Origin of the sequence: Actinomadura physcomitrii (assembly GCF_008923205.2) — a bacterium.
GTDB classification, from domain to species: Bacteria; Actinomycetota; Actinomycetes; order Streptosporangiales; family Streptosporangiaceae; genus Spirillospora; species Spirillospora physcomitrii.
Genome location: NZ_WBMS02000054.1, coordinates 1 through 56,944, shown reverse-complemented (window position 1 = coordinate 56,944; position 56,944 = coordinate 1). Strand labels below are relative to the sequence as shown.

The 56,944-nt window shown below is 73.4% G+C and carries 50 protein-coding genes; 16 read left to right on the top strand and 34 right to left on the bottom strand.

Going from position 1 to position 56,944, the window contains the following annotated elements; translation table 11 throughout:
• Positions 1–76: 76 nt before the first annotated feature.
• Genes treZ through glgX form a run of 3 tightly spaced genes read right to left on the bottom strand, consistent with a single transcriptional unit; the run spans position 77 to position 6,277 of the window.
• Positions 77–1,870 carry a malto-oligosyltrehalose trehalohydrolase gene (treZ, locus tag F8568_RS41030; RefSeq protein ID WP_151599331.1) on the bottom strand — a complete coding sequence of 598 codons (1,794 nt, stop codon included), beginning with the start codon at positions 1,868–1,870 and terminating at the stop codon, positions 77–79.
• Positions 1,867–4,128, bottom strand: a complete 2,262-nt coding sequence (gene treY / locus F8568_RS41025; RefSeq protein ID WP_328601253.1) for a malto-oligosyltrehalose synthase — start codon at positions 4,126–4,128, stop codon at positions 1,867–1,869. The genes treZ and treY overlap by 4 nt, the downstream gene beginning before the upstream one ends.
• Positions 4,121–6,277 carry a glycogen debranching protein GlgX gene (gene glgX, locus F8568_RS41020; protein ID WP_151599329.1) on the bottom strand — a complete coding sequence of 719 codons (2,157 nt, stop codon included), beginning with the start codon at positions 6,275–6,277 and terminating at the stop codon, positions 4,121–4,123. The genes treY and glgX overlap by 8 nt, the downstream gene beginning before the upstream one ends.
• Positions 6,278–6,467: 190 nt before the next feature.
• Here glgX and F8568_RS41015 point away from each other — a divergent pair, with 190 nt between their 5' ends.
• Both F8568_RS41015 and bfr read left to right on the top strand, forming a co-directional pair.
• Positions 6,468–6,794, top strand: a complete 327-nt coding sequence (locus tag F8568_RS41015; RefSeq protein WP_151599327.1) for a (2Fe-2S)-binding protein — start codon at positions 6,468–6,470, stop codon at positions 6,792–6,794.
• A gap of 91 nt (positions 6,795–6,885) precedes the next feature.
• A complete protein-coding gene (bfr, locus tag F8568_RS41010; protein ID WP_151599353.1) occupies positions 6,886–7,383 on the top strand; it encodes a bacterioferritin in 498 nt (165 codons plus the stop codon).
• Positions 7,384–7,390: 7 nt separating this feature from the next.
• Here the strand turns inward: bfr and F8568_RS41005 are convergent, their stop codons facing one another.
• Entirely contained in the window at positions 7,391–8,422 is a 1,032-nt protein-coding gene (locus tag F8568_RS41005; RefSeq protein ID WP_407924513.1) for an adenylate/guanylate cyclase domain-containing protein, read from the bottom strand.
• A 193-nt stretch (positions 8,423–8,615) separates the two neighbouring features.
• Positions 8,616–9,479 (bottom strand): biotin--[acetyl-CoA-carboxylase] ligase, encoded by an 864-nt coding sequence (locus F8568_RS41000; RefSeq protein WP_328601252.1) that lies wholly within the window; start codon positions 9,477–9,479, stop codon positions 8,616–8,618.
• A 123-nt stretch (positions 9,480–9,602) separates the two neighbouring features.
• On the opposite strand from F8568_RS41000, the gene F8568_RS40995 reads away from it, so the two are divergent.
• Positions 9,603–10,376: an enoyl-CoA hydratase/isomerase family protein gene (locus F8568_RS40995; protein ID WP_151599321.1), complete on the top strand. Its 774-nt coding sequence runs from the start codon at positions 9,603–9,605 to the stop codon at positions 10,374–10,376.
• 54 nt (positions 10,377–10,430) lie between these two features.
• On the opposite strand, the gene F8568_RS40990 is transcribed toward F8568_RS40995, so the two are convergent.
• On the bottom strand, positions 10,431–13,022 hold the full coding sequence (locus tag F8568_RS40990; RefSeq protein WP_151599351.1) for a phosphoenolpyruvate carboxylase: 2,592 nt from the start codon (positions 13,020–13,022) through the stop codon (positions 10,431–10,433).
• 132 nt (positions 13,023–13,154) lie between these two features.
• On the opposite strand from F8568_RS40990, the gene F8568_RS40985 reads away from it, so the two are divergent.
• The 3 genes from F8568_RS40985 to F8568_RS40975 all read left to right on the top strand — a co-directional run bounded on the left by F8568_RS40985 (position 13,155) and on the right by F8568_RS40975 (position 16,254).
• A complete protein-coding gene (locus F8568_RS40985; protein ID WP_151599319.1) occupies positions 13,155–14,747 on the top strand; it encodes an acyl-CoA carboxylase subunit beta in 1,593 nt (530 codons plus the stop codon).
• Between the two features lie 60 nt (positions 14,748–14,807).
• Positions 14,808–15,047 (top strand): acyl-CoA carboxylase subunit epsilon, encoded by a 240-nt coding sequence (locus F8568_RS40980; protein ID WP_151599317.1) that lies wholly within the window; start codon positions 14,808–14,810, stop codon positions 15,045–15,047.
• Positions 15,048–15,186: 139 nt separating this feature from the next.
• Positions 15,187–16,254: an NYN domain-containing protein gene (locus F8568_RS40975; RefSeq protein WP_151599315.1), complete on the top strand. Its 1,068-nt coding sequence runs from the start codon at positions 15,187–15,189 to the stop codon at positions 16,252–16,254.
• On the opposite strand, the gene F8568_RS40970 is transcribed toward F8568_RS40975, so the two are convergent.
• The 4 genes from F8568_RS40970 to F8568_RS40955 are packed head-to-tail and all read right to left on the bottom strand — an operon-like array spanning position 16,251 to position 18,259.
• Positions 16,251–16,766 carry a hypothetical protein gene (locus F8568_RS40970; RefSeq protein WP_151599313.1) on the bottom strand — a complete coding sequence of 172 codons (516 nt, stop codon included), beginning with the start codon at positions 16,764–16,766 and terminating at the stop codon, positions 16,251–16,253. The genes F8568_RS40975 and F8568_RS40970 overlap by 4 nt on opposite strands.
• A gap of 17 nt (positions 16,767–16,783) precedes the next feature.
• Entirely contained in the window at positions 16,784–17,176 is a 393-nt protein-coding gene (locus F8568_RS40965; RefSeq protein WP_151599311.1) for a hypothetical protein, read from the bottom strand.
• Positions 17,177–17,178: 2 nt separating this feature from the next.
• Entirely contained in the window at positions 17,179–17,898 is a 720-nt protein-coding gene (locus F8568_RS40960; protein WP_151599309.1) for a hypothetical protein, read from the bottom strand.
• A gap of 49 nt (positions 17,899–17,947) precedes the next feature.
• Positions 17,948–18,259 carry a hypothetical protein gene (locus tag F8568_RS40955; protein ID WP_151599307.1) on the bottom strand — a complete coding sequence of 104 codons (312 nt, stop codon included), beginning with the start codon at positions 18,257–18,259 and terminating at the stop codon, positions 17,948–17,950.
• A gap of 93 nt (positions 18,260–18,352) precedes the next feature.
• Here F8568_RS40955 and F8568_RS40950 point away from each other — a divergent pair, with 93 nt between their 5' ends.
• Both F8568_RS40950 and F8568_RS40945 read left to right on the top strand, forming a co-directional pair.
• Positions 18,353–18,610: a hypothetical protein gene (locus F8568_RS40950; RefSeq protein WP_151599305.1), complete on the top strand. Its 258-nt coding sequence runs from the start codon at positions 18,353–18,355 to the stop codon at positions 18,608–18,610.
• Positions 18,611–18,987: 377 nt separating this feature from the next.
• Positions 18,988–20,202, top strand: coding sequence for a YncE family protein (locus F8568_RS40945; protein ID WP_151599303.1), 1,215 nt, complete (start codon positions 18,988–18,990; stop codon positions 20,200–20,202).
• Here F8568_RS40945 and F8568_RS40940 read toward each other — a convergent pair whose 3' ends face one another.
• The 10 genes from F8568_RS40940 to F8568_RS40895 all read right to left on the bottom strand — a co-directional run bounded on the left by F8568_RS40940 (position 20,203) and on the right by F8568_RS40895 (position 30,134).
• Positions 20,203–23,232, bottom strand: a complete 3,030-nt coding sequence (locus F8568_RS40940; RefSeq protein ID WP_151599301.1) for a BTAD domain-containing putative transcriptional regulator — start codon at positions 23,230–23,232, stop codon at positions 20,203–20,205. It abuts the gene before it with no gap.
• Positions 23,233–23,305: 73 nt separating this feature from the next.
• Entirely contained in the window at positions 23,306–23,761 is a 456-nt protein-coding gene (locus F8568_RS40935; RefSeq protein ID WP_236009981.1) for a TadE/TadG family type IV pilus assembly protein, read from the bottom strand.
• Positions 23,758–24,216 carry a TadE family protein gene (locus F8568_RS40930; protein WP_328601251.1) on the bottom strand — a complete coding sequence of 153 codons (459 nt, stop codon included), beginning with the start codon at positions 24,214–24,216 and terminating at the stop codon, positions 23,758–23,760. The genes F8568_RS40935 and F8568_RS40930 overlap by 4 nt, the downstream gene beginning before the upstream one ends.
• Positions 24,213–24,689, bottom strand: coding sequence for a TadE/TadG family type IV pilus assembly protein (locus tag F8568_RS40925; RefSeq protein WP_151599299.1), 477 nt, complete (start codon positions 24,687–24,689; stop codon positions 24,213–24,215). Before F8568_RS40925 ends, F8568_RS40930 begins: the two co-directional genes overlap by 4 nt.
• A gap of 5 nt (positions 24,690–24,694) precedes the next feature.
• Positions 24,695–24,907 carry a Flp family type IVb pilin gene (locus F8568_RS40920; protein WP_151599297.1) on the bottom strand — a complete coding sequence of 71 codons (213 nt, stop codon included), beginning with the start codon at positions 24,905–24,907 and terminating at the stop codon, positions 24,695–24,697.
• A gap of 41 nt (positions 24,908–24,948) precedes the next feature.
• Positions 24,949–25,863: a type II secretion system F family protein gene (locus tag F8568_RS40915; protein WP_151599295.1), complete on the bottom strand. Its 915-nt coding sequence runs from the start codon at positions 25,861–25,863 to the stop codon at positions 24,949–24,951.
• Entirely contained in the window at positions 25,860–26,918 is a 1,059-nt protein-coding gene (locus tag F8568_RS40910; protein WP_328601250.1) for a type II secretion system F family protein, read from the bottom strand. The genes F8568_RS40915 and F8568_RS40910 overlap by 4 nt, the downstream gene beginning before the upstream one ends.
• Positions 26,908–28,209, bottom strand: a complete 1,302-nt coding sequence (locus F8568_RS40905) for a CpaF family protein (RefSeq protein ID WP_151599293.1) — start codon at positions 28,207–28,209, stop codon at positions 26,908–26,910. Before F8568_RS40905 ends, F8568_RS40910 begins: the two co-directional genes overlap by 11 nt.
• On the bottom strand, positions 28,210–29,211 hold the full coding sequence (locus tag F8568_RS40900) for a hypothetical protein (protein ID WP_328601249.1): 1,002 nt from the start codon (positions 29,209–29,211) through the stop codon (positions 28,210–28,212).
• A gap of 2 nt (positions 29,212–29,213) precedes the next feature.
• Positions 29,214–30,134: a hypothetical protein gene (locus F8568_RS40895; protein WP_202125939.1), complete on the bottom strand. Its 921-nt coding sequence runs from the start codon at positions 30,132–30,134 to the stop codon at positions 29,214–29,216.
• 447 nt (positions 30,135–30,581) lie between these two features.
• On the opposite strand from F8568_RS40895, the gene F8568_RS40890 reads away from it, so the two are divergent.
• Positions 30,582–35,108 carry an FtsK/SpoIIIE domain-containing protein gene (locus tag F8568_RS40890; RefSeq protein ID WP_151599292.1) on the top strand — a complete coding sequence of 1,509 codons (4,527 nt, stop codon included), beginning with the start codon at positions 30,582–30,584 and terminating at the stop codon, positions 35,106–35,108.
• A gap of 78 nt (positions 35,109–35,186) precedes the next feature.
• On the opposite strand, the gene F8568_RS40885 is transcribed toward F8568_RS40890, so the two are convergent.
• A complete protein-coding gene (locus F8568_RS40885) occupies positions 35,187–35,459 on the bottom strand; it encodes a WXG100 family type VII secretion target (protein WP_151599290.1) in 273 nt (90 codons plus the stop codon).
• Positions 35,460–35,836: 377 nt separating this feature from the next.
• Positions 35,837–36,394: a hypothetical protein gene (locus F8568_RS40880; RefSeq protein WP_151599287.1), complete on the bottom strand. Its 558-nt coding sequence runs from the start codon at positions 36,392–36,394 to the stop codon at positions 35,837–35,839.
• Positions 36,395–36,550: 156 nt separating this feature from the next.
• Between F8568_RS40880 and F8568_RS40875 the strand changes: the two genes are divergently transcribed.
• The 4 genes from F8568_RS40875 (at position 36,551) to F8568_RS40860 (ending at position 40,665) form a co-directional block, all read left to right on the top strand.
• Positions 36,551–36,796, top strand: a complete 246-nt coding sequence (locus tag F8568_RS40875; RefSeq protein WP_151599285.1) for a type B 50S ribosomal protein L31 — start codon at positions 36,551–36,553, stop codon at positions 36,794–36,796.
• A gap of 253 nt (positions 36,797–37,049) precedes the next feature.
• A complete protein-coding gene (locus tag F8568_RS40870; RefSeq protein WP_151599283.1) occupies positions 37,050–38,816 on the top strand; it encodes an acetyl/propionyl/methylcrotonyl-CoA carboxylase subunit alpha in 1,767 nt (588 codons plus the stop codon).
• Between the two features lie 127 nt (positions 38,817–38,943).
• On the top strand, positions 38,944–40,329 hold the full coding sequence (locus F8568_RS40865; protein ID WP_151599281.1) for a hypothetical protein: 1,386 nt from the start codon (positions 38,944–38,946) through the stop codon (positions 40,327–40,329).
• A gap of 15 nt (positions 40,330–40,344) precedes the next feature.
• Positions 40,345–40,665, top strand: coding sequence for a DUF5313 family protein (locus F8568_RS40860; protein WP_151599279.1), 321 nt, complete (start codon positions 40,345–40,347; stop codon positions 40,663–40,665).
• A 16-nt stretch (positions 40,666–40,681) separates the two neighbouring features.
• On the opposite strand, the gene F8568_RS40855 is transcribed toward F8568_RS40860, so the two are convergent.
• The gene (locus F8568_RS40855; protein WP_151599277.1) at positions 40,682–42,067 is read right to left on the bottom strand and encodes an NAD(P)H-quinone dehydrogenase; all 1,386 of its coding nucleotides are present in this window, start codon (positions 42,065–42,067) and stop codon (positions 40,682–40,684) included.
• Between the two features lie 102 nt (positions 42,068–42,169).
• Here F8568_RS40855 and F8568_RS40850 point away from each other — a divergent pair, with 102 nt between their 5' ends.
• The 3 genes from F8568_RS40850 (at position 42,170) to F8568_RS40840 (ending at position 45,160) form a co-directional block, all read left to right on the top strand.
• Positions 42,170–42,616, top strand: a complete 447-nt coding sequence (locus tag F8568_RS40850) for a gamma-glutamylcyclotransferase (RefSeq protein ID WP_151543661.1) — start codon at positions 42,170–42,172, stop codon at positions 42,614–42,616.
• A 109-nt stretch (positions 42,617–42,725) separates the two neighbouring features.
• Entirely contained in the window at positions 42,726–43,526 is an 801-nt protein-coding gene (locus F8568_RS40845) for a purine-nucleoside phosphorylase (protein WP_151599275.1), read from the top strand.
• Positions 43,527–43,528: 2 nt separating this feature from the next.
• Complete coding sequence (locus F8568_RS40840) at positions 43,529–45,160, top strand: phospho-sugar mutase (protein WP_151599273.1); 1,632 nt, start codon at positions 43,529–43,531, stop codon at positions 45,158–45,160.
• A gap of 6 nt (positions 45,161–45,166) precedes the next feature.
• On the opposite strand, the gene F8568_RS40835 is transcribed toward F8568_RS40840, so the two are convergent.
• From F8568_RS40835 to F8568_RS40785, 11 genes are all read right to left on the bottom strand, one after another.
• Entirely contained in the window at positions 45,167–45,805 is a 639-nt protein-coding gene (locus F8568_RS40835; protein ID WP_151599271.1) for a PH domain-containing protein, read from the bottom strand.
• A 7-nt stretch (positions 45,806–45,812) separates the two neighbouring features.
• The gene (locus tag F8568_RS40830) at positions 45,813–46,904 is read right to left on the bottom strand and encodes an adenosine deaminase (RefSeq protein ID WP_151599269.1); all 1,092 of its coding nucleotides are present in this window, start codon (positions 46,902–46,904) and stop codon (positions 45,813–45,815) included.
• Between the two features lie 65 nt (positions 46,905–46,969).
• On the bottom strand, positions 46,970–47,326 hold the full coding sequence (locus F8568_RS40825) for a cupin domain-containing protein (protein ID WP_151599267.1): 357 nt from the start codon (positions 47,324–47,326) through the stop codon (positions 46,970–46,972).
• A gap of 82 nt (positions 47,327–47,408) precedes the next feature.
• Entirely contained in the window at positions 47,409–47,681 is a 273-nt protein-coding gene (locus F8568_RS40820) for a VOC family protein (RefSeq protein WP_151599265.1), read from the bottom strand.
• Positions 47,682–47,779: 98 nt separating this feature from the next.
• Positions 47,780–49,027: an HNH endonuclease signature motif containing protein gene (locus F8568_RS40815; RefSeq protein WP_151599263.1), complete on the bottom strand. Its 1,248-nt coding sequence runs from the start codon at positions 49,025–49,027 to the stop codon at positions 47,780–47,782.
• 379 nt (positions 49,028–49,406) lie between these two features.
• Positions 49,407–50,396: an SCO6745 family protein gene (locus F8568_RS40810; RefSeq protein ID WP_151599261.1), complete on the bottom strand. Its 990-nt coding sequence runs from the start codon at positions 50,394–50,396 to the stop codon at positions 49,407–49,409.
• 285 nt (positions 50,397–50,681) lie between these two features.
• Positions 50,682–51,956 carry a thymidine phosphorylase gene (locus F8568_RS40805; protein WP_151599259.1) on the bottom strand — a complete coding sequence of 425 codons (1,275 nt, stop codon included), beginning with the start codon at positions 51,954–51,956 and terminating at the stop codon, positions 50,682–50,684.
• Positions 51,957–52,095: 139 nt separating this feature from the next.
• Positions 52,096–52,503: a cytidine deaminase gene (locus F8568_RS40800; protein ID WP_151599257.1), complete on the bottom strand. Its 408-nt coding sequence runs from the start codon at positions 52,501–52,503 to the stop codon at positions 52,096–52,098.
• 37 nt (positions 52,504–52,540) lie between these two features.
• A complete protein-coding gene (locus tag F8568_RS40795; protein ID WP_151598790.1) occupies positions 52,541–53,893 on the bottom strand; it encodes an ABC transporter permease in 1,353 nt (450 codons plus the stop codon).
• Positions 53,890–55,266 carry an ABC transporter permease gene (locus tag F8568_RS40790; protein WP_236009939.1) on the bottom strand — a complete coding sequence of 459 codons (1,377 nt, stop codon included), beginning with the start codon at positions 55,264–55,266 and terminating at the stop codon, positions 53,890–53,892. The genes F8568_RS40795 and F8568_RS40790 overlap by 4 nt, the downstream gene beginning before the upstream one ends.
• Positions 55,263–56,801, bottom strand: a complete 1,539-nt coding sequence (locus F8568_RS40785; protein WP_328601227.1) for an ABC transporter ATP-binding protein — start codon at positions 56,799–56,801, stop codon at positions 55,263–55,265. The genes F8568_RS40790 and F8568_RS40785 overlap by 4 nt, the downstream gene beginning before the upstream one ends.
• Positions 56,802–56,944 lie beyond the last annotated feature (143 nt).

Sequence of the window (56,944 nt, the reverse complement as noted above, 5' to 3'; positions counted from 1 at the left end):
GGCGGTACCGGGAGCCAGGCGGACATCGCGCCTCGGGCCGTTGCGCGCCGGGCGGTCGGCGCGCCGCCGCGGGCGGTCATCCGGCGGCGGCGGCCGACGCGCCGGGCAGCACCACGACCGGGGTTTTGGAATCGCCGTTGAAGCCGGTTTCCATCCGGATCGCCGGATCTGATGCGAGCAGCAGCCGGGCCCCGGCGCCGGGCAGCGGGAGCCGGACGGCCTCGCCGCCGAGGTTCGCCGCGACGAGCAGGCCGCCGCGCCGCATGGTCAGCCAGCGGCCGGTCGCGGTGCCGCCGTCGCCGGTCTCGACGGACGCCGCGGTCAGGCGCGGGTCGTTCAGCTCCGGCCGGGCGCGGCGCAGCGCGATCAGGGACCGGTGCCACTCCAGCAGGCCGGCGTGCGGTTCCGCGGCGGGCTCGGCCCAGTCGAGGACGGATCGCCGGAAGGTTTCCACGGCCTGTGGATCGGGGACCTCACCCGTCCAGCCGTGCCGGGAGAACTCCCTGCGCCGCCCCTGGCTCACGGCCCGTGCCAGTTCCGGGTCCTGGTGGTCGGTGAAATAGCACCAGGGCGTGGAGGCGCCCCATTCCTCGCCCATGAAGAGCATCGGCGTGAACGGGGCCAGGATGAGCAGCGCCGCGCCGACCTTGAGCAGCCCCGGGGAGAGTCCGGCCCCGGCCAGGACGGCGCCTATACGGTCCCCCGCGCCCCTGTTACCGACCTGGTCGTGGTTCTGCAGGAAACCGAGGAACCGGTGGGCGGGCAGCTTTTCCACGTCCACGGGACGGCCGTGCCTGCGCCCCCGGTACGTCGACATCGTCCCGTCGTGGACGAACACCCTCGTCAGTGCTTTCTTGAGGGTTTCCATGGAACCGAAGTCGCAGTAATAACCCTGGCGTTCCCCGGTCAGCGCGGCGTGCAGGCAGTGGTGGAAGTCGTCGCTCCATTGCGCGTCGAGCCCGTATCCGCCCGCCTCCCTCGACGTGACGAGCCGCGGATCGTTCAGGTCGGATTCCGCTATGAGGAACAGATGCCGTCCCAACTGCGCGGACAGGGCGGACACGGCCTGCGCCATCTCTTCCAGTATGTGGACGGCGCTGTGGTCGGTGATGGCATGGACGGCGTCCAGGCGGAGCCCGTCGAAGTGGTAGTCGCGCAGCCACATCAGCGCGTTCTCTATGGCGAACGCACGGACCTCGTCCGAGCCTTCCTGGTCGAAGTTGACCGCGTCGCCCCAAGGTGTGCTGTGGGCGCTGGTGAAATAGGGGCCGTAGTCGCCGAGATGGTTTCCGTCGGGCCCGAGATGGTTGTAGACGACGTCCAGCACGACCGCGAGACCGCGCGCATGGGCGGCGTCCACGAAACGCTTCAGCGCATCGGGACCGCCATAGGGCTCGTGGGGCGCCCACAGGAGAGCGCCGTCGTATCCCCATCCGTGGTGGCCCGGAAAGGACGCGACCGGCAGGAGTTCGACGGCGTCGATTCCCAGCGCGACGAGATGGTCGAGGCGTTCGATCGCGGCGTCGAACGTCCCTTCCGGCGTGAACGTGCCGACGTGCATCTCGTACAGGACGCTGCCCGGCAGCGGGCGCCCGTGCCATCGCGCGTCCGTCCAAGCGAACCTGTCGTGCTCGTACACGCGGCTGAGCGCGTGCACGCCGGACGGCTGCCACGGGGAGCGCGGATCGGGCAGGGGGTCGGCGGCGCCGTCCAGCGCGAAACCGTAGTCGGTGCCGTGCCCGGCGCCCGGCACATCGGCCGTCCACCAGCCGGAACGGCCCTCCGCCGCCGCCATGGGCAGGCGCTCCCCGCCGACGACGACGTCGACCCGCCGGGCCGTGGGAGCCCAGACCTCGAACCGCTCGTTCACCTGTCGATCTCCCGGGGGACGATCAGCGCGACGGGCAGGTGCGCGAACACCTCGGCGGCGTCCAGGCGCGGGCCCCAGTGCGTGGCGCCGGTGAGGACGTCCCGCCGGCCCTGCCGGCCGACGTCCACCTCCGTCCCGGCCCAGCCGCCGCGGCGCTCCAGGCCGGCGGGCAGCCGGGTGGCGAGCGCGACCGCGCCGCCCCGCCGGAACGCGACGACGTGGTCGGCGGCGGGCCCCTCCGCCGCGACCGGCTCGTAGGCCGCGGACGGCCCGAACCACTGCGGATGGGTGCGGCGCAGCCGCAGCGTCCGCGCCGTGACCAGGAGCTTCTCGTCGTCGACGTCCTTGGGCGTGCGGCCGGTGTCGAGCCGGTGCAGCCGCTCGCGGCGCCGCCCGTAGTCCACCGGCCGCCGGTTGTCGGGGTCGACGAGGGCGAGGCCGGTCAGCTCGCAGCCCTGGTAGACGTCGGGGACGCCCGGCATCGCGAGCTGGACGAGCTTCTGCCCGAGCCCGTTCACCCGCGCGTACGGGTCGAGCCGCGCCACGAACCCGGTCAGGTCGGTGACGAGGTCGGGGTCCTGCAGGACGCGGCGCGCGTACCCGAGGGCGGCGTTCTCGTAGGCGGTGTCCGGCTCGGCCCACGACGTCCGGGTCTTGGCCTCGCGCATCGCCTTGACGAGGAACTCCTCCATGCGGTCAGGGGTGATCGGCCAGGCGCCGGCGAGCGTCTGCCAGAGCAGGTACTCCAAGTCCGGTTCCATCGGCGACTCGGCAGGCCCCCACCAGGAACGCCAGCGGTGGACCGCGTCGGCCCACTCCTCCGGCAGTTCGGACAGGACGGCCAGGCGCGCGCGCACGTCCTCCTGGCGTTTGGTGTCGTGCGTGGACAGCGTCGTCATGGTGGACGGCCAGTCACGCGCGAGCCGGAGGCAGTGCGCATGGAAGTCGGCCGGGCTCACGGAGAAGCGTCCAGGGTCGCCGCCCACCTCGTTGAGGGCGGCCATACGGTTCCAGCGGTAGAAGGCCGTGTCCTCCACGCCTTTGGCGGCGAGCGGCGCGGCCGTCTGCTGGAACCGGACGATGAACTCGGGATCGGGGTTCTCGCCTCGTCCGAGGGCCATGTCCACGACCGTGTCCAGGGCCGGATGCAGGTTCTCGGGCAGGTGCCCGCGCGCTCTCTGCGCGGCCTCGTTGAGGACGTCCACGGCCTGCGGCGGCGCGTCCTCGCCCGGGACGACGTAGGCGCGGTACACCGGCATCGCCACAAGGAGCGCCTGCAACGCCTGCTCCAAGCCCGCGTCCCGCTTCCCCACGATGCGGCCGAGGACGCGCATCAGCCGGTCCATCTCCGGCTTCATGCCGTGCGTCGCGGAGTGCAGGCGCGCGTCGTGCTCGACCGTCCCGAAGTCCGCGGGGCCGCCCGTCAGCGCGGTGTAGAGGTCGGTGAGCGGCTTCTCCCCGGCCGGGTCGACAAACAGGCCGCCGACCATCCCGAGCGAGTCGTAGCCGGTCGTGCCCGCGCACGGCCAGTCGGCGGGCAGCCGCTCCGCCCCTTCGGTGATCTTCTCGACGAGCAGCCAGCGGCCCGGCGCGGCGCCCGCCAGGCGGCGCAGGTAGCCGCGCGGGTCCGCCAGGCCGTCCGGATGGTCGACGCGCAGGCCGTCCACCAGGCCCTGCCCGACCAGGCCGAGCAGGAGCGCGTGCGTGCGCTCGAAGACCTCCGGGTCCTCCTGCCGCAGCCCGATCAGCCCGGAGATGTCGAAGAACCGGCGGTAGTTCGGCTCGCCTTGACCGGGCAGGACGATCCGCCCGCCGCCCGCGTCCCAGTCCACGTCGAACCACTTCGCGTACGGCGACGAGGGCCCCTGCGCCAGGACGGCGTCGAGCGGAAGGTTCAGGTCCGGCGGGTCCGGGACGGCCATGTGGTTGGGGACGAGGTCGACCAGCACCCGCAGCCCGTGGGCGCGGAACCGCTCCGCCATCGCGCCGAACGCCTCGCCGCCGCCCAGCTCGTCCGACAGCCTGGAGTGGTCGACCACGTCGTAGCCGTGCGTCGACCCCGGCGCGGCCCGCAGGATCGGCGACAGGTACACGTGCGACACGCCGAGGGCCGACAGGTAGGGGGCCAGCGCGGCGGCCTCGGCGAACCCGAAGCGGTCGTCGGGCGTGCCGCGGAGCTGGAGCCGGTAGGTGCCGGACGGGGGGTCGGTGTGCTCGGGGGGAAGGTCACTGCGATCGGGGGGAGGGATGTCAGACACGGCGCAGCACCTGGACGGAGCGGGCGGCGACCGGCACGGACTCCCCGGCCTTCACGACCGGCGACTCCTCCTCGGCGAGCAGCGGATCGGCGGTGTCCAGCACCTTGATCCACATCTGCCCGTACGCGGCGGGCGGCAGCGCGAACGGCAGCTCCCCGTCGTGCGCGCTGAACAGCAGCAGGAACGAGTCGTCGCGCACCAGCCGGCCCCGCCGGTCCGGCTCGCCGATCGCCTCCCCGTTCAGGAACACGTTCAGCGACTTGTTGAACCCGGCGGTCCAGTCCCCGTCGTCCATCTCCTCGCCGCCGGGCGTGAACCACACCAGGTCCGGCAGCGCGTCGGGCTCGGCGCCGCGCGCCGCCGGCGTCCGGTCCCCGACGAAGAAGCGGCGGCGCCGGAACACCGGATGCTCCGTGCGCAGCTTCGACAGCCTGCGGACGAAGTCGAGCAGCGGCCCGCGCTCGTCGAAGAACGTGTCCTCGCGCAGGCCCGTCCAGTCGACCCAGGAGATCTCGGTGTCCTGGCAGTAGGCGTTGTTGTTGCCCTGCTGGGTGCGGCCCAGCTCGTCGCCGTGCAGGAGCATCGGGACGCCCTGCGACAGGAACAGCGTGGTCAGGAAGTTGCGCTTCTGCCGCTCCCGCAGCGCGACGATGTCGAGGTCGTCGGTCGGGCCCTCGTGGCCGCAGTTCCACGACCGGTTGTCGTCGCTGCCGTCCCGGTTGCCCTCGCCGTTGGCCTCGTTGTGCTTGCCGTCGTAGGACACCAGGTCGTGCAGGGTGAACCCGTCGTGGCAGGTCGCGAAGTTGATCGAGGCGATCGGGCGGCGGCCGTCGTCGGCGTACAGGTCCGACGACCCGGTCAGCCGGGACGCGAAGTCGGGCAGCGCGCCGGGCTGCCCGCGCCAGTAGTCGCGGACCGTGTCGCGGTACTTGCCGTTCCACTCCGTCCACAGCGGCGGGAAGTTCCCGACCTGGTAGCCGCCCTCCCCCACGTCCCACGGCTCGGCGATCAGCTTGACCTGCGACACCACCGGGTCCTGCTGGACGAGGTCGAAGAACGCCGACAGCCGGTCCACCTCGTGCAGCTCGCGGGCCAGCGTCGCGGCCAGGTCGAACCGGAACCCGTCCACGTGCATCTCCGTCACCCAGAACCGCAGCGAGTCCATGATCAGCTGCAGCACGTGCGGGCTGCGCATCAGCAGGCTGTTCCCGGTGCCCGTGGTGTCCGTGTAGTAGCGCTGGTCGCCGTCGGCGAGCCGGTAGTAGCGCGCGTTGTCGATGCCCCGGAACGACAGCGTCGGCCCGAGGTGGTTGCCCTCGGCGGTGTGGTTGTAGACCACGTCGAGGATCACCTCGATGCCCGCCTCGTGCAGCGCCTTCACCATCGCCTTGAACTCCAGCACCTGCTCCCCGCGCTCCCCCGACGAGGAGTACTCGCCGTGCGGCGCGAAGAAGCCGATGGTGTTGTAGCCCCAGTAGTTGCGCAGCCCCCGCTGGATCAGCGCGTCGTCGTGGACGAACTGGTGCACCGGCATCAGCTCCACCGCCGTGACGCCGATCGACGTCAGATGATCGATGATCACCGGGTGGGCGAGGCCGGCGTAGGTGCCGCGCAGCGCCGGCGGGATGTCAGGATGCCAGGCGGTGAGGCCCTTGACGTGCGCCTCGTAGATCACCGTCTCGTGGTAGGGGATCCGCGGCGGCCGGTCGTCGCCCCAGTCGAAGTACGGGCTGACGACCACCGAGCGCATCGTGTGCCCGGCCGAGTCCAGGTCGTTGCGCGACCACGGGTCGCCGAACCGGTAGCCGAAGCACGACTCGTCCCAGTCGATCCGGCCCTCGATCGCCTGCGCGTACGGGTCGAGCAGCAGCTTCGCCGGGTTGCAGCGCTGCCCGCGCTCCGGATCGTAGGGCCCGTGCACCCGGAACCCGTACCGCCTGCCGGGCATCACCCCCGGCAGGTACCCGTGCCACACGAACGCGTCGACCTCCGGCAGCGCCAGCCGCGTCTCCTCACCGTCGCCCGCCGGCCCGTCGAACAGGCAGAGCTCCACTCGTTCGGCCGCCTCGGAGAAGACGGCGAAGTTCGTGCCCGCGCCGTCGAACCGGGCTCCGAGGGGATACGCATCGCCCGGCCATACCTGTGCCACTGTTCCCGCCCTCCCGTCGTACCGGGTGGGGCTCTTCCCCGTGAGGGTTGAATCACACCGATTCGGAGACCACTGGCCAGAACGGACACGCGTCGGTTACCTTAGGGGAGCCTAACCTTCATAAGGGTGCCCTAAAGGCATAGGTCAGGCGTGTTGGTACCGGGTAGTCGCAGGGAAGGTCCGCCACCGGATGTACGTCTGCATCTGCAACGCGATCACGGAGGACGACGTTCACGGCTGCCTGTCCGGCGGCCGCTGCGGCACCGCCAAGGAGGTCAAGGCGGCCTGCGGCTTCAAGCCCGGCTGCGGCTCCTGCACCAAGCGCCTGCACGCCATGGTCAGCGAGTACCGCACCGCGAGCGAGCTCGCCGACGCCCTCACCGGCGGCCCGGCGCCCCTCACCGCCGTCCCCGGCGGCGGTGCCGCCCCGGCCGCCCCCGCCGCCGCGGACCCGATCGTCCCGCCGGCGCCCGCCACCGGAGCCGAAAGGGGAGCAGCGCCGCCCACCGCCGCCTGAGCCGCCGCCGCTCAGCCCCCGCCGCCGCCCCGCGCCGCTGAACGCGCGCCGGGCGCGAGCAGGTGCTGCCCACTGTGCGAGCATGAGGTCCATGGAAGGCGACAAGGACATCATCGCGCTGCTGAACGACCAGCTCACCGGCGAACTGACCGCGATCAACCAGTACTTCCTGCACGCCAAGATGCAGGAGAACTGGGGCTTCACCCGCATCGCGAAGCACACCCGCGACGAGTCGATCGACGAGATGCGGCACGCCGAGCGGCTCACCGACCGGATCCTGTTCCTCGAGGGCCTGCCGAACTACCAGAAGCTCGGCACCCTGCGGATCGGCCAGACCGTCGTCGAGCAGCTCAAGGCGGACCTGGAGGTCGAGATGGAGGCCGTCGCCCGGCTGCGCCCCGGCATCGAGCTGATGCGCTCGCGCGGCGACGTCACCTCCGCGCGGATCTTCGAGGAGATCCTCGCCGACGAGGAGTACCACATCGACTACCTGGAGACCGAACTCAGCCTCGTCCAGGCCCTCGGCGAGCAGAACTACCTGCAGCGCCTCACCGGCGCGCCCGGCGAGGAGATCAGCAAGCCGGTGTGAGGCGCCCCTACCGGCCGCCGTCGCCCGGCGGCCCGTCCTCGGGCCGCCGCGCGCGCCGCAGCACGAACGGCTGCACGATCCCGAGCCCCTGGACGGGCCGCCGGACGATCCGGGTGATCCGGTACGCCGGCTCCTTCTCCAGCCGCGCCGCCAGCTCGCTGTCGATCACCACCGACCCCGGCCGGGCCAGCGCCGTCAGCCGCGCCGCCAGGTTCACCGTCGTGCCGAACACATCGCCCATCAGCGGCAGCACCGGCCCGTGCGCCACCCCGACCCGCACGTCCGGCACCTCCGTCTCGTCCTGGATCGCCGCCGCGATCGTCAGGGCGATCTCCGCGCCGACCGTTGGCGACTCCGTGCTGAACAGCACCTCGTCGCCCAGCGTCTTCACCAGCCGGCCCCCGCACGCGGCGATGATGTCGGCGGCGGTCTCCTCGAACCACTCCACCACCCGGGCCAGCTCGATCTCCTCCAGCTCCCGGCTGACCTGCGTGAACGACACCATGTCCGCGAACCCGACGGTGGCCGCCGGACGGCCCGCCGGCTCCCCGTCCTCCCCGGTCGCCGCCGCCGCGATCGCCCGGGTGCCCGCCGCGGCCAGCTGCCGCCGCCACGCGTGCACCACCAGCGGCTCGAACTCCCCGATGTGCTTGTCGGCGATCTCCATGATCGTGCCGACCGCCGCGGTGGACGGCACGTCGTTCGGATCCGGGGCGACCATCTCCTTCAGCAGGCTGACCTGCCACTCCGCCAGCCGCGTCATCGTCTGCCCGAACGCCCTGATCAGCCGGATCACGCCGTCCTCGTCCAGCACGCCCTCTTCCATGAGCCGCCGGATCCGGCACAGCGCCGCCACGTCGCCCTCGGTGTAGGCGACCGCGTCGTCCGCCATCGACGGGTACCCGAACGCGCGCCAGATCCGCCCGGTGAACTCCCGCGACACCCCCGACAGCCGGACGGCGTCGACGCGCGTGTAGCGGAGCTCGCCGCCGAGGAGCAGCTCCTCGACCTCCCTGGGATCCGGCAGTCCGCGCGCCATCATCCGCCCCTCAGTCCGCCGGCGGACGGGACCCCGCCGCCGGCGTCGTGGATCGGTACCACCGCATATCGTTGCAGATCCGGCGTGACGCAGCGCACCCACCTGCACCTTTCACCGAAAGTGCACCCTCCGTCGCCCCGGGATCGGCACCGCGGTCCCCCGATCTCGCCGCGAAGCGACAAGGTTCAGCCCCTCAACGGACGTGGACCACGTCGCCGGCGCTCACGGCGACGTCGCCGCGCGGCCCCTCGACCATGAGGCGGCCCGATCCGTCGACGTCGCGCGCGGTGCCCTCCAGCGTCTCGTCCGCCGGCAGCTCCACCCGGACGCGGCGGCCGAGCGTCGTGCACAGGTCCTTGTAGGCGGTGCGGAGCCCGCTGGTCTCCGGGTCGCCGCCGAGCATCGTCCATTCGCCGTACCAGGTCCGCATCTCGCGCAGGATCGCGCGCAGCAGCGGCGCCCGGTCGGTGAGCGGCGCGCCCTCGATCGCCAGGGACGTCGCGGTCGGCACGGGCAGCTCCTCCGTGCGCAGCCCCACGTTGAGGCCGACGCCCACGATCAGCGCGCCGTCGACCTTCTCGGCGAGGATCCCGGCGAGCTTGCGGTCCCCGACCAGCAGGTCGTTGGGCCATTTCAGCCGGGCGTCCACGGCGACATCGCCGTCCGCACCGCCGAAGAAGCGCTCCCCCGACTCGGCGAACGCGGTCATCCGGCGGATCGCGGTGGCGACCGCGACGCCGGTCAGCAGCGGCAGCCAGCCGAGCAGCGGCACCGGCACGGCCGGCCGCAGCAGCATCGAGAACATCAGCCCCGAGCGCGGCGGCGCCGTCCACGGCCGGCCGAGCCGCCCGCGTCCCGCGGTCTGCAGCTCGGTGACGAGCACGGTCCCCTCCGGAGCACCCTCCTTGGCGCGTACGGCGAGGTCGGCGTTGGTCGACCCCGTCTCCGGCACGACCCGCACCTCCCGCCACAGCCCGCCCTCTCGGACGAGCGCACGCTGCAGCGCCGCCTCGTGCAATGGCGGACGATCAAGGTCCCCATACGCGGAATCACTCACGTTTCCATCCAACCCCATCGCCCCACCGTCCCCGCGTTCGCCGGCTCGAATCACCTGCGCGAGCCGGCGGAAAGGGCGGGGTGGGCGAGGGCCGCGGACCGGGGTAAGAATAGGGTTCTCCACATGGATGGTGTGACGCTGCGGCGCGACGAGCATGTCGCGGAGATCGTGCTGGACCGGCCCGAGGCGCTCAACGCCCTGTCGACCGCGATGGCGCGGCGGCTGGCGGCGGTGTGCCGCGAGGTCGCCGATGACACGTCCGTGCGCGCCGTGGTGCTGAGCGCGGCGGGCGAGAAGGCGTTCTGCGTGGGCGCGGACCTGAAGGAACGCAACTCGATGAGCGACGACGAGCTGCTCGCGCAGCGGCCCGTCTTCCGCGCCGCGTTCGGCGGCGTGCTGAACCTGCCGCAGCCGGTGATCGCGGCCGTGCGCGGGTACGCGGTGGGCGGCGGGTGCGAGCTCGCGCTGTCCGCCGACCTGATCGTGGCGGACGAGTCCGCGGTGTTCGGGCTGCCGGAGGTGGGCGTCGGGCTCGTCCCGGGCGGTGGCGGGACGCAGCTGGCGCTGCGCAAGCTCGGCCCCGGCAAGGCCGCCGACCTGGTGTTCACGGGCCGCCGCCTCGGCGTCGACGAGGCCCTGGAGTACGGCCTCGCCGACCGGAAGGTGCCCGCCGGGACCGCCCGCGAGGAGGCCCTCGGCATCGCTCAGGTGATCGCGCGGAACTCCCCGGTCGCCGTCCGGGCCGCCAAGCGCGCCCTGCGCCTCGGCGCGGGCGTATCCCTGGAAGCGGGCCTGGACCTGGAGGACAACGCCTGGCGGACCGTCGCGTTCTCCGCCGACCGCCGCGAGGGCATCGCCGCCTTCAACGCCAAGCGCAAGCCCGTCTGGCCGTCCTGACCGCCACAGAGGCGGTCACGCCCGCCGCCGGCCCCTCATGTCTCGCAGGCGGTGTCAGCCGGTGTTCTGGAGGCCGGCGGCTACGCCGTTGACCGACAGCAGGAGCAGCGCTTCGAGGCGGTCGCGCTCCTCCTCGTCGGTGACGTCGCCGGCGCGCAGGGCGGTGAGGGCGCGCAGCTGGAGGTGGGAGAGCGCGTCCACGTACGGGTTGCGCAGCTCGACGGCGCGGGACAGGACGCGGCGGTTCTCCAGCAGCCGCTCGTGGCCGGTGACCGCGAGGACGAGCCGCCGGGTGCGGTCGTACTCGGCGAGGACGGCCTCGGACAGCTCGGGGCGCCCGCCGAGGGCGAGGTAGCGCTCCGCGATCGCCCGGTCGGACTTGGCGAGGCTCATCTCGGCGTTGTCGAGCAGGGTGTTGAACAGCGGCCACGCCTCGTAGGCCTCGCGGAGCTCGCCGAGGTCGCGGCCGTCGCCGGAGACGGCGGCGAGGCCGCTGCCGAGGCCGTACCAGCCGGGCAGGTTGACGCGGGTCTGCGTCCACGCGAACACCCAGGGGATGGCGCGCAGGTCCTCCAGGCCGCGGGCGGCCTTGCGGCGCGCCGGGCGGGACCCGATGCGCAGCTCGGCGATCTCCTCCAGGGGGCTGACGCGGGCGAACCACGCGGCGAACCCGTCGGTCCCGATCAGCGCCCGGAACGCGTCCTCGGCCGCCTCGCCGATCTTGTCGGCGAGCGGCCGGAACCGGGCGGCGGCCTCGCGAGCGCGGTCCTGCACGGCGTCGGTCGAGGCCAGCAGGACGGCGCTGGTGACCTGCTCGACGTGCCGCTCGGCGATCTCGGTGCGGCCGTACCGGGCGAAGATCACCTCGCCCTGCTCGGTGACCTTGAAGCGGCCCGCGACGGACCCGGGCGCCTGCGCGAGGATCGCCCGGTTGGCGGGGCCGCCGCCGCGGCCGAGGGATCCGCCGCGGCCGTGGAACAGCGTCAGCGTGATGTCGTTGCGGGCCGCCCATGCGGCGAGCGCCTCCTGCGTGTCGTACAGGCGCAGGGTGGCGCTGGCGGGGCCGAGCTGCTTGGCGGAGTCGGAGTAGCCGAGCATGACCTCCATGCGGCGGCCGGTGCCGTCCAGCCGGCGCCGGACGGCGGGGATCTCCAGCATCCCGTCCAGCACGGACGGGGCGCGCTCCAGGTCCTCGCCGGTCTCGAACAGCGGGATCACGTCGAGGACGGGCGCGCCGTCGCCGAGGGAGGCGGCCAGCTCGTGGACGTTCGCCATGTCCTGCGCGGACCGGGTGAACGACACGATGTAGCGGTGGCAGGCGCGGACGCCGAAGCGCTTCTGGATCCACGCGACGACGCGGAGCGTCTCGAGGATCTCCTCGGTCATCTCCGACCGGTCCCCGCCTGCGCGCACTTCGGCCAGGGCCTTCTCGTGCAGCTCGGAGTGCTGGCGGATCTCCAGCTCGGCCAGGTGGAACCCGAACGTCTCGACCTGCCAGATGAGCTGCTGCACCCGCCCGTAGGCCTGCCGGACGGCCCCGGCGGCGGCCAGCGACTCCTGGACGGTCCGCAGGTCGGCGAGCAGCTCGTCCGGGGACGCGTAGGCGAGGTCGGCGTCGCGCTCGCGGGTCGCGGCGATCCGGTTCGCCGCGTACAGCAGGAACTGGCGGTGCGGCTCGCCCGGCGACCGCTTGGCGCCCTCGGCGAGCCGCGACGGGTGCGCGGTGCGGGCGGCGGCGAGCGCGCCGCGCAGCGCGTCCGACGCGGGCGTCGTCGACTCGTGGACGGTCAGCTCCCGGCCGATCCGCGCGCACGCGGTCTCCAGCGCGCGCAGCACGTGGTCCGCCTGGATCATGACCGCGTCGCGGGTGACCTGCGCGGTGACGTAGGGGTTGCCGTCCCGGTCGCCGCCGATCCAGCTGCCGAACCGCAGGTACGGGCGCGCCTTCGGCGGCCGGGTGCCGGCGCCGGAGCCGTCCAGCGCCCGGTCGAGGGCCCGGTAGACGTGCGGCACCACCCGGAAGATCGTCTCGTCGAACGCGGCCATCGCGGTGCGGACCTCGTCGAGCGGGTCCATCTGGGTGCCGCGGCGCAGCGCCGTCCGCCACAGCACGTCGATCTCCTCGCGGAGCCGCCGCTCGGTCTCCTCCCGCTCGCCCGCGCCCTGCCCGGCGTTCAGCGCGGTCAGCAGGTCGCTGATCCGCTGGATCGCGGTGACGACGGCGCGGCGGCGGGCCTCGGTCGGGTGGGCGGTGAAGACCGGCCGGAACTCCAGCCCGTCGATCATCTCGGCGAGCCGGTCGCCGCCCGCGGTGCGGATCTCCTCGACCGCCGCGGCCACGGATCCGGGCACCGGCCCGCCGGTGTCGCGCTCGCGGAGCGTCCGGATCCGGTGGTGCTCCTCGGCGAGGTTGGTCAGGTGGAAGTACACGGTGAACGCGCGCGCGACCTGCTCGGCGCGCTCCAGCGTCCAGCCGTCCACGATCGCCGCGACCTCGTCGGCGGACGTCTCGCCCCGGCGGGCCGCGATCACCGCGTGGCGCAGCCGCTCGACGTCGTCCAGCAGCTCCCGGCCGCCGTGCTCCACCAGCCCGTCGCCGAGCATCGCGCCGAGGAGGCGGACGTCACGGCGCAGGGGTTCCGGCATGTCCTGCCGGAGGATGTCTCGCGTCTTCGTAGCCACGCGCCCAGCGTAACGAGCCCCGGTACGGCGGAGTTCATCCCGGTCAGCGGGCCCCGGCCGCGGGTCCGGGGTCAGCGTGCGGTTACCCTGGCCCGCATGGCGATGGAAGCCCCTGAACCCGCGGTCGGGTACGACATCCACACGACGGCGGGCAAGATCGCGGACCTGGAACGGCGCCGCTACGAGGCGGTGCACGCGGGCTCGGCGCGCGCCGTCGAGAAGCAGCATGCCAAGGGCAAGATGACGGCCCGGGAGCGGATCGACGCGCTGCTCGACCCCGGCTCGTTCGTCGAGTTCGACGAGATGGCGCGGCACCGGTCCACCAACTTCGGGATGGAGAAGAACCGCCCCTACGGCGACGGCGTCGTCACCGGGTACGGCACGGTCGACGGCCGGCCGGTCGCGGTGTTCAGCCAGGACTTCACCGTCTCCGGCGGGTCCCTCGGCGAGGTGTTCGGCGAGAAGATCGTCAAGGTCATGGACCACGCGCTGAAGACCGGCTGCCCGGTGGTCGGGATCAACGACTCCGGCGGCGCGCGGATCCAGGAGGGCGTCGTCGCGCTCGGCCTGTACGCGGAGATCTTCAAGCGGAACGTGCACGCCTCCGGCGTCATCCCGCAGATCTCGCTGGTCCTCGGGCCGTGCGCGGGCGGCGCGGTGTACTCGCCCGCGATCACCGACTTCATCGTCATGGCCGACCAGACCTCGCACATGTTCATCACAGGCCCGGACGTCATCAAGACGGTCACCGGCGAAGAGGTGACCATGGAGGAGCTCGGCGGGGCGCACTCGCACAACTCCAAGTCCGGCGTGGCGCACTACCAGGGCTCCGACGAGGACGACGCGATCGAGTACGTCAAGGCGCTGCTGTCGTACCTGCCGTCCAACAACCTCGCCGACGCGCCCGCGTTCGACGTGCCGGTCGACCCGTCCGAGCTGGACGAGGACCTCGACACCCTCATCCCGGACTCGCCGAACCAGCCGTACGACATGCACACCGCGATCGAGCACGTGCTCGACGACGGCGAGTTCCTCGAGGTCCAGGAGCTGTTCGCGCCGAACATCATCTGCGGGTTCGGGCGCGTCGAGGGCCGCTCGGTCGGCGTCGTCGCGAACCAGCCGATGCAGTTCGCCGGGACGCTCGACATCGACGCCTCCGAGAAGGCCGCCCGGTTCGTCCGGACCTGCGACGCGTTCAACATCCCGGTGCTGACCTTCGTGGACGTCCCCGGCTTCCTGCCCGGCACCGACCAGGAGTGGAACGGGATCATCCGGCGCGGCGCCAAGCTGCTGTACGCCTACGCCGAGGCGACCGTCCCGCTGGTCACCGTGATCACCCGGAAGGCGTACGGCGGCGCGTACGACGTCATGGGGTCCAAGCACCTCGGCGCCGACATCAACCTCGCGTGGCCGACCGCGCAGATCGCCGTCATGGGCGCGCAGGGCGCCGTCAACATCCTGTACCGGCGCGAGCTGGCCGCGGCCGGCGACCCCGACACCCGCCGCGCCGAGCTGATCACCGAGTACGAGGACACCCTCGCCAACCCGTACGTCGCCGCCGACCGCGGCTACGTCGACGCGGTGATCAAGCCGTCGGAGACCCGCGGGCAGGTCGTCAAGGCGCTGCGCGCGCTCCGCGAGAAGCGCGCCACGCTGCCGCCGAAGAAGCACGGCAACATCCCGCTCTGATCAACGCCGGCCGGTGCCGGACCGCCCGCCGCGTCCGGCCCCGGCCGCCGAGGAGAACCCGTGACCGCTGAAGACAGACCGTTCCTGCAGGTGGTGCGGGGTGACCCGTCCGCCGCGGAGATCGCCGCGCTGGTCGCGGTGCTGACCGCGCGGGCCCGCGCGGCCGCCGCGGCCCGCGACGGCGGCGAGCCCCGGACGTCCCGCTGGGCGGACCGGACCCGGCTCGTCCGCGCCACCGTGTCCGGCGGCCCGCGGCCCCGCGGACCCGGCGCGTGGCGCGCCAGCGGCCTGCCCCGCTGACCCGGCGGCGCCGCCCCGCGACGTGCCCGGTCTCGCGGGGTATGTGGTGTTTCGCCCCCCGGAGGGGGGATGGGATCGCGCGACACACAACCGTGGTTCGCGCCCAGCGGGGGTCTCCGCACACATAAGGTGGAAGGCCATGGCCACCTCGGAGTTCGTCCCACAGCCCGCGCGCTACGCCATCTTCGTCGACGCGGGGTACCTTTACGCGGCCTCCGGGGCCCTGCTGCTCGGCTGCGGCTCCCGGCGCGAGTACCGGGTCGCCGCCGAACAGCTGATCAAGGCGCTGACCAGCCACGCGGACGACCAGCTGCTGGGCGAGCTGCTGCGCGTCTACTGGTTCGACGCGGCGCCGAAGAAGCAGCCGACCGTCGACCAGCGCGTGATCGCGAACCTGCCGCTGGTGAAGCTGCGGCTCGGCAACCTGAACGCGCAGGGCCAGCAGAAGGGCGTGGACGCGCAGCTGCGCGCCGACCTGGAGGCGCTCGCCCGGCACCGCGCGATCACCGACGCGGTGCTGCTGGCCGGCGACGAGGACATGCTGCCCGCCGTGGAGGCCGCGCAGCGCTACGGCGTCCGCGTGCACCTGTGGGGCGTGGAGCCGACACACGGCTCCAACCAGGCCGAATGGCTGGTGTGGGAGTCCGACCGGGTCGAGGTGCTGTCCGCCGACTTCCTGCGCCCCTACTTCACCAAGGCCAAGGTGCTGCCGGTGCCCGCGCCCGGCACGGCCGCCGCCGTCCGCGACGCCGCCGCGGCCGCGCAGCGCACCTCGCCGGTGCCGTCCCCGTCGCAGGTGTTCGCGGGACGTCCCCCGGCGGTCAAGCCGGCGCCCGCCGCGGCCGTGCGCACCGCGGTCACCGTCCCGGGCGGCACTCCGGTGACCCCGGCGACCGTGGCCGCCTCGATGAACGCGGCGTCCGCCGCCCAGTCCGACGGCCGCCTCGGCCCGGACCGCGACCACATGCTGGAGATCGGCGAGCACGTCGCGCAGAAGTGGATCTTCGAGCGGGGCCGCGACAACATCCGCGACCTGCTCCCCGGCCCGATCCTGCCGCCCGTCATCGACAAGGAGCTGCTGATCGAGGCGGAGAAGGAGCTCGGCGGCTCGCTGCGCCCCTACCAGGAGGCCCGCACCTGGCTGCGCGACGGCTTCTGGGAGCGCGTCTACCGCGAGTTCGGCATCGGCTTCGGCAAGTCCGACTAACCCGCCGCGTCGTCCCAGTCGCCGAGGCCGTGCCGCGCGACGTACTCGTGCGCCCGTTCCGCGAGCGCCGGCGAGGCGAACGGCGGTCGCTCCCCGACGACGATCAGGCGGAGCTCGCCGGGACCGGCCGCCGTCCGCAGCCGTGCGACGTGCGCGGGGACGGCCGGGGCGGCGGCCGGGTCGAACCGCACGTCGAGCGCCCGGACCCCCTTCACCGGCACCATGCCGAACGAGCGGATCGCGGCGGCGGGCAGCAGGAACGTCTCGTCGCCGCGCGAGACGCGGACGCCGTCCGGAGTGAGGGCGAGCCGGTCCGGGACACCGCGCCCCCTGAGCGCGAGCCCGGCCAGTGCCAGCAGGGCGGCGCCGAAGACGAGCGCGACCACGCCGGCGACCACCGTCGAACCGCCCTGCGAAGCCATGACGGCTCCGGCGGCGGCGAACAGCGCGCCGAGGAGCGCCAGCACCGCGGCCCCTGCCGCCCCGCCCCGCCGGTTCCGCTGATGCAGCACCAACTCGTCCATCCCGCTCAGCCCCCGGCCTCGAGGTCGTCCTGGTAGCGCTGGAGCTCGCGCACCTTGTCCTCGATCTCGGCCATCACGCTCTGCACCCGCCCTTGAAGCCGCCGGAACTCCGCGACGCTCTCCTCGGACGTCACCTCCTGCCCCTCGGCGGTCGCCTCGTCCCATTTCTCGGCGAACGCGTCCAGGTGCGGCGCCATGCCGCTGCCGAACAGCGGGGTCCCCGCGGCCTCCCGCAGGCTTCGGCGGCCGTCGAGCACCTCCTGGATCAGCCGGCGGAACTCGGGGTCGCGGGCGTTCTCCTGGAGCAGCTCCAGATTGCGGCGGACGCGGTGGGACGCTTCCACGTCGCCCCGCGCGATGTCCATCATGGGCCGGCCGACGTCGTCGAAGTCGGTCATGGTCAGATCACCTTGTTGTCATAGGAGGTCTTGGGGAACTGCTGGGTCTCCAGGCCGTGCAGCGCGCCGAGCAGGCCGCTCACCAGGCCGATGAAGGCGAAGACGGCGGACACGGTCATGCCGACGTAGCCGAGGATCTCCAGCCATTTCAGAATCCCGATGCCGATCTGGCTCATGATCAGCGCCATCCCGACGGACGGCCCGACGATCGTCCAGCTGGTGGCGGCCGACGCGGCGGCCTCGATCGCGATCATGAGGGCGATGTCCAGCAGCGCCTCCAGCCCGCTCACCGCCGCCTTGGCCGACGCCCACGACCCGAACGCGACCGACTGGCACTCGTCGGCGACGGTCTTGATCGGTTCGGCCTGCCCGTCCACCGCACCGGAGAAGTCCTTGAAGTAGGTGCCGCACGCGGTGGCGGCGTTGCCCTCCCAGTCCTTCAGCATCGTCGCGGAGCCTTCCTTCAGGCCCTTGCCGTACTCGGTGTAGAACTCGCTGACGTGCTTGAGGGAGGAGGCGAACTTGGAGATCGACTCCCAGTCGCCGGCGAGCTGCTGCGCCAGCCATTCGGCCGGGTTGACGCCGCAGATCTTGTCGATCACCCACAGCAGCCAGTGCCCGGGGCTGACGAAGTCGGTGAGTGAGAGCGAGATGTCGACGGCCTGCGGCATCGGCTGCGTGACCGTCGGCGGGACGAGTTTGGCGGCGGGCGAGGCGGTCATGCGCGATCCTTCCGGGGGAGCGCCGGCGGTTCACCGGCGGGCGGGCGGGTCATTTGGGATAGACCGCGTCCACCCTTTCGGCCGTCTTCTTTTCCGTGTGCCGGTAGACCTCGGCGCACTTGTGCAGTTCCGTGCCGGACGCGGAGCTGAGCGAGTCCAGCCGATCGAGGTTCTTCTTCACGGCGTCGCCGATCCGCACCACGCCCATGGTGTACACATAGCCGAGCAGGTGGCCGCGGCCGCCCTTCACGTTCTTCTCGTTCGCCTCGACGTATTGCCTGCCCTTCTTCGCATCGCCGGACAGGGTGGTCAGCGTCCCGCTGAAAGTCTCCAGCGCGCTGGGGACCACACGAAATGACATCGGTTCGCCTTTCTGGCACGGTGGGCGGTCTTGCGCCCGTCCGCCGCGGCTGCGAGGATCTCGGCGGCCGTCGGACGGCACGGAGAGCACGAGGTGATCATGCGTCGCGGCTGGCGTCTCGCCTGGGTGGGCTGGGGCTGCGTCGCGGCCGGCACGGTCTTCGGGCTCGCCTCGGTCTGCTACCTCTACTTCGCGGGGCTGGCGGCGGCGGCCGGACTCGCCGGAGGCGGCGCGCTCCTGGTGTGCGCGTCGCGCCGCGAAGGTCCGCCGGCGGCGGGCTTCGCGATCGCGGGCCTGCTGGTCATGGCCATTCTGCTGCCCCTACCCGGACTCCTTTCCCGAATCGGCTGACCCCCGCCGAAAGCGATCGGTGCGGCACGGCGCCGGGGTGCACTCCCTCATGGCGCCGCGGAAAGCAACATTCCGGAACTCTCGGACAAGAACACGTGAACTATAGGGCCACCGGATCGGCAGCGTCCATGGTTCATTACAGAACCTGTCATGCGGGGACAGAAGTGCCTGGACAGGGATGTTTCCAGGAGCGCGCCCGTACGGGCCCGGGGCCGGCATCGGCGAATCCGCCCCCCCCCTGCCGCGACGTCGGGCTGCCGGGGACTCGTTCATCCCGAAGGGTTTGATGCGCCGCTCCGGCAGGAGCGCGCCCAGCACTGGATACGTTTCGGAGTTAATCGGGCGCGTAGAGTCGCAGGCGGGTACAGTCGGCGGCCGTGATGGGGAGAGGCCGCACCAGGGGACGGCACCGGGCGACGCTCGGCGCGTTCGCCCTCGCCGCGGTCCTGGTACCGGCCTCGGGGTGCGGGTCGCCCGTGGAGTTCTACAAGCCCGGCGGCGGCGGCGCGGACGACCCGGTGGTGGGGCTCGGCGGCGCCGCGCCCTACGTGCCGCCGCGGACGGGACGCCCCCGGGCGGCCGACCCGCCGGGGACGGTGCCGGTCGCGCCGGCCGGCGGGCGGGTGTACGCGGCGACCGGGCCGGGGATGATCGCGCCCGGCGCGCGGGGCGTGCCGGCGCGGCTGTACGTCGCGGACGGGCGCGGCATCGAGGTCATCGACCCGCGGACGCTGCGGCTGACCGGCCGGTTCGGCGCCGGTACGGCCGTGTCGAGGGTGGTGCCGTCGTGGGACATGCGGCGGCTGTGGACCGTCGACGCCGTGCGCGACGTGCTGGTCCCTGTGGGGGCGCGGACGGGGCGGCAGGGGCGGCCGGTGCCCGCGGTCGATCCGGCGGCCCTGTACTTCACCCCGGACGGGCGCGCGGCCCTGGTCGTCGCGGGACGGCCGAGGCGCCTCGAGGTCCGCGACCCGCGGTCGATGCGGCCGATGGCGTCGGTGCCGCTGCCGTGCGCGGCGGCGGACGGCGACTTCACGCTCGACGGCGGCCACCTGGTGCTGAGCTGCACGTCGGCGGGGTCGCTGGTGCGGGTGGACGTGCCGGGACGGCGCGTCGCGGGCACGGTCCGGCTTCCGGCGGGGGCACGGCCCGGCGACGTGCGGCTGTCCCCGGACGGCGGGACGTTCCTCGTCGCGGACGCGGCCAAGGGCGGGGTGTGGGCGGTGGACGCGCGGACGTTCGCGACGGGCGGGTTCGTCCGGACGGCGCCCGGCGCGCGCGGCCTCGCGATCAGCAGGGACGCGCGGCGGCTGTTCGTCACGGGCGGCGGAACCCTGTTCGCCGTGGACTTCCGGGCCCGCCGGGTCACCGCGCGGTGGCCGCTGCCGGGCGGCGGGGACGCGCTCCCGGGCGGCGTGACGTCGGACGGGCGGGCGCTGTGGCTGGCCGATCCGGGCGGCCTCGTCTACGCGGTGTCGACGCGGACGGGCCGGGTGCTGCGGCGGGCGCGGCTCCGCGGCCGTCCGGCGGGCCTGTGCGTGCATCCGCAGCCGGGCCGGTACTCGCTCGGCGGCACCGGCCTGTACCGCTGATCAGGAGCCGACCCGGTGCCATTCCGGGAGCAGCTCCTCGACCAGCGCCTCCGTCTCCGGCTGCAGCTGGTCGATCATGGGGTCGCGGCCGATGCGGCCGCGCAGCTCGTCCACCGCGATCCTGACCTGGGCCTGGTCGCCGGTCGCGTGGGTGGCGCGCAGCAGGTCGCGCCACAGGCCCTCGTCGTCGGGGGCGAGCCGGAGCCCGGCGCGGGCGGCGGCGACCGCGCCGCGCGCGTCGCCCTCGTCCAGCCGCAGGACGGCGAGCCGGTGCGCGACGTCGACGACCCGGGCGGTCGCCTCGTACTCCAGGTCGTGCGCGGCGAGCCAGGAGTACCGGCCGCGGGGGCGGCCGGCGAGCAGGGGGCCGCGGACGAGGTCCAGGGCGTACGCCATGTAGGCCATCTCGGACGCGGGCTCGGCGGCGGACCGCCACACCAGCCACCGGAACACGGCGAGGTCGACGCGGACCTCCGAGCCGAGCCTGATCCGGCCGCGCTCGTCGTAGTACAGGTTGGGGCGGCCCCGGGCGTCGCGGCCGAGCCAGTCCGACACGCGGGCGACGCACGCGTCGCGGACGCCGGCGGTGACGCCGCGCGGCCAGATCGCGCCGGACAGCACCGTCGGGTGCACGCCGTTCGGGTGCGCGGCCAGGTAGACGAGCACCTCGGTGCACAGTTCGCGGCGGCTGTCGTCCATCGGCCCGGGCGCCTCGATCTCGACGGGGCCGAGCAGCCGGACGTCGACGGAGGACTGCTGCGCGGCGGGCGGCTGCGGGCCGCCCGCGGCGTCCGGCAGCGGCACCGAGTCGGCCCGCCCGGCCGTCCCGAACAGGTCGAACACAGCGCGGTACTGGTCGTCGCGGACGAGCTGGGCGTCCACCTCGAAGCCGAGCACGCCGGCGTGCAGCCGGCCGCGCTCGTCGACGTCCCAGGCCCAGGTGGCGCCCTGCACGTCGCCGGGGACGAGGTACCCGGCGGCCATCCGGGTGCCGGTGCGGGCGAGGGCGACGAGCCGGTCGGCCTCCCGCTCGTCCGGCGGGTCCGCCATGATCAGGTAGTGCGGCATCCACGCCTCGCCGAACACGCCGCGGCACCGCCCGGTGAGCACGGAGTCGACGCCGGACGCGGCGAGCGCCTGCCGCACCTCCTCGGTGCGGCCCTCCAGCTCGGGCAGCGCGTCCGCGAGGTTCGGCACGGACCGGACGCGGTCCGGGGCGATCCGGGTGAGGCCCTCGCCGAACTCGTTGCCGAACCCGACGAGCGTGATCCGCATGTGGTCGGACCACCGGTTGGTGGCGAGCTCCATCGCGATCGCGGCGAGCGCGGCGCGCCGGGCGTCGTCCGGTCCGCGCAGCGCGATCAGCCCGTGCGCCGCCTCCAGGTCGACGAGGACGCGGCCGTTGTCGTTGGTGCCGATGGAGACCAGGCCCGGGTAGGGGGCGAGGACGTCGGCGAGGTCGGACGCCTCGAGCCCGGCCGCCGCGTCGGCGCGCAGCCGCCACACCTGCCCGTCGTCGAACGCCTGCCAGGGCGCGGGCGGGTTGCGGTCGGCGGGCGCGATCCACAGGTCGAGGCCGCCCTGCCCGTTCTGGACGTGGCCGAGGTGCACCCCGTAGACGGTGGGGAGGGCGCGCCCGCCGGCGGCCATCGACTTCGACAGGTGCCGCAGGCCGAGGTCCAGGAGCCGCGCGCCGTCCTCGTCGGCGCCGAACCGCAGCGCGCGCTCGGCCTCCGCCGCCGCCCCCTCCGGCCGGGCGATCATGTGGCCGAACGCGCGGTTCCACATCTGCGTACGGCGGCGCCGGCCCAGCACGCTGAGCAGGCCCGCGGCGAGCAGCGACGCGGCGGCGAGGCCCTGCGGCCACTTCAGCTCGAACGACGGGCCGGGCTCGTCGTAGGCGGTCCGGTTCTGGCCGGGGATGCTCGCGCCGCCGCTGCCGGCGCCGCCGCCCATCTCCCCGGACGGCCCGGTGGTGGCGCCGCCGTGCGCGGGCGGGTGCGACGGGGTCTCGGCCTTGTGCGACGGCGCGGCCGTGTGGGTCGGGGTCGGCGCCGCGGTGTGGCTCGGTGTGGGCGCGGCCGTGTGCGACGGCGCCGGGGTCTGGGGCGTCGCGCTGTGCGTCGGCGCCTGCGTGTGGGACGGCTGCGGCGCCGACTTCTGCGGCGCGGGCGTCGAGGGCGCCGGGTCCTGCGGCTGCTGCGGGCGGTCCGGGACGGCGTGCCCGAACCGGTAGTAGTCGCGCAGATCCTGGACGGGGATGGTGTGCGCGTGCTTGGCGTCCGCCGGCATCTCCAGGATCCAGCCGGGACGGATCAGGCTCGCGATGGTGAGGCGCGTCCCGTCCGGCTGCACGTGGCCCTTGTTGAGGTCGTAGATCTCCTTGTAGCGGCGCCCCTCGCCGAGGCACTTCTCGGCGATCTCCCACAGGCTCTCGTGGTGGCGGCCCTCCGGCGGGTGCACGCGGTAGATCTTGGTGGTGTCCGGGTTCTGCGTGAGGGTCTCGGTGCGGCTCTCGGCGGGCGCGGGCGGCGCCTCGGCGACGGGACGGTCCGGCGCGTCCGGGGCGCGGCGATACTCCTGCGCGGAGGCGTGCGGACGCTGCGACAGCCCGCCGGAGAACGCCGGCACGATCACGGACGTGGCGGTGAACAGCAGCAGCGCCGCCACGACGAGCCGGTGCACCAGCGACTGGGTTCCGCCGGCGAGCGGCACCCGCGCGGGCACACCGACCCCGCGGACCCCCGCGTACACCTCGACGACCACGCACAGCGCGAGCTGGATCCAGGCGAGCCAGACCAGCACGACGAGGATGCCGATGAGCGAGCCGGGACCGACGCGGTGCGTCAGGTCGGACGCGGCGGGCAGGTGCGCCGGGACCGGCGACCCGAAGAACGTCAGCAGCGCGTACGGGACGCCCGCGAGCAGCGCGGCGAGCGCAGCGAGCGCCCCGATCCCGGCGAGGACGTCACCGGGGCCGCGGCGCGCCCGCAGCCGCACGGGGGTCCGCCGCCCATGCCCTGTCACCATCGCGCCCCCATGGTTCTCCGGGTCCCGGACGTCGTCTCGATCGTAAGCCCGCTGTTCATGCTCTCCATGGGCTTCATGGGCCGTTTCCTCCGGTGACGGGGCGGGCGGTCTCGGTGGAGGTGAGGGTGAACGAGCCGAGCCCCGGGACGATCCCGAGGATCTGCGGCTTCACCGTGATCTCCACGCTGACCGTCACCTGCTGCTGGTCGGCGTCGCAGCGCGACGCGGCGACCTCGGTGCCGAAGTCGCCGAGCAGGTCGCAGGCGGCGGCGCGGGCCCGTCCCGGGTCGAGGACGGGCCGGCCGGTCGCGCGCAGCGCGTCGGTGTCGATCTGGTTCGCGCCGGCGCGGGCGGCCTGCTCGGCCATGTCGGCGGCGCGCTGCCGCGCGTGGATGGCGAGGCCGCCGTCCACCAGCAGTCCCGCGAGCATCAGCACGACCGGGGTGAACAGGACGGTGTACATCGCGATCGTGCCCCGGTCGCCGCCGCCCCGGAACCGATCCCGCAGCCCGCGCAGGACGCGTCTCATCGGCCGTCCCCCGGTTCCGCAGGTCCTTCGCCGCCGCGGAAGGTGAAGGTGTCGATCGGGGCGACCGACCTACCTTGCAGCCGCTTGGTGCCGGGCAGCCCGATGAACGCCAGGTCGGACAGGTTCACGTCGCACACGATCGTCACCTCGACGTGCCCGCCGGGCGCGAAGTCCGACACGTTCGTCTGGACGGACGGGCCGCCGGAGCACCAGTGCGAGTCGCGGAGCCCGGCGGTGGCGGTCTCCTGCGCGAGCTCCTGCGCGGACCCGGCGTCGCGGGCGATGGACGCGGCGCGGACCGCGTCGCGGGCGGCGCCGTCCACCTGGCTCTGCGCGTCGACCATCCGCCCGGCTCCGGCGAGGAACAGCAGGAACGCGACGAACAGCGGCGTGACGAGCACCAGCTCCAGCGACATCGAGCCCCGGTCGCCGTCCGGGGAGCGGCGCCGCCTCACCGCCCCGCTCCCCGCCGGCACGCGAGGCCCGCGCCGACGTCCGGGCGGAAGCACTCGATCGGCCCCTGCGACCGCTGCGACACGTGGAACGTCATGAACGGGATGACCTGCACGGCGGTCCCGCTGACCTGCACCCACCGCTCGTCGTTGACCTCTCCGGTGTCGACGTGCAGGCCGCTGATCAGGTGCGGCCCGATGTGGTCGATGTCGCCGGTCGCCTTCGCGACCGCCGCGTCCTGCCAGCCGCCGCCGACCGGCTGGGTGCGGGCGACGCGGGCACCGGACTGCGCGGCGGCGAGCGCGACCTGCCGCGCGTGGAACACCATCGTGAACTGGACGACGACGAGCAGCACGAGGATGAGCACCGGCGTCAGCAGCGCCCATTCGATCGACGACACGCCCGCGTCGGACCGGAGCCGGCGCCGGGCGGCGGCGAGCGCGGCGGCCGGCCGCGCGGGTCCACGGCACCGCATCCCGGTCAGCCCGTGTTGATGCTGTTGGCCTTGTCCTGGACCTTCTTCTGGATGATCGCGCCGATGGTGATCGCGATCAGCGCGAGGATCGCGGTGATGATCGCCCATTCGATCGCCGAGGCGCCCCGGCTGCGCTCCTGCTCGTCGCGCAGCCGCGCGAGCCGCGTGCCGAGCAGGGCCCGCAGATAGACGAGCGCCGGATCGTTCAGCAAGTTCATCGTGACTCCTTCGAGGGGACGGGGCCGGACGCGGTGCGGGGTCACGAGGCGAGCACCCGCATCAGGGCCGGATAAGCGAGGAAGACCAGGAAGCCGGCGCACAGGAACAGCTGCGCGACGAGCATGGACTGGGACCGCTCGCCCGCCTTGCCCTCCAGCTCCGACAGCTCGCGGCTGCGCATCGACGCGGCGCGGGCCGACAGCGACCGGCGGATCTGCGCGCCGTCGTCGGACACCAGGGCGAGCGCGCCGGCGAGGTCGCGCAGCTCGGCGATGTCGAGGTCGTCGCCGAGGCCGCCGAGCGCCTGCCAGGGCGTCCGGCCGGTGAGGCGGGCGTTGCCGAGCGCGTCGCGGATCCGGCGCATCGCCGGGCCGTCGCCGACGTTCGCGGCGCTCATCAGCGCCTCGGGGACGCCGCGCCCGCCGGCGAGGTTCATCGAGACCAGGTCGAGGAACGCGCCGACGACGTGCCGGAAGTCCTGCCGGCGGGCCTGCGCCTCCTGCCGCAGCTGCATGTCGGGGAAGTAGAAGAACAGCGCGGCGAACAGCACGCAGATCCACACCGGGACCTGCACGGACGAGCCGAAGCCGAGCAGCGCGAAGTAGCCGGCGACGAACGGGATGAACAGCAGCGCGGCGGCGGGCAGCAGGAACTTGGTCGCGAGGAACGCCTCCAGCGACCGCTCGGTGATGGCGAGGTCGGCGCGGACGGAGCGCATCTTCCAGCCGCGCGACTCGCAGAACGCCGCCAGCTCCCGGCCGAGGCGCGCCCGCATCCCGCCGAACCGGCCGGCGGGCCGGACCGTCCCGGCCTGCGCGTCCTCCAGGTCGCGGCGGCGAGCGGCGTCGAGCGCGGCCATCCGCGCGGCGAGGCCGGGACGCGCCGGGAACAGCGCCCGGACGAGCGCGTACAGGCCGAGGCCGGCGAGGGCGCCCGCGAGGATCGCGCCGGTCATGCCGCACCACCCCCGGTCATGCCGCCACCGCCGCCCGCGTCCATGGTGTGCCGGCCGCGCAGCGGGACGTCCTGGGTCGTGGTGGCGGCGCGCCCGGTCCGCCAGCCCGCGACGGTGCTCGGCACCTCGGCGGGCACGCCGGGCCGGGCCTGCCGCGGCTCGCCGAGGAACCGCCCCGGCAGGTCGTACTTGGCGAGGCGGCGCAGCCACAGGAACGCCGCGCCGTACAGGGCGACGACGACGCACAGCACGAGCTGCCCGAGGAAGTCGTCGTAGGGTTCCACGTAGGAGTGGTTGAACACGGCGAGCGCGAGGGCCGTGCCGACCGAGACGCCGACGACGATCCGGACGCTGCGGCGGGTGGAGCGGCGGTCGGCCTCGACGCGCCGCCGCATGTCGAGCTCGGCGCGCGCGGACGTCGCGAGCGCGGTGAGCATGTCGCGCAGGCCGGGCCCGCGCAGCCGGGCGTTCAGGATCAGCGCGGCGATCACGAGGTCGGCGGACGGGTCGTCGATGTCGTCGGCGAACCGGCGCAGCGCCTCCGGCATCGGCACGCGGGTGTGCAGCCGGTCGACGAGGGTGCGCAGCGGCTGCTGCAGCGCCGCCGCGGCGGCCCGCTGCGACGCCGGGATGGCCTGCTCGAGGCCGACCGCGCCCGCGATCGTGTCGCGCAGCGACTCGGTCCAGGCGGCGAGGGCCTCCAGCCGCGCCATGCCCTTGCGCTCCTCGGCGGCGCCGCCGGCGAGGCCGTCCCAGGCGAGGACGAGCGCGCCGGTCCCGGCGGCGGCGATCGGCCAGCGGGTCACCGCGAGCACGAGCACTCCGACGATGACCGCGACGGCGGTGCGGGTGGTGAGGGTGCGGACCAAGTCCTCGCGGCTGCGCCCGCGCGCCGGGCGGGTCCGGGGCGGCAGGCCGCGGATCGCGACGGCGAGCAGCAGGAGCCCGCCGCCGGCGACGGCTCCGGCGACGACGGCGAGCAGCACGTCCGCGGAGTACATCAGCGGCCCCCGGTCACCATGGACGCGGCCCTGCCGCCGGCGTTCACCAGGCACCCCCGTGGGACGGGTCGTAGCCGTGCTCCGCGAGCTCGTCGACGCACGCGATCGGCGCGGCCGGCACCGCGAACCCGCCGGGCCCGAGCGCGAACACCTCCGACGACAGCACCCGCCCGTCCACGCCGGTGACCTCGCGGACGCTCGCGACGTAGCGGCGCAGCCGCCCGCCGGAGGCGTAGTCGTTGCGCTTCTCGATGAACACCACGAAGTCGATCGCGCCCGCGATCAGCATGTGCGTCGCCTCGACCGGCAGCCGCTCCTCCGACTGGATCGCGTAGGTGGCGATGCGGTTGAACACCTCCGCCGAGGAGTTCGCGTGGATCGTCGACAGCGACCCGTCGTTGCCCTGCGTCATCGCGTTCAGCATCGTGACGATCTCGTCGCCGAGCACCTCGCCGACGATCACCCGGGACGGGTTCATCCGCAGCGACCGGCGGACCAGCTCCGCCATCGAGATCGCGCCCTGCCCCTCGGAGTTCGGCAGCCGCTGCTCGAACGCGACGCAGTTCGGGTGCAGCTCGGGGAAGGCGTCCAGGCCGAGTTCGAGGGCCCGCTCGACGGTGATGAGCCGCTCGTTCGCCGGGATCTCGTTGGCGACCGCGCGCAGCAGCGTCGTCTTCCCCGCGTTCGTCGCGCCCGCGATCATCACGTTCTTGCGGGCGAGCACCGCGGCGCGGAAGAACCGGCCGATCTCCTCGCTGAACGTGCCGTTCCCGACCAGGTCGGACAGGAACACCTTGCCGAGCCGGGCGCGGCGGATCGACAGCGCGGGGCGCACCGTCACGTCCATCACCGCCGACAGCCGCGAGCCGTCCGGGAGCCGCAGGTCCAGCTGCGGGTTCGCGGTGTCGAACGGGCGCGACGACAGCCCGCTGTAGGCGGCGAGGATCTGGATCAGCTCGACCAGCTCCTCGTCGGTCTCGGCGACCGGCTCGCCCATCACCTCGCGGCCGTCGGCGTAGCCGATGAACACCCGGTCGCAGCCGTTGATGTCGATGTTCTCGATCTCGGGGTCCTCCAGCAGCGGCTGGAGCCGGCCGACGCCGAACAGCGCGGCGTGCACGCCGGCGGCGAGCGCCTCCTCCTCTTCGGCGTTCGGCGGGCGCCGCCCGGAGGTGATCTCGCCGCGCGCGAACTCCTCCAGCACCTGGCCGATCAGCGCGCGGGCGAACTGCCGCTCGTCCTCCCCGGACATCGGCGGCAGCCCGTGCGCGGCGTCCATCCGGCGCTGCTGGGCGAGCCGGTCGCCGACCTCCTGGCGGAGCCGTTTGACGAGGACGTGGTCCACCTAGCGCCCCCGCTCCTCGTGCCGTCCGCCCGCCGGGACCTGCTCGGCGCGCGCGCCCGGCGGCGGGACGGGCCGTCCGTCCGCGTGCGGCGCCGGTTCCCCGGCCGCGTCGCGCATGTCCTGCATGAGCGGCGCGGACGCGGGCGGCGCGGACGCGGGCGCGGCGTCCAGGCGCGCGACCAGGGCGCCGGCGACCTCCCGCGCGGACCGGATCAGCAGCGACCGGTCCAGGCGCCCGCCCCAGCGGCCCGACAGCAGGTCGGCGCCCTTCGGATCGAGCGCCAGCCCGCCCAGCACGCGCACCTCGGGCGGCGGCCCGCCCGGCGCGGCCGGGTCCGGGGCCTGCCGGCCGCGGGCGCCGGCGATGATCCGGTCGACCTCGGCGATGGAGCCGCGGAAGTCGCGCGGGTCGGCGAGCACCAGCACCCCGAGCGGCGGCCCGCCGCGCAGCTCCGCCGTCAGCGCCGCGACGCGCTCGCGCAGGTGCGCGACCTGCTCCAGGGTCGCCCGGGTCAGCAGCACCACCAGGTCCGCCTCGCGCAGCAGCTCGGTCAGCGGGGTGCCGGCGCCGAGCCGCCCGCAGTCGGCGATCACGTCCACCGGGCCGAGCCCGGCGAACGCCCGGCCGAGCGGCCCCCACAGCCACGTCATCGCCTGCGCCTGCTCGGCGTTGGTGAGCCCGACGAGCACGTCGAGGCCGCCGACGAGCCGCTGGCAGTGCTCGCCGATCTGGTCGGGGCGCAGCCCGCGGCGGGCCGTCGCGGCGAGGCTGAGCAGCCCGCGCGCCGGGTTCAGCATGCCGGCGTCGCCGCCCTGCCTCCCGGTGGCCTGCCCGCCGGTCCGGCCGTCCGGCGCGGCGGCGGGCAGCCGGTACACCAGGTCGCCGCCCGCCTGGTCGCACTCGGCGACCAGCACCGGGCGCGGCCACACCGCGCCGAGGGCGACCGCCGCGGTCGTGACGCCCGGCGCCCCCTTGTCGGCCGCGAGCGCGATCAGTGCCACGGTCAGTTCCCGCCCGTGCCCGGAGTGCCGTTGCCGGCGCCCGGCGTGCCGGTCCCGGTGCCGTCGCCAGTGCCTGTGCCGGTGCCGCCGGTTTCGGCCGGGGGCTGGGAGTCGCCGGGCGCCGGCGACTGCTTGCCCTGCGTCCCGCCGGCCGGCTGCCCGCCCGCCGCGCCGGGCGGCTTCGTCCCGTCCGGGATCAGCGCGAGCGCGACGGTCCCGGCGGACGCGGCCTCCGTCACCTGCGGGGCGTCGCCGGGCGCGACGGCGACGTCCACGGTCGTCTGGTCGGAGCGCAGCCGGTCGCCCCCGGCGCCCCCGACGTTGATCACGATGGCCTCGGCGGCGAGCACCGTCCCGGCGCGCGGGCCACCGCCACCGCCAACGTTGCCGACCGCGTACAGGGTCACCTTCTTGCCGCTCTCCACGCCGCCGGACGGCAGCTGCCCCGGTTTGAGCGCGAGGCCCACGACCAGCCGGCCCTTGGCCGCCTCGTCCGTCCGGCTGATCATGCCGTTGGTCAGCAGCGCGCCCTTCACCAGCGGGACGGACGCGTAGTAGCGGGACACGTTCAGCCGCTCGGACCAGTTGATGAACTGGACGCCGGTGTCGCCGATCTGCACCTCTTCCAGGGCGCTCTGCGGGATCTGCTGCCCCGCCGCGACGGGCTGCGCGATCCGGATCGCCGACACCCGCCGGCCGCTCGCCATCACCAGGTACGCGCTGGCCAGCGCGCCGCCGAGGATGAGCAGCACCGCGAGCGCGGCCAGCGCGGGCTTGCGCTCGCGCGGCGAGACGGGCAGCCGCTGCCCGCCGGAGGTCCCGAGGCCGGAGCGGCCGAGCCCGCCGCCGGCGTTCGGCCCGGCGGAGCCGCCGGACGAGCCGCCGGCGAGCGCCGACTGGTTGGCCTTCATCGCGCTGCGCACCCGCCCCTTCCCGCCCTCCCGCGAACCCCGCCTCAGGAGGTCTCCGCATCGTCGGGCGATCCATGCTTGCGGTGCGGGCAAGGCCGCGTCAATGGATTCGGTGAGGGTAAGCGGGCCGTTCTTCCCGACCATGGCGATGACCTGCGAATTCACCGGCCACTTCGCTACTTACCACCAGTCACATCTGTCACTGACCGCATCGGGTGCGGGGCCGCGGCGCCCTTATGGAACGTTCTGGAACGCGCGAAGGCAGGCGGGCGCGTTCCACGCAACTAGCGCGATCGCCACAATTCCTTTTCCCCGCCATACTCCGGGCGGTCTCGGCGCGCCGGACGGTGCCGCCTCGCGGCCATCTCGCCGCGTCCCGGGAATCCCGCGCGGCCGGTAATTAAGCTGGCCCGGACGGCAGCGCCGGCGGCGCGGGGCGGCGCGCGATGGAGGGCTCGGATGCGGATCTCGTTCACGGCGCTGACCGGCGGCGGACCACGCGACGTCGTGCTCGACATGGACTCCGAGATCACCGTCGCCGGTGTCGCGCGGTCGCTGGCCGAAGCGCTCGGCGCGCCCGCGGGGGCCGGCGGGGTGGCAGGCGGGGTCCCCGCCCCCCGCTTCTCCAAGGAGGCGCTGCTCACCGGGGCGCCGCAGGCGCCGCGGCTGTCGCCCGCGGCCCCGTCCGCCGAGCGCGGCGCGCTGTGGATGGACGGGCGGATGCTCGACCCGCAGGCGCTCGCCGCCAAGGAGCTGCGCGACGGCGCGGTCGTCGCGGTCGACCGCGGCGCCGCCGCCGCGACCGTCCTCGCCGAGCCGACCGGGCTGGTCGAGGTCCGGGTCGTCGGCGGGCCCGCCGCGGGGCCGGTGCACCGGCTCGGCCTCGGCGTCAGCACGCTCGGGTCCGGCGACGACGTGGACGTCGTGCTCGGCGACCCGTCGATCCCGGCGCGGTCGCTGCGGCTCACGGTCGGCCGCGACGCGGTGGAGGTCGAGGCGTCCGCGATGACGATGCAGGGCGCCGCCCGGCTCGACGGGGAACCGCTGACGGGCCGGACCGTCTGGCCGTCCGGCGGGATGCTGACGGTCGGCGCGAGCGTGCTGACCCTCGCGCCGAGCGCCGCGCCCGACACCCATCTGGAGCCGCTGCCCGGGGGCGGCCTCGCGTTCAACCGGCCGCCCCGGCTCGCGCCCGCGCGGCGCGTCCGGACGCTGGAGGTGCCGAAGCGGCCCGAGCGCAACCCGCGCGAGCGGCTCCGGCTGTTCGGCGCGATCCTGTTCGCGGTGTTCGGCCTCGCCATGGCGTTCGGCCTGCACCAGTGGTGGTGGGCGCTGTTCGCGCTGGCGTGGCCGGTGATGACGCTCGGCGAATGGGCCGGCGACCGGATGCACGGCCGCAAATCGTACAAGAAGGCGCTGAAGGAGTACCAGCGCAGGGCCGACGCGTTCGGCGGCGAGCTGGAGGCGCTGCGCCGCGAGGACGAGGCCGAGCGCCGCGCCCTGTACCCCGACCCCGCCGAGGTGCTGCTCACCGCGACCGGCCCGCGCCGCCGCCTGTGGGAGCGCCGCCGCGAGGACGCCGACGCCCTCCACCTGCGGCTCGGCGTCGCCGACCTGCCCGCCCGCGTCGAGCTCACCGACCCCTCGGGCGGTGACGCCGGCGCGCTGCCGGTCCCCGCCGCCCGCGTGGTGCCGGTCGCGCTGCCGCTGCCGGAGCTCGGCGTCCTCGGGCTGACCGGGCCGCGCCCCGCGTCCCGGGCCCTCGCCCGCTGGCTCGTCGCGCAGGCCGCCGTCCTGCACAGCCCCCGCGACCTCGCGATCATCGTGCTGTCCGCCGACCGGCACGCCGGCGACGAGTGGAACTGGGTGCGGTGGCTGCCGCACTGCGCGCCGCGCGAGGGCGAGGAGTGCGTGGCGCTCGTCGGCGCCGACCCCGAGTCCACCGCCCACCGCGTGACCGAACTGGCGATCCGCGTGACGGAGCGGCGGCGCGCCGCGCAGGCCGAGTCCGCGTTCTTAGGGCAGGGCAAGGCCTCGGACACCGTCCCGTACAACATCCTCCTAGTACTGGACGGCGCGCGCGCTCTGCGCCGCATCCCCGGCATGCCGATGCTGCTGTCGCGCGGCCCCGAGTACGGCATCCACGCCATCTGCGTGGACGACGAGGAGCGGCTCCTGCCCGAGGAGTGCAACGCCGTCGCGGAGTGGGACCCGCAGTACCCGTCCTTCGTCCACGTCCGCGGACAGAACCTCGACGGCCTCGGCCCCGTGCTCGCCGACCAGGTGTCCCCGGCCTGGACCGAACGCGTGGCGCGCGCGCTGGCGCCCGTCCGGGACGTGTCCCGCGAGGACGCGCAGGAGGCCATCCCGTCGAACGTCCGCCTCCTGGACCTGCTCGGCATGGCCGAACCCACCGCCGAGCACGTACTCCAGTCCTGGTCCCGCACCGGCGGCCGCAGTACGCGCGTCCCGATCGGGCTGGGCTCCGGCGACCGTCCCGGACGTCCCGGGCAGCCCTACGAGATCGACCTGCGCGCGGACGGCCCGCACGCCCTCATCGCCGGGACCACCGGCGCGGGCAAGTCCGAGCTGCTGCAGACGCTCATCGCGTCCCTCGCCGTCGCGAACCGGCCCGACGAGATGACGTTCGTCCTCATCGACTACAAGGGCGGCGCCGCGTTCAAGGACTGCGCGCGGCTCCCCCACACCGTCGGCATGGTCACCGACCTCGACGGGCACGCGACGGAACGCGCCCTGGAGTCGCTCGCCGCCGAGCTGCGCCGCCGCGAGGAGGTCCTGCTGCGGGCGGGCGCCAAGGACATCGACGACCACAACGCCGCGGCGGGCTCCCTGCCCCGGCTCGTCCTCGTCATCGACGAGTTCGCCGCGATGGTCACCGAGCTGCCCGACTTCGTCGCCGGGCTCGTCGACATCGGCCGCCGCGGCCGGTCCCTCGGCGTCCACCTGATCCTCGCCACGCAGCGGCCCGCCGGCGTCGTCACCGCCGACATCCGCGCCAACACCAACCTGCGGATCGCGCTGCGCGTCACCGACCCCGACGAGTCCACCGACGTCATCGACGGGCCCGAGGCCGCCCGCATCGCCAAGTCGACGCCGGGCCGCTGCTACGTCCGGTCCGGCGCGGCGGCGCCGCACGCCGTCCAGTCCGCCCGGATCGGCGGGCGCCGCGCCGGGCCCGCCGGGCGGCGGACCAGCGTCCTGCCGCTGCCCTGGCAGGGCCTCGGGCATCCGCTGCCCGCGTCCCGCGAGCCCGCCGGCGACACCCCCGCCACCGACCTCGCCGTGCTCGTCCAGGCCGTCGACGAGGCCGCCCGCCGCGCGGGGATCGCCCGGCAGCCGTCGCCGTGGCTCACGCCGCTGCCCGAGCTGGTCCGGCTCACCCCGCGCACCGCCGCCGGCGGCTCCGTCGTGGACGTGCCCGCGATCCCGTTCGGGATCACCGACCTGCCCGCCGTCCAGTCGCGCGAGCCGCTCGTCCTGGACCTCGCGGCCGGCGGCCACCTGTACATCGCCGGATCGCCGCAGTCCGGGCGGTCCACGGCGCTGCGCACCATCGCCGGGTCCCTCGCGGGCTCCTGCTCCCCGTACGACGCGCACCTGTACGCCGTCGACTGCGGCGCCAACGCGCTCCTCCCGCTGATCTCGCTGCCGCACTGCGGCGCCGTCGTCACCCGCGACCAGCTCGACCGCTGCGAGCGCCTCCTCACCGCCCTCGCCGCCGAGGTCGCCCGCCGCCAGCAGCTCCTCGCCGAGGCCGGGTTCGCGTCCCTCGCCGAGCAGCGCGCCGCCGTCGCCGCCACCGACCGGCTGCCCTGGATGGTCCTGCTCCTCGACCGCTGGGAGGGGTTCCTCGGCGCGTTCGAGCACTACGACTACGGCCGCCTCGTCGAGCAGACCCTGCGGCTGCTGCGCGAGGGCGCCGCCGTCGGCCTGCGCGCCGTCTTCACCGGCGACCGCACCGGCCTCGGCGGGCAGATCTCCACCGTCTTCGACCGCCGACTCGTGCTGCGGATGGCCGACCCGAACGACTACGGCTACGCCGGGCTGCAGGACAAGCACGTCCCCGCCGCTATGCCGCCCGGCCGCGCCCTCGAACCCGCCGCGCCCGGCGCCGCGCCCCGCGAGTCGCAGATCGGCCTGCTCGGCGACGACCCGTCCGGGACCGCGCAGGTCGCCGCCCTCCAGGAGATCGCCCGCGCCTCCGTCGCCCGCTACGGCCGCCTGCCCCGCCGCCAGCGGCCCCTGCACGTCGACGAGCTGCCCGTCCGCGTCACCTACCGCGAGGCCATGGCGCTGGACGAGGCGTTCCTCGCCCCGTCCGCGCTGTGGGCGCTCGTCGGCGTCGGCGGCGACACCCTCGCCCCCGTCGGCGCCGACCTGCTGAACGAGGGCCCCGGCTTCACCGTCGCCGGGCCGCCCCGCTCGGGCCGCTCAACGACGCTGCGCACCATCGTCCACTCCCTGCTCGACCCGGCGGTCGGCGGCGGGCTCGTCCCGGTCGTGCTGGTCACGCCGCGCCGGTCGCCGCTGCGGCTGCTGTCGGGCCGTCCCGGCGTCCTCGGGGTGCTCACGTCCGACTCCGAGCCGGACGACCTGGACCGCGCGATCGGCGACGAGCACCGCTACGCCGTGGTCGTCGACGACGCCGAGCTGCTCGACGAGACGGACATGGACGACGCCCTCGCGGACGTCCTGCGCACCGCCCGGGACGGCGAGCACGCCGTGGTCGTCGGCGGCACGACCACCGACATCGGCCGCGGGTACCGCGGTTTCCTCGCCGACGCCCGCCGCTCGCGCTCGGGGGTGCTGCTGTCGGTCGAGTCGCCCGACGACGGCGACCTGTTCGGGCTGCGCCTGCCCCGCAACGCCCCGCTGGCCGGGCCCACCGGACGCGGCCTGTTCGTCGCCGCGGGCGCCACCACGCAGATCCAGGTGGCCCTCCCGCCTCCCGTCACGTCCGACTAGCCGGGCGGCCGGGGCGGGGAACGATGCGGGTCCCGGCCTCGGGGGGATGGGCCGGGACCCGCGGTCCGTGACGAGGCGTCAGCGCGTGGCGGCCTCGATGTTCTGCTGGGACTTGCGGATGTCCTGGCTGCCCTGCTCGAGGGCGAGGGCCATCTTGTCGAAGGCGGTCTTGGCCTCGGCCCAGGCGCTGCGGAACCGGTCGGCGCCGGGGCCCCACCAGGCGGCGCTGCTGCTGACCGTGCGGCCGTTGAGGTCCCTGATCAGGGCGTCCAGGTTCCTGGAGTGCTTGCTGAAGATCCGGGACAGCTCCTCCAGCTCGCCGAGGTTGGCGCCGCGCTTGTCACCGCTCATCGCTTCGACCCTCCGTCGCCGGTCCGCTGCCGATCCGCCGCCCGCCGGGCGGGCGGGACGTCAACTGGAACGTTTTCCGGTCCTGCCGCACTGCGAAAGAATGGCGCCAGCCTACGCCTCCCCGATCACGGGAATCCAGCGGCACATCGGAGATCCGGCGACGAAACACCCGTAATCCCGCCGCGCGCACGTGACCGGATGTGGCCAGGCGGACCCCGCCAGGTGGAGGTTTCACCGCCCCGCACCCCGGCTTTCGCAACCGCACGGCGACGCTCCGCCACGCCGTGACCTGCTTAATTACTGTCGGTCAAGGGCATTTCAGAGCAGCCGCCCCGCGGGCTTTTCGGAAGGACGCCGCGCAATGCCGGAAAGGACGGTCACCGGGAGCGCGGAGCCGGGTCGTTCACCGGCCGCGCGTTCGGGTCGAGGACCCGCTCGCCCACGAGGACGATGTCGTCGCCGCGCTTGCGGAAGTCGAACCGGCGCGGGACCGACTGGGTGACCCTGCCGGTGCCCGACTTGCCGGTGCCGTAGCGGACGACCGTGTGCTCGACGGCGTCCAGGGTGATCCGGTCGCCGGCCCGGAGGGCGCGCCGGGCGTCCAGGCTGGTGCGGGCGCCGGTGTAGGCGGGGCCGCCCTCGACGGGGGCGCGGTTGCTGTGCTCCAGCTGGCGGAAGGCCCGCTCCTGGACGCGGGCGACGCGCGGGGAGATCCGCACCCCGAGGACCTCGGTGGGCACGTCGGGGTGGCTGCGCGCGCGCCGCTGGACGAGCGCCTCGGAGCGCCCCTGGAGCAGGGTTCCGGCGGCGGCCGTGAGCTGCCGGGTGGTGACGGCGTCCAGGACGGACGGGCCGCTGCGGGCGGCGGACGAGGGCGCCGCCAGGCAGCAGGCCAGCGCCGCCGCGAGTCCGGCCCGGGTCCAATGGCGAGCCATCCGGCCCCTTCCCTGCGTTCCCGCTCGCTCACGAGGCTGATCAGTGGCGAAGATACACCGGCGCGGCGGGCCCCGGGCGGCCGTCCGGTGAATCGGGAATGAAAACCGTTCCTACCCCGTTGGCAGGGGTGAGCAGCCGAGAACCAGGGAGGAACGATGAAGAACAGGATCCACCCGGAGTACCGTCCCGTCGTGTTCCGCGACCGCGGCGCGGACTACGCCTTCCTGACCCGGTCGACGGCCGCGACGGACCGGACGATCGAGTGGACGGACGGCCGCACCTACCCGCTGGTCGACGTGGACGTCTCGTCCGCGAGCCACCCGTTCTACACGGGCCGCCAGCAGGTCCTGGACACCACGGGAGCCGTCGAGCGGTTCAACCGCCGGTACAACCGGAGCTGAGACGTCCGGACGCGCCTCCGGGCCGCCACCGCGCCCCGGCGCGGCCCGGGCGCGTCCGATCGCGAAGGCCCGCGCCTCATCGAGGCGCGGGCTTCCGCATGCTCGGGAGCCCTCGCGGGCGGGGGCGGGCGCACGGTCCCACTCAGCGGCAAGTCGCCTGAAAACTGGCATCCCGGTGCAATAAGGAGGGCCTTACGAAAGCCTCGAACGGCGGTTATCTAGACTGCGTGCGAGGTTCAGGGAGGAGACCCACGTGCGCAAGGTCCTGATCGCCAACCGCGGTGAGATCGCGGTCCGTATTGCCCGTGCCTGTCGCGATGCGGGGCTGGCCAGTGTGGCGGTGTACGCCGAGCCGGATCTGGAGGCGCTGCACGTTCGGGTCGCCGACGAGGCGTACGCCCTCGGCGGCCAGACCGCGGCCGACAGCTACCTGGACATCGAGAAGCTGCTGAAGGTCGCGGCCGAGGCCGGCGCGGACGCCGTCCACCCCGGCTACGGGTTCCTGGCCGAGAACGCCGACTTCGCCGCCGCCGTCGAGAACGCCGGGCTGACCTGGATCGGCCCGCCGCCCGCCGCGATCACCGCGCTCGGCGACAAGGTGCAGGCCCGGCACATCGCCCAGAAGGTCGGCGCGCCACTGGTCGCCGGCACCAAGGACCCGGTGTCGGGCGCCGACGAGGTCGTCGCGTTCGCCGAGGAGCACGGCCTGCCCATCGCGATCAAGGCGGCGTTCGGCGGCGGCGGCCGCGGCCTGAAGGTCGCCCGCAACCTGGAAGAGGTCGCCGAGCTGTACGAGTCGGCCGTCCGCGAGGCGGTGGGCGCGTTCGGGCGCGGCGAGTGCTTCGTCGAGCGGTACCTGGACAAGCCGCGGCACGTGGAGACCCAGTGCCTGGCCGACAAGCACGGCAACGTGGTCGTGGTGTCCACCCGCGACTGCTCGCTGCAGCGCCGCCACCAGAAGCTCGTCGAGGAGGCCCCCGCCCCCTACCTGTCGGACGAGCAACTGGAGCTGCTGTACAGCTCGTCCAAGGCGATCCTCAAGGAGGCCGGCTACGTCGGCGCAGGGACGTGCGAGTTCCTCGTCGGCCAGGACGGGACCATCTCCTTCCTTGAGGTCAACACCCGGCTGCAGGTCGAGCACCCGGTGACCGAGGAGGTCGCGGGCGTCGACCTGGTCCGCGAGATGTTCCGGATCGCCGAGGGCGAGGAGATCGGCTACGGCGACCCCGCGCTGCGCGGCCACTCGTTCGAGTTCCGGCTGAACGCCGAGGACGCGGGCCGCGGCTTCCTGCCCGCGGTCGGCACGCTGACCGCCTTCGCCCCGCCGAGCGGCCCCGGCGTCCGGCTGGACTCCGGCTACGTCGCCGGGCAGACCGTCCCGCAGGCGTTCGACTCGCTGATCGCCAAGCTGATCGTGACCGGCGCGACCCGCCGGCAGGCCGCCGAGCGGGCCAGGCGGGCGCTGGACGAGTTCGTCATCGACGGCATGCCGACCGTGCTGCCGTTCCACCGGGCGGTGCTCGACGACCCGGCGTTCGTACCCGCCGACGACGAGACGCCCTTCAGCGTCCACACCCGGTGGATCGAGACCGAGTTCGACAACACGATCGAGCCGTTCGATACCGCCGCCGCGGGCGAGGAGGCCGAGGCTGGCGAGCGCGAGCACGTCACCGTGGAGGTCGGCGGCAAGCGCATCGAGGTCGTGCTGCCCGCCGGGCTGGGCGCGTCCGCGGCCCCCGCGGCCGGGAAGGCGGCGCCGGGCAGGCGGCGCGGCGGCAAGAAGGGCGGCGGCGCCCAGGCGTCCGGTGACTCCCTGGTCAGCCCGATGCAGGGCACGATCGTCAAGACGGTCGTGGAGGACGGCGCGACCGTCGCGGCGGGCGACACCATCGTCGTCCTGGAGGCGATGAAGATGGAGCAGCCGCTCACCGCGCACAAGGCCGGCACGATCACCGGCCTGTCCGCCGAGGTCGGCCAGACCGTCTCGTCCGGCGCGGTCATCTGCGAGATCAAGGACTGACGCGGCACCGCGCACCCCCGTCCGGCCCGCTCGGGACGGGGGTGTCCGTTTCATCACTAAAAGCGGTTTTTACGGAACGCGTGCGGCGGCCCGGTCGTCGTCCCTGGTGAGGGGGCAGACTGAAACCATGAGTTCCGAGATCCGTACCATCCGGCCGGTGCTCCGCGCCGCGGTCACGGCCGTGGTCCTCGCCGTCGCGGTGCTCGCGGGCCTCGCGGCGCCCGCCCTGACCGCACCCGCGCACGCCGCGTCCACGCAGGTCGTGTCCGCGCAGACGGCCGCCCTGCCCGCCGACACGGTCGGGCAGATCGCCAAGGGCCTGCTCGGCTCGCGCCTGTACGTGACCACCGACTCCGGCGCGAACCTGTCGGCGGCCGACCAGCAGCAGATCAGGTCGGCGCTGAACGGCGACCACGACGCCGACATCCGCGCCGTCGTCGTCCGCGACGACGTCAGCGGCCCGCAGGTCGGGCAGATGCTGAAGGCCGTCGCGAACCGCGTCGACAAGGGCCAGACCTACGTCGCGATCACTGCCGACGGCACCCGGATGGGCGGAATCTCCAAGAAGCTCGACACGGGCGAGATCAACCGGCTCGTCACCCGCACCGACGGGTCGCCGCTCAAGCAGCGGCTGATCCAGTTCGGGAACCTCGCCGAGAAGAAGGTCGACGACAAGGCCCGGTCCGGCGCGGTGGTCGGGTACATCGTGATCGGCGTCCTCATCGTGATCGCGGCGGCGGCCACCAGCCTCGTCCTGGTCGCCCGCAGGCGCAGCCGCGAGCGGCACGCCCGGCAGATGGCCGACCTGAAGCAGGGCGTCCAGGAGGACGTCACCCTGCTCGGCGAGGACATCGCCCGGCTCGACCTCAACGTCATGGACCCCGGCCTCGCCCCGGACACCCGCGGCGACTACGAGCGCGCCATGAACTCCTACGACAAGGCCAAGTCCGCCACCGAACGCGCCCAGAGGCCCCAGGACATGCAGGCCGTCACCACCGCGCTGGAGGACGGCCGGTACTACATGACCGCGACCCGCGCCCGGCTCGCCGGCCGGCCCGTGCCCGAGCGCCGCCCGCCGTGCTTCTTCAACCCGCAGCACGGGCCGTCCGTCCAGGACGTGACGTGGGCGCCCCCGGGCGGTACGGCGCGGTCCGTGCCGACCTGCGCGGCGGACGCCAGGGCCGTCCTGGAGGGCGGCGATCCGGACGTTCGGATGGTCCCGTACGGCGGCGCACGGCGCCCGTACTGGGACGCGGGCCCCGCCTACGCCCCCTACGCGGGCGGCTACTACTACGGCTACGGCGGTTTCGACCTGCTCGGCGGCCTGCTGATCGGCACCGCGCTCGGCTCGGTGATGGGCGGCGGCTACTACGGCGACGGCTTCGGCGGGGACGGCTTCGGCGGCGGGGACGGCGGCTTCGGCGGGGACGGCGGCGACGTCGGCGGCGGCTGGGACTTCGGCAGCGGCGACTTCGGCGGCGGAGGCGGAGGCGGAGACTGGGGCGGCTTCTGAGGTGATGACCCGAGCATGACCCGCATACCAGGCGACCCGGGCCCGTTAGGCCGGATCCGGTACGCCCTCGGCTTCCGGCTCCCGCCCCGCAACCGCGACTGGGTGCGGCACGACCTCACCGACGCGGGCTGGCGCGGCCGGCTGCTGCTGCGCCACCTGTACGTGATGGTCCCCGTCTGCCTGCTGCTGGCGCTGCTGCCCGGCCCGGCGTGGGTGCGCGCCGCCGTCCCGCTGCTGGCGTTCGTCACCAGCACCCTCACGGTCGCGATCAGCGCCGAGGACCTGCGCCGCTCCCGCCTGCACCGGCACGGCCTGCACCCGCCCGGCCGCCGCTGACCACCCCGGGGGACGTCTAGTACGCGTGCTCCGACATCAGGCGGCGGGACGCCTCGGTGATGCTGCCCGACAGCGACGGGTACACCGCGAACGTGTGCGCGACCTGGTCGACCGTCAGGTGCTGCTGCACGGCGATCGACACGCCGAGGATCAGCTCGCTCGCCCGCGGCGCGACGATGACGCCCCCCAGCACGATCCCCGTGGAGGGCCGGCAGAACAGCTTCACGAAGCCGTCCTCGAAACCCTGCATCTTGGCGCGCGCGTTCGTGAACAGCGGCAGCATGACCGTCCGGGCGTTGACGTCGCCGGAGTCGACCATCTGCTGCGTCACGCCCACCGACGCCACCTCGGGGTCGGTGAAGATGTTGGACGCGACCCACCCCAGCTTCAGCGGCTGGACGGCCTCGCCGAGCGCGTGCCACATCGCGATCCGGCCCTGCATCCCCGCCACCGACGCCAGCATCAGGATGCCCGTGCAGTCGCCGGAGGCGTAGATGTGCGGCACGGACGTCCGGGAGACCTTGTCGACCTCCACGAACCCGCGCTTGTCGCAGGCGACGCCGACCTCCTCCAGGCCGATGCCCGTGGTGTTCGGCACCATCCCGACCGTCATCAGGCAGTGCGTGCCCTCGACCTTGCCGCCGTCCTCCAGCGTGACGATCACGCCGTTCCCGGACCGCTCCACGCCCGCGGCCCGCGACCGCGACATCACGTTCATCCCGCGCCGCAGGAACACCTCCTGCAGCACGGCCGCGGCGTCGGCGTCCTCCGTCGGCAGGATCCGGTCCCGCGACGACACCAGCGTGACCTTCGACCCCAGCGACAGGTACGCCCCCGCCAGCTCGGCGCCCGTGACGCCGGACCCGACCACGATCAGCTCCTCCGGCAGCTCCGGCAGGTCGTACAGCTGCCGCCAGTTGAGGATCCGCTCCCCGTCCGGTTCGGCGCCGGGCAGCACCCGCGGCGTCGCGCCGGTCGCGATCAGCACGATGTCGGCCCGGATCCGCCGCTCGCCGACCGCGACGACGTGCGGCTCCACCAGCCGCGCCTCGCCCCGGACGATCTTGACCTCCTCGTAGGCGAGCCGCTCCGCCACGTCGAACGACTGGGCGCGCGCGAGGTCCTTCACCCGCTTGTTGACGTTCGCCATGTCGACCTCGAGGCCGCCGACGATCCCGTCGGGGCCGCCGCTGAAGCGCAGCCCGAGCCCCGCGGACTCGGACATCACCGCCATACGGGTCGACGTGGCGATGAGCGTCTTGGAGGGGACGCAGTCGGTGAGCACGCACGCGCCGCCCGGCCCGTCCCGCTCGATGACGGTCACGTCCGCGCCGAGCTGCGCCGCGACGAGCGCGGCCTCGTAGCCGCCCGGTCCTCCTCCGATGATCACGATGCGGGTCACATCTCCCATTGTTTCCTACTCGGACCAGTGATAAGACCCGTGGGGGCGCGTTCACCGCTCCGCGAAGGCCCCGCCCTCCGCGGTGGCGTAGCCTTGGCCAACGTGGCTCTGTACGCGGCGTACGCCTCCAACATGGACCCCGAGCAGATGGCGAGCCGGGCTCCGCACTCGCCCATGCGCGGCACCGGCTGGCTGACCGGCTGGCGGCTCACCTTCGGCGGCCAGGGCTTCGACGGGGCCCTCGCGACCGTCGTCGAGGACGACTTCGAGCAGGTCTTCGTGGTGATCTACGACGTCCCGGCCTTCGACGAGAAGGAGCTGGACGCGTGGGAGGGCGCCGCGCTCGGCGTCTACCGCAAGATCCGGGTCCGGGTGCAGACGCTCGACGGGGACGCGCTGTGCTGGCTGTACGTCCTGGACGACTACGAGGGCGGCCTGCCGTCCGCGCACTACCTCGGCATCCTCGCCGACGCCGCCGAGGCGGCCGGTGCGCCCGACGACTACGTCAAGGACCTGCGCACCCGCCCCTGCAAGTCCCTGGGCGACTAACGCACCCGCCCAAGCGGCAAGCACCCCGCGCGTGAGCCGATGCCCCACAACGGGCGACCGCAGCGAAGCGAGGATCGCCCGTCGTGAGGTCGGCGGTAGTGTCGGCGATGTGAGCAACGATGCTTTTGACCTGGCGCGCGCCGCGGCCGACGAGCTGCGGGCGCGCACCTCCATCGACTCCTTCGACGTGGCCCTGGTGATGGGGTCGGGCTGGGTCCCGGCGGCCGACGCGCTCGGCGCGCCGGACGACGAACTGCCGGTCACGCTGCTGCCCGGGTTCGCGCCGCCCGCCGTCGAGGGCCACGCGGGCACGGTGCGGATCGTGGAGGTCGGCGGGCACCGGGCGCTGGTGTTCCTCGGCCGGACGCACCTGTACGAGGGGCGCGGCGTGGACGCGGTGGTGCACGGCGTCCGGACGGCCGTGGCGGCGGGGGCCGGCACGGTCGTGCTGACGAACGCGGCGGGCGGGCTGCGGCCCGAGCACCAGCGGGTCGGCGACCCGGTGCTGATCGGCGACCACCTGAACCTGTCGGGCGCGAACCCGCTGACCGGGCCGGCGTTCCTGGACATGACGGAGGCGTACTCGGCGCGGCTGCGGGCGCTGGCGAAGGAGGTCGACCCGACGCTGTCGGAGGGCGTCTACGCGGCGTTGCGGGGCCCGACGTACGAGACGCCGGCGGAGATCCGGATGCTGCGGACGATGGGCGCCGACATGGTCGGGATGTCGACGGTGCTGGAGACGATCGCGGCCCGGCAGGGCGGCGCGGACGTGCTGGGGATCTCGCTGGTCACCAACATCGCGGCGGGCCTGTCCGGGGATCCCCTCGATCACGAGGAGGTGCTGGCGGCGGGCCGCGCGGCGGCGGGCCGGATGGGCGAGCTGCTCGGCACCGTCCTGACGAAGCTGTGAGCATGAGCGATCTTCGCGGGTACGCCGAGGAGTGGCTGGACCAGGACCCGGACCCGCGGACTCGCGCGGAGCTGCGCGCGATCCTGGACGCGGGCGACGACCGGGCCCTCGCGGACCGGTTCGGGTCCCGGCTGGAGTTCGGGACGGCGGGGCTGCGCGGCGAGCTGGGCGCCGGCCCGAACCGGATGAACCGGGTGACGGTGATGCGGGCGGCGGCGGGCCTCGCCGCGTGCCTGCCGGCCGGCGGCCGGGTGGTCGTCGGGTTCGACGCGCGGCACGGGTCCCGGCGGTTCGCGCAGGACACGGCGGCGGTCCTGACCGGCGCGGGGCTGCGCGCCGAGGTGTTCGCCGACCCGGTCCCGACGCCGGTCCTGGCCCATTTCACGCGGTCGTTCGACGACGTCGTCGCGGGCGTCATGGTGACGGCCAGCCACAACCCGCCGCGCGACAACGGCTACAAGGTGTACTGGGCGGACGGCGCGCAGATCGTCCCGCCGCGGGACGCGGAGATCTCCGCCGCGATCGACGCGGTCGGCCGGGTGGACGAGCTGCCGCTCGGTTCGGAGTGGACCGTCCACCACGACACCCGCCTCTACCTGGACGCCGTGTCGCACCTGCGCCTCGGCGACGACCGCGACGTCTCGATCGTCTACACGCCGATGCACGGTGTCGGACGCGACGTCCTCCTCGCGGCGTTCGAGCGGGCCGGGTTCGCGGCGCCGGTCGTCGTGCCCGAGCAGGCGGAGCCCGACCCCGACTTCCCGACCGTCGCGTTCCCGAACCCGGAGGAGCCGGGCGCGCTCGATCTGGCCCTCGCGCTCGCCCGCGACCGGAACGCCGACCTGGTGATCGCCAACGACCCGGACGCGGACCGGTGCGCGGTCGCCGTCCCCGGTCCGGACGGCTGGCGGGCGCTGACCGGCGACGAGGTCGGCGGCCTGCTCGCCGAGCACGTCCTGCGGCACACCTGCGGGGACGACCGCCTCGTCGCGACCACGATCGTGTCGTCGTCGCTGCTGGCGTCGATCGCGCGCGGGCACGGGGTCCGGTCGGCCGAGTCCCTCACCGGCTTCAAGTGGATCATGAAGGCGGGCGGGCCGGGCGACCGGCTCGTGTTCGGCTACGAGGAGGCGCTCGGCTACAGCGTCGGCGACGACCGGGGCGTCCCGGTGAACGACAAGGACGGCATCGGCGCGGCCCTCGCCGTCGCCGCGCTCGCCGCCGAGGCGCGCCGCGCCGGCCGCACCCTCCTCGACCTGCTGGACGACCAGGCCCGCCGGTACGGGCTGCACGCCACGTCCCAGCTGTCGGTGCGGGTCGACGACCTGTCGCTGATCGCCGGCGCGATGGCGCGGCTGCGCGCGGACCCGCCCGCCGAGCTGGGCGGACGCGCCGTCGAGGCGTTCGAGGACCTGTCGGCCGGCGTGGACGGCCTGCCGCCCACCGACGGCCTGCGGTTCCGCCTCGGCGGCGCCCGCGTCGTCGTCCGCCCGTCCGGCACCGAGCCGAAGCTGAAGTGCTACCTGGAGGTCGTCCAGCCGGTGTCCGGCGACGTCGCCGCGGCCCGCGAGCGCGCAGCGGCGGACCTCGACGCCCTCCGCAAGGACGTCGCCGCCGCGCTCGCCCTCACCTGACCGCCGTCACGTCACCGCGCCCGCGATCAGCAGCCCCACCAGCACCACCGCGGGCGCCCCCAGGGACGCCACCGCCGGGATCGACCAGCTGACGGTCCCGGTCGCGGCGGCCTTCTCCGCCTTCGCCTCCGCGGCCCGGTCCGGCGCCCCCGACTTCGCCTTCGTCCGCTGCCGGTCCCGGATCTCGTTCAGCCGCTGCGCCGCGTACGCCGCCGGAGTCCGGTCCCGCAGCGCCGCCGCCGCGGGGTCCTGCGACCGGCGCGCGCGCTCCTCCGCCTTCGCCTGCGCCCGCGGCGACGTCTGGTGCACCCACGCCCGCGTCTGCAGCTCCCGCCCGTCCGGCCCGTCGAACCGCACGGTCAGCGCGCTCGTCCCCACGATCTCCCGGACCGCCGGCCACGGCGCCCGCGTCTCCCGCAGCGGGTTCCGGACGGTCACCGCGTCCTCGTCCCCGATGATCGCCGGGCGCAGCCCGACCGTGTACGCGATGCCGCAGCCGAGCAGCAGCAGCACCGCGATCGTGAAGGCGGTCAGCGAGTACGTGGCGTCGCCGGTGACGCCGAACACCAGGTCGATGATGTTCAGCGCGGCGAACACCAGCCAGACGTACGCGGCGATGCGTCCGCCGGTGGAGCGAATGGTCATGCCCCGATCATGCCAGGGGCCGCGCGCCGCTCCACTTGAGCTGCGCGAATCCGGGCTTGATCACCCCGTTGATCAGTTCCAGCCGCTCGTTGAACGGCACGAACGCCGACTTCATCGCGTTCACCGTGAACCACTGCAGGTCGTCCCACCCGTACCCGAACGCGTCCCGCAGCTTCGCGAACTCCCGCGACAGCGACGTCCCGCTCATCAGCCGGTTGTCGGTGTTCACCGTCACCCGGAAGCTCAGCCGCCGCAGCAGCCCGATCGGATGCTCCTCGATCGACTTCGCCGCCCCCGTCTGGATGTTCGACGTCGGGCACATCTCCAGCGGGATCCGCTTGTCCCGCACGTATCCCGCGAGCCGCCCGAGCCGTGCCTCGTCCCCGTCCACCTCGATGTCGTCGATGATCCGCACCCCGTGCCCGAGCCGGTCCGCGCCGCACCACTGGATCGCCTGCCAGATCGACGGCAGCCCGAACCCCTCCCCCGCGTGGATGGTGAAGTGCGCGTTCTCCCGCTGCAGGTACTCGAACGCGTCCAGATGCCGGGTCGGCGGGTACCCCGCCTCCGCCCCCGCGATGTCGAACCCGACCACCCCGAGGTCCCGGTACCGGACGGCCAGCTCCGCGATCTCCATCGACCGCGCCTGGTGCCGCATCGCCGTCACCAGCGTCCCGACCCGGATCCCGAAGTCCCGCCGCGCCTTCGCGAACCCGTCCAGCACCGCCTCGACGACCTGCTCCAACGTCAGGCCGGCGCTCAGATGCTGCTCAGGTGCGTACCGGACCTCCGCGTACACCACCCCGTCCGCCGCCAAGTCCTCGCCGCACTCGTACGCGACCCGCGTCAGCGCCTCGACGGACTGCATCACCCCGACGGTGTGCGAGAACGTCTCCAGGTACCGCTCCAGCGACCCGGAGTTGGACGCCTCCTCGAACCACGCCCGCAGGTTCTCCGGGTCAGTGCTGGGAAGCGCCCCGTACCCGGCGTCCCGCGCCAGGTCCACGACGGTCGCGGGCCTGACGCCACCGTCGAGGTGGTCGTGCAAAAGCACCTTCGGTGCCCGCCGGATGTCGTCAAGAGTCGGCCGATCGTCCATCTCTAGAATCTACTGCCCGCGGCACCCCGCGAACCTCGGCAACTCTTGCCGACACCCGAGGCCGCTCAGTCGGCCTTCGCGTAGCCGCCGATGTTCCCGGAGAAGTCCAGCGCGATGCACGGCTCGTCCCCGACGACCCACGCGTCATGGCCGGGCGCCACCACGAACACGTCGCCGGGCCCGACTTCCTGCTCGGCGCCGTCCTTCATCCGTATCCGCATGCGCCCGTCGACGACGTACCCGTTGTGGTGCACCTCGCAGAGCTCGGTGCCCGCGATGTCACGGACGGACTCCGACCAGCGCCACCCCGGCTCGAACGTCGCCTTGCCGAACACCAGCCCGGACATGTTCACGACCTCCAGGTGCCCCCTGGGGAAGTCGCGCCGCTCGTCCGGCTTCTCAATGCTCTTGATCTCCATCATGACGATCCCCCCTTGTCGTCACAATCCACGTTTCCACCACCCCTGACCAGGGTCAACACCCCCCTTCCGGGCAGCGAAAGCCTCAGCCGACGGGACTGCCGACGCGGACCAGGTTGCCGCTGCGGTCGACGAGGGCGAACTCGCGCATCCTGTAATCGGTGTCCACCGGCGGAACCAGGCGGCTCCCCGTCGCCGGATCGGCGGGAACACCCACCTCTGACCACGCGCGATACAGGGCATCGGCATCCCCCACGTGCACGTAGCAGCTGCTCGCCGTCCGCGAACCGGGGCAACTGCGTTCCAGCGCCTCCCGAACCCGCGCCGCCAACCTGTCGCGTGCGTCCAACCAGATCACCCACCCAGGCCATTGATGCAGCCCACCGTAAACATCCCTTCCGACACCCGCGCCTCCAGGCCGCGCCCCGTGACTCGAGGGTGCGCGGCCTGGTGCCATCAGGCTGCCCAATCGATGCCAGGTGGCGGACCGGCGGCCCGAGGAACGACCGCGTCTCTAGGCGGCAGAAGCCGGTAGACGTACCGCCCGTCCGGATCCTTGCCAATCTGGATCTGGTCGGGGCTGGCGTGCTTGAACCGGTTGTGCCATCCACAAGTCAGAGCGAGCTGATCGATATCGGTCGGGCTGCCGAGTGCCCACCCGCGAACGTGGTCGACCTCGCACAACGTCCCCGGAATCTCACACCCCCGCACCACACACGACGGGTACAGGGTTTCCAGCACCTGCCGCTGTGCTGCGCTGGCGAACCGTTCCCGGTAGCCGAGGTACAGCGGTGTGTTCCCTCGCCCCAGCAGCAACGGCGAGACACCCGCCGCGAGGGCGATGCGGCGGGCCTGAGCGGCAGGAATCGGCGTCCCATCAGTGAGGCGGGCCGGGGCGTTACCACCGGCCAGCGTCTCCAAGTCGCAGATCACGGTGACCTTCGACGCCTTATGCCCGCCCGACAGCACACTCGACAGCGCCGCCGCCGTCCGCTCCGCCACGTCCCGGCGGTCATCGGGCCCCGCCGGCTTGGCCAACGGCGCCAAAGTCCCGTCCCAGATCGCGGCGTCCTCGGGGTTCAGCCACCCCTTCACATAACGGCCGCCGTCCAGCGACCGCGTCGTGGTCAACCACGACCTGGCATAACCCCGCTTGCTGTCCTCATCCGGGGCGTCCTCGGTGCCGTCGCGTTCAGCGATCACATCGCGGATCCGGTGGCCGAACGCGGCGACCTTCCCGGCGGAGAAGCCCTGGTCGACGAAGCCGAGGAGGATTTCCTCGGCCTCCGCGCAATCGTGGTCGTCCAGCCGGGCAACGGCGTCGGTGATGGTCGTGGCGTATCCGAAGGACAGATCGCCGGAAGCCAGCCGGACGGAGACCTGGGGCACCCGATGCCGCTGCCGGGCGAGAGTGAGGCGCTCCTTGGCGCGGCTCTCCCGCATCCCCAGCCGGGACCGCAGCCACGCCCGGGTGGAGGGATACCCCCACCGGGCCTGCTCTCCGGCGGCATCCACCCGCCCGATGAATCCGGCCAGGACGCTTTCCTGCAGATCGGACGCGGCGGCGAGAGCCTCGGTCAACTCCAGGCAGGCAGCGGCTGATTCGGGCGCCTCTCGAGTAGCGAGTTCAGTGGCGATGGCAGAGAGCGCGTTCACCAATTGCATGGTGGACGCGGCCTCAAGATCGACCGTCACTGAATGCATACCTGAATACTACCCGATGTGACCGACATTTGTGAGCGGAAAGCGGCATCGAGGGTAAGTATTTTGTTGCCTCAGGGGTGGGCCCGGTCGATCGGGTCGCTTTTTTTTAAAGGCACAAAGAAATTCACTTGGCCGTTGGTTGTCTTCGTTGCTTACGTGGGTGGACGGTGGGGGCGGCGCGACCCAGGGCGGGGCAGGCGGAGCCTGCCCCTATCACCTGCCTAGGGGCCGCAGAGGCTCCAAAGTCCAGGGTGGACGAAGTCCATCGCGAAGCGACGCCGAAGGCGCCCTTGACTTTGGAGGGGCGGCCCCGTACGCCAGCGCCGCCCCCACCGCCTCTTCGCCCTATGGAGGCAACACCGATGCCGACACCCTTTATCTAACGAACACCAAGAGCAACAGAATCAAAGTCGCGCTCATAATCGTAACTCATGCCGATTCCAAGAGTGCTCTGCATTGGCAGGAGCCCGGTGCCGACGATGTCGAGAACGATGGGCATCAGCACATCCGCCAACTCCTTCACCTCATCGGCGGTAAGCAACTCCCACGGACCAGCGGCCAGTTCGTCGGTCCGCTTCTCGACCGCAGCGCGAACAAGAACTCCCTTCTCCGTCGCACGCACATCACCAACGCCCTCCCTCACCCCCTCCCCGGTTGAGCCGGACACGCCGGACGCGCCGGACACGCCGGACGGCCCGTCTCCGTCGTCCACCAGACCACGCGCGGCGAGACGACCCCGGGCGGCGTTCCACTGCTCGTCGGTCCATTGCCGGCTGGCGAACACGTCCACTGGAGCGGCCCCCACCGCGGCATGCGTGACGAGCGCCTCGATGGGGCCGATGTCGTGGGCCCGCAGCGCCGCGATGTGCCCGTCTCCCCGATGCTCGCGCAGGATGGTGGCGGCCTGCCAGAGCACCATGTGCGGCTCGTCCGGCCAGGGCAGCGCGGCGTTGGCGGCGGCCATCGGACGGTCCGTCACGTCCGCGGCCTCGGCCACTCGGCGCACCGTCCGGGCGGCTTGCTCCAGTTCCGGCGAGGAGATCCGGTCCCCCAGGATCCGGCGCAACACCCCGTCCATGGCGGTGCGGCGCGCGGCCAGCACCTGCTCAGGCGTCGCCGTCCGCCAGGCCGGGGCCATGTAGCGCTCCACCATCTCCGGGTTGAAGCTGTAGAACAGCTCGCTCACCGTCGCCGCGTCCACCGCCCCAAGCGGTGCGGCACGGTAGGGGAAGTAGCTCGGCCACCGCTCGTCGATGGCATATCCCAAGGCCGCGGCCTGTTCGGAGGCCTCGGGCGCGTAGTACAGGACGGCATGGACGGGCTCCAGAAGCTGCCACATCTGCCGGACGGCGCTCAACTCATGGCTCATGGCCATCTCCCACCCACGAGAACTTGTCACTGTCTAGATACGCGTCCAGCTTCCCGCCGGAACAGCATCTTGTCAATGCCTAGTTCGGAGCGATCAGCCCCCGGACACCGCCAGGACCGCCAGGACCGAACAGAGCACGGCCGAACAGAGCACGGCCGAACAGAGCACGGCCGAACAGAGCACGGCCGAACAGAGCACGGCCGAACAGAGCACGGCCGAACAGAGCACGGCCGAACAAAGCACGGCACTCACGTCACAGAGAAAGCACCCGCGTGGCCACCACGCTCAGGAGATGCGGTCGATAACGAGAGGATGCAGGTCGGGCGTGCCGCCCTCCTCGATCGAGTACGCGCCGTCCAGCGACTCCAGAGCGCGCGCGAACCGGGACTCGTCATCAGCGTGCAGGGTCAGCAGCGGCTGCCCCGCCGTGACGCGCTCGCCGGGCTTGGCGTGGCACGTGACGCCGGCGGCGAACGACACCGGGTCCTCCTTGCGCGCGCGCCCCGCGCCGAGTCGCCACGCGGCGACACCGACCCCGTAAGCGTCCAAGCGCGTCAGCACACCGGACGACGGCGCCACCACGACGTGGTTCTCGCGCGCGGACGGCAGCGCCGCGTCCGGGTCCCCGCCCTGGGCGCTGATCATCCGCCGCCAGACGTCCATCGCGGACCCGTCCCGCAGCGCGTCCGCCGGGTCCTTCCCCGACACGCCCGCCGCGGCCAGCATCTCCCGCGCCAGCGTCAGCGTCAGCTCCACCACGTCGGACGGCCCGCCCCCGGCCAGCACCTCGACCGACTCCGCCACCTCGACCGCGTTCCCGACCGCGTTGCCGAGCGGACGGTCCATGGCGGTGAGCAGCGCGACCGTCCGCAGGCCGTGGTCGGTGCCGATGGCGACCATGGTCTCGGCGAGCTCGCGGGCCGTCTCCGGCGTCTTCATGAACGCGCCGGAGCCGACCTTGACGTCCAGGACCAGCGCCCCGGTCCCCTCGGCGATCTTCTTGGACATGATCGAGGACGCGATCAGCGGGATCGACTCGACGGTACCGGTGACGTCCCGCAGCGCGTACAGCTTGCGGTCGGCGGGGGCGAGCCCGCTGCCGGCGGCGCAGATCACGGCACCGGTGGAGCGCAGCACGTCCAGCATCTCGGCGTTCGAGAGCGACGCGCGCCAGCCGGGGATGGACTCCAGCTTGTCGAGGGTGCCGCCGGTGTGGCCGAGGCCCCGCCCGGACAGCTGCGGGACGGCCGCGCCGCACGCCGCGACCACCGGCGCGAGCGGCAGCGTGATCTTGTCTCCGACGCCTCCGGTGGAGTGCTTGTCGGTGGTGGGACGGTCCAGCGCGGACCAGTCCATCCGCTCGCCGGACCGGATCATCGCCTCGGTCCAGCGGGCGACCTCGGCCCGCGTCATGCCGTTGAGCAGGATCGCCATCGCGAGCGAGGCCATCTGCTCCTCGGCGATCGCGCCGCGCGTGTAGGCGTCCACCGCCCAGTCGATCTGGTCGGCGGTGAGCGTTCCGCCGTCGCGCTTGCTGCGGATGACGTCGATGGCGTCCACAGTGTCCTCTCAGTTCGGAACATCGGATCAGTCAGACCCGGGCCAGCCTGAATCGCCCCCCAGGCGAGCCGATCAAACCGGATCGAGCTCCAGGTCGGCCGGGGCCGCGCGGCGCCGGGACGAACCCGAATCGACCGGGTCAGGCGCGGGAGACGAGGTCGTCAGGCCCGAACGCGTCGGGCAGCACGTCCGACATGGGAAGGATGCCGCGGACGGTCTCCAGCAGCATCGGGGCGCCGCCGTGCTCCCACAGAAGCTGCCGGCAGCGCCCGCACGGCATCAGCGGGTCGCCGTGCCGGTCGCCGCCCGCCCCGGCGACGAGCCGGGGCCGCCCCGCCTTGCCGGGCCCGTACAGAGCCGACACCAGGGAGCATTCGGCGCACAACCCCACCCCGTACGAGGCGTTCTCGACGTTGCAGCCGGTGATGACGCGTCCGTCGTCCACCAGCGCCGCCGCGCCCACCGGGAACCCCGAGTAGGGCACGTAAGCGCGCTCCATGGCCTCTCGCGCCGCGCTGCGCAGCGCGGGCCAGTCGATATCGCTCATACGTCCATGATCTCCCACGCCGAGGGCCAGGTCCGCGTCAGCGGGCCTCGCCGCGCCGGTACCGCAGCCCGTCGGCGGCGGGCATCCGCAGCCGCTGGCTGGCGAGCGCGAGCACGAGCAGCGTCGTCAGGTGCGGGCTGAACGACACGAGCTCGCCGGGGACGGCCTCGCTGAGCAGGAACCAGACGAGCAGCCCCGCCGCCGCGACCAGCGACAGCACCGCGCCGAGGTAGGCGCCGCGCACCTCGCGCCGTCCGAGGTCCGTCATGACCTGCGAGCGGAGCCGGTTGGCGCGCACGCCCTGCCAGACGGCGACGCCGACGAGCAGGATCGTGACGAACAGCAGCAGCGCGTGCACGGACTGGCCGCCGCCGCGCACGTTCATCGCGTCGGTGTAGCCGAACAGCAGCGACCCGGCGGCGAGCCCGCCCGGCCGCCAGTTCCCGAAGATCATGGACGCGAGGCCGATGTAACCGCGTCCGCCGGTCTGGCCGTCCTGGTAGAGCGACGCGGCGACGGTGACGAGGAAGGCGCCCGCGAGCCCGGAGAATCCGCCCGAGATGATGACGGCCGCGTACTTCATCCGATAAACGTGCACGCCGAGCGATTCCGCCGCGTACGGGTCCTCTCCGCACGACCGGATCCGCAGCCCGAACGGAGTTTTCCACAGGATCAGGAAAGTCAGCGGGATCAGCAGCAGGCAGACCAGAGTGAGCAAGGACAGCCCGTTCGTCACCCCGCGAAGGATGCCCGCGATGTCCGACACCAGGAACCAGTGGTGCTTCTCCAGCGACCCCAGCCAGTCGGGGCTCTCCCAGCCGCCGATCTTGCCGCCGGACAGCACCGGCAGCGTCAGCGTCTTGATCGGGTCGATCGGCGGCGACTGCCGGGGCCCGCCGCCGAGGTCCTTCGCATGCCCGGAGTTGAAGATCAGCCCGGCCAGGAACTGGGTGAGGCCCAGCCCGAGGATGTTGATCGCGACACCGGACACGATGTGGTCGACGCCGAACGTGACGGTCGCGATGGCGTGCAGCAGCCCGCCGAGCGCCCCGCCGAGGACGCCGAACAGCACACCGATCCAGGGACCCCACTGGTAGCCGGCCCACGCCCCGGTCCATGTCCCGAGGATCATCATGCCCTCGAGCCCGATGTTGATCACGCCGGAGCGTTCCGCCCACAGCCCGCCGAGCCCGGCGAGGAAGATCGGCACGGCCAGCCGCAGCGCCGCGCTGACCGTCCCGCTGGAGGTGACGTCGTCCGCGCCGTCGACCATCCGGACGAGCGACAGCAGCACGAGCAGCCCCGCCGCGATCAGCAGGTGGTGCGGCCAGCGCAGCCGGAACTTGCCGTTCCCGGCCTTCGCCGGCGCGACGGTCTCGGTCGCGGTCATGAGGTGCTCCCAGCGGCCTCGCGGGCCAGGTCATGGCCGGTGGCCAGCTCCGCGGCGACGGACCGCTGCTGCAACCGGATCTCCCAGCGCCGGACGAGCTCGTAGACGATGACGACGGTCAGCACGACCACGCCCTGCATCACCCCGACGATCTCCTTCGGCACCTCGACCTCCTGGAGGATGTCGGAGGTCTGGTCCAGGAAGGCGAACAGCAGTGACGCGAGCGCGATCCCCGCCGGATGGTTGCGGCCGAGCAGCGCGACGGTGATACCGGTGAAGCCGAGGCCCGCCGGGAAGTTCAGTGAGTAGTCGTAGGACTCGCCGAGCAGCCCCGGGATGCCGATCAGCCCGGCGACCGCACCGGACGCCACCATCGTGATCACGATCATCCGCTTGGCGCTGACCCCGCTGGCCTGCGCCGCGGACGGGGACAGCCCGGAGATCTTCAGGTCGAACCCGAACCGGGTGTAGTTGATCACGATCCAGAACACGATGCCGACCACGATCGCCAGCGGCAGCAGCCCGTACACCGCGCCGGGGAGGTCGATGCCGATCGCCGACAGGAAGCCGTTCAGCGGCCCGACCCGTCCCGAGTGCGGGATCGTCGCGGTCGCGACGTCGTTGCTGTTCGGCCGCGGCTCGGCGAGCCGCTTGTCGTTCAGCAGGTAGGCGATCACGCCGGTGGCGATCGCGTTCAGCATGATCGTGGACAGCACCTCGCTGACCCCGCGGGTCACCTTCAGCACGCCCGCGATCGCCGCCCACAGCCCGCCGACCAGCACCGCCGCGACGATCACCAGGATCTGCCCGAACGGCGCCGGCAGCGAGATCGCGCCGCCGAGCGCGGCCGCGAGGAACGCCGCCAGCCGGTACTGGCCGTCCACGCCGATGTTCAGCAGCGCCATCCGGAAGCCGATCGCGACCGCGACCGCCGACAGGTAGTACCGGGTGGCGCGGTTGATGATGTCGACGATGGAGTGCTGCTGCGTGCCGTAGTCGACCATGCTCTGCACGGAGCTGACGGGGTCGGCGCCGGTCAGCCGGAGCAGGATCATCGTGATGCCGAGCGAGATCAGCAGCGCCAGGATCGGCGCGCCGATCTTCAGCCCGAGCCCGGTCGGCCCGAGCCCGCGCAGGATCGCCTTCCACGAAGGCACCGCCTCGGCCCCCGCCTGAACCGGCGCCCCGCCCTCGGAGGCCCCGCCCTTTCGGGCGACGCCGCTCTCTGAGGGGTCCGGGTCGGCTGGGCGGGGCACCTCGGGTGCCCCGGCAGAACCGCCGGCCTCCGCGGCCTCAGGCTCGGCGGGGTCGGACGGGCCGTCCCGGCGGTCGGGCTCGTCGGGGGTCTCGGTCGGGCCGGTCGGGCCGGTCATGCGGGGTCTCCGGCGCCGGTCATGGCGGAGCCGAGCTCCTCCGGGGTGACCGTCCGCGGATCGACCTCCGCGACCAGCCGGCCCCGCAGGATCACGTGCAGGGTGTCGGACATTCCGATGAGTTCCTCAAGGTCTGCGCTGATCAGCAGCACGGCGAGCCCGTCGGCGCGGGCCTGCCGCAGGTAGTCCCAGATGGCGGCCTGGGCGCCGACGTCGATGCCGCGGGTCGGATGCGCGGCGATCAGCAGGTGCGGCTCGCCGGACATCTCCCGCCCGACGATCAGCTTCTGCTGGTTGCCGCCCGACAGGGCGGCGGCGGGCACGTCGATGCCCGGCGTCCGGACGTCGTACTCGCGGACGATCCGGGTGGTGTCGCGGCGGGCGCCGCGCCGGTCCACCCAGGGGCCGCGCACGTTCGGGCGCTGCGTCTGGTGGCCGAGCACCCGGTTCTCCCAGAGCGACGCCTCGAGGACGAGCCCGTGCCGGTGCCGGTCCTCGGGGATGTAGGCGATGCCGGCCTCGCGGCGCCGCCGCGTCGGCCAGTGCGCGATGTCCTCGCCGCCGAAGACGATCGTCCCGGCGTCCGCCGAGCGCAGGCCCATGATCGCTTCGATCAGTTCGCTCTGCCCGTTGCCCTCGACGCCGGCCAGCCCGACGATCTCGCCGCGGCGGATCCGCAGCGACACGTCGTCGACGACGGGACGGCCCTGCGGGGTGAGGACCGTCAGCCCGCCGACCTCCAGCTGGACGTCCTCGGTGACGGTCGAGTCGCGCAGCTCCGGGGTGGGAAGCTGCGAGCCGACCATCAGCTCGGCGAGCCGCCGCGAGGTGACCTGCGACGGGTCGAGCCGCGTCGCGACGGTGGTGCCGCGGCGGATCACCGAGATGGTGTCGGCGACCGACAGCACCTCGTCCAGCTTGTGGGAGATGAACAGCACGGTCAGGCCCTCGGCGCGCAGCTCCCGCAGGTTGCCGAACAGCTCCTCGACCTCCTGCGGGACGAGCACGGCGGTGGGCTCGTCCAGGATCAGCACGCGGGCGCCGCGGTAGAGCACCTTGAGGATCTCGACGCGCTGCCGCTCGCCGACGCCGAGGGTCTCGACGAGGACGTCGGGGTCGACGCGCAGCCCGTACGCCTTCGACATCTCCTGGATGCGGGCGCGGGCGGCGGCGAAGTCGATGCGGCCGCGCAGCCACCCCTTGGCGCGCGGTTCGGCGCCGAGGATGACGTTCTCCAGCACGGTCAGGTTGTCGGCCAGCTTGAAGTGCTGGTGGACCATCCCGATGCCGCGGGCGATCGCGTCGGCGGGGGTGCGGAACGACACCTGCTCCCCGCTGATCTCGATGGTGCCCTCGTCCGGCCGCTGCATGCCGTAGAGGATCTTCATCAGCGTGGACTTGCCGGCGCCGTTCTCGCCGCAGAGCGCGTGCACCTCGCCGGGCTCGATGCTCAGGTTGATGTCGCGGTTGGCGACGACGCCGGGGAACCGCTTGGTGATCGATGTCAGCCGCACGGCCGGCACCTGGTCAGGCACGAGTGCCCCTCCTCCTGCCTCGGGTACGCGGCCGCGGCGCGCGCGGCGGGCGGCGCCGCGTCGGCGACGCACCGCCCGGGCGCGCGCCCGGCCGGGAGACGTGCGGGCGGGCCGGCCCGGCCGGTGCCGCGGCGGCCCGCCCC

Excerpts from the sequence above, each read along its gene's own strand:
- F8568_RS40790 (WP_236009939.1), bottom strand. The coding sequence starts at position 55,266 with ATGACCGGCCCGACCGGCCCGACCGAGACCCCCGACGAGCCCGACCGC.
- F8568_RS40925 (WP_151599299.1), bottom strand. The coding sequence starts at position 24,689 with ATGCGGTGCCGTGGACCCGCGCGGCCGGCCGCCGCGCTCGCCGCCGCC.
- F8568_RS40830 (WP_151599269.1), bottom strand. The coding sequence starts at position 46,904 with ATGGACGATCGGCCGACTCTTGACGACATCCGGCGGGCACCGAAGGTG.
- F8568_RS40875 (WP_151599285.1), top strand. The coding sequence starts at position 36,551 with ATGAAGAACAGGATCCACCCGGAGTACCGTCCCGTCGTGTTCCGCGAC.
- F8568_RS40795 (WP_151598790.1), bottom strand. The coding sequence starts at position 53,893 with ATGACCGCGACCGAGACCGTCGCGCCGGCGAAGGCCGGGAACGGCAAG.
- F8568_RS40835 (WP_151599271.1), bottom strand. The coding sequence starts at position 45,805 with ATGACCATTCGCTCCACCGGCGGACGCATCGCCGCGTACGTCTGGCTG.
- F8568_RS40975 (WP_151599315.1), top strand. The coding sequence starts at position 15,187 with ATGGCCACCTCGGAGTTCGTCCCACAGCCCGCGCGCTACGCCATCTTC.
- F8568_RS40885 (WP_151599290.1), bottom strand. The coding sequence starts at position 35,459 with ATGAGCGGTGACAAGCGCGGCGCCAACCTCGGCGAGCTGGAGGAGCTG.
- F8568_RS40800 (WP_151599257.1), bottom strand. The coding sequence starts at position 52,503 with ATGAGCGATATCGACTGGCCCGCGCTGCGCAGCGCGGCGCGAGAGGCC.
- F8568_RS40955 (WP_151599307.1), bottom strand. The coding sequence starts at position 18,259 with ATGTCATTTCGTGTGGTCCCCAGCGCGCTGGAGACTTTCAGCGGGACG.
- F8568_RS40935 (WP_236009981.1), bottom strand. The coding sequence starts at position 23,761 with ATGAGACGCGTCCTGCGCGGGCTGCGGGATCGGTTCCGGGGCGGCGGC.
- F8568_RS40965 (WP_151599311.1), bottom strand. The coding sequence starts at position 17,176 with ATGACCGACTTCGACGACGTCGGCCGGCCCATGATGGACATCGCGCGG.
- F8568_RS40890 (WP_151599292.1), top strand. The coding sequence starts at position 30,582 with ATGCGGATCTCGTTCACGGCGCTGACCGGCGGCGGACCACGCGACGTC.
- F8568_RS40920 (WP_151599297.1), bottom strand. The coding sequence starts at position 24,907 with ATGAACTTGCTGAACGATCCGGCGCTCGTCTATCTGCGGGCCCTGCTC.
- F8568_RS40990 (WP_151599351.1), bottom strand. The coding sequence starts at position 13,022 with ATGCCGGAACCCCTGCGCCGTGACGTCCGCCTCCTCGGCGCGATGCTC.
- F8568_RS40825 (WP_151599267.1), bottom strand. The coding sequence starts at position 47,326 with ATGATGGAGATCAAGAGCATTGAGAAGCCGGACGAGCGGCGCGACTTC.
- bfr (WP_151599353.1), top strand. The coding sequence starts at position 6,886 with ATGGAAGGCGACAAGGACATCATCGCGCTGCTGAACGACCAGCTCACC.
- F8568_RS40810 (WP_151599261.1), bottom strand. The coding sequence starts at position 50,396 with ATGAGCCATGAGTTGAGCGCCGTCCGGCAGATGTGGCAGCTTCTGGAG.
- F8568_RS40985 (WP_151599319.1), top strand. The coding sequence starts at position 13,155 with ATGGCGATGGAAGCCCCTGAACCCGCGGTCGGGTACGACATCCACACG.
- F8568_RS40860 (WP_151599279.1), top strand. The coding sequence starts at position 40,345 with ATGACCCGCATACCAGGCGACCCGGGCCCGTTAGGCCGGATCCGGTAC.
- F8568_RS40865 (WP_151599281.1), top strand. The coding sequence starts at position 38,944 with ATGAGTTCCGAGATCCGTACCATCCGGCCGGTGCTCCGCGCCGCGGTC.
- F8568_RS40880 (WP_151599287.1), bottom strand. The coding sequence starts at position 36,394 with ATGGCTCGCCATTGGACCCGGGCCGGACTCGCGGCGGCGCTGGCCTGC.
- F8568_RS41005 (WP_407924513.1), bottom strand. The coding sequence starts at position 8,422 with ATGGCGCGCGGACTGCCGGATCCCAGGGAGGTCGAGGAGCTGCTCCTC.
- F8568_RS40840 (WP_151599273.1), top strand. The coding sequence starts at position 43,529 with ATGAGCGATCTTCGCGGGTACGCCGAGGAGTGGCTGGACCAGGACCCG.
- F8568_RS41015 (WP_151599327.1), top strand. The coding sequence starts at position 6,468 with ATGTACGTCTGCATCTGCAACGCGATCACGGAGGACGACGTTCACGGC.
- F8568_RS40940 (WP_151599301.1), bottom strand. The coding sequence starts at position 23,232 with ATGGTGACAGGGCATGGGCGGCGGACCCCCGTGCGGCTGCGGGCGCGC.
- F8568_RS40815 (WP_151599263.1), bottom strand. The coding sequence starts at position 49,027 with ATGCATTCAGTGACGGTCGATCTTGAGGCCGCGTCCACCATGCAATTG.
- F8568_RS40995 (WP_151599321.1), top strand. The coding sequence starts at position 9,603 with ATGGATGGTGTGACGCTGCGGCGCGACGAGCATGTCGCGGAGATCGTG.
- F8568_RS40915 (WP_151599295.1), bottom strand. The coding sequence starts at position 25,863 with ATGACCGGCGCGATCCTCGCGGGCGCCCTCGCCGGCCTCGGCCTGTAC.
- F8568_RS40960 (WP_151599309.1), bottom strand. The coding sequence starts at position 17,898 with ATGACCGCCTCGCCCGCCGCCAAACTCGTCCCGCCGACGGTCACGCAG.